This is a genomic window from Candidatus Nomurabacteria bacterium, from assembly GCA_016699085.1.
GTDB lineage: Bacteria > Patescibacteriota > Minisyncoccia > Phycocordibacterales > UBA9973 > CAZLWF01.
Map to the genome: position 1 here is coordinate 690447 of CP064958.1, position 55686 is coordinate 746132.

Here is a 55686-nt window from a genome sequence, read left to right on the forward strand (position 1 = left end):
TTTCTTAATCAACTGAACCGTCAAGTTGTGCTGATTAGGATTGCGCTTTTAAAAAAGTACTCATTGTTCATTCAAAAAAATAAACTAACTATGCAACAACGACAAACAACAAATACTATGCAGTGGCTCCGTGATCAGTGTAAAATGGTTCGAAGTAATAATATGCGTATTAGTGATTGGGTAGATACTTATATTGATTCCTGTATTGAAAACGGGAAACCAATCGAATTATTAACGCAGTATTGCCTATCTAAGGACCTAGAAAAACGGTACCAGTTGCAAGGTAATCAATTTATACCTTTGCAAGCAGAAATAAAACTTTTTACTAAAGAAATACCCCGAATTATGGATATATTTGCAAGTAATAATATATCGGTGAATTGGTTTGTTACATTTAATGATTCGTTTATTGAAAAAGGTAGAGTTGACGTAAGTATAGCTAATGCATATATCGTTATGATTAGTAACATTCAAGAAAATAAGAATATTATATTTCTCAATTGGGAAAAAGATATTCTCTGCGATCGCCCAAGACCAAGCGAAGTTGTACTAGGAGATTTTTTCAGCTATGTAACACGCGATGCATACAACATCGCAATGAATGATCTTGTAAGTCGAACTGAAAAATTTTCTGACTTTGACGAAATTAAATCCGGTTTTGCAGAAGGGTTGCAGTTTAAAATTGCATGCGAAGCAGAAGAGGGTAGATTCTTAATCGAAGAAAAAGTAGGTATGTTCGATGATCCAGGTAAATTCATTTTGGTGCCATTAGAACTCCCTGAAAGATATGTATTCTTCAATACTCTTGTACCTGATTTTCAAAAAAGAATCGTACCAATATTGAAGCCATATCCATGGCGAATAAATTCATAACAATGTAAAAACAGCGACATTTGGTCGCTGTTTTTTGCTGTTTTATTAAATTACTTTTTAAGGTAAACTAGTATGTACTTATGAACACCACAGAAGCAATTGACTCATACACCGTCACGACCGGCACTTTCTCTGGTCCTTTTGAACTTCTGCTTGAACTTATTGAAAGTCATAAACTTTTCATAAATGAAATTTCACTAGCTGAGGTTACTAATGAATATGTTAATTATCTTAAAACAGAAAAGGGCCTCGACATGCAAATAGCAACCAACTTTATTTTAATTGCTGCGACGCTTATTCTTATCAAATCCCGTTCACTACTACCAAATCTTAAACTTACCGAGGAGGAATCAGAAAGTATTACTAGTCTTGAAGCAAGACTGAAACTGTATCAAATCATCAAAGACATTAGTCCATATATACAGGAGAAATTTGGCAAGCAAATTATTTTCTCAGCCCCACCTGGAGCAAATGAACACGTTGTCTTTAGTCCTCATGTCAAAATTACAAAAACTGCACTCGAGCAAGCTATGCAAGATGTACTCCGCGCTTTACCCAAGAAGGAAATCCTCCCTGAGGTGACTGTCCGCAAGGTTATGAATATAGAGGAGCTGATTGATTCATTGACTCTCCGAATGACGCAGGCTGTCAATATAAGCTTTAAGTCTTTTACGAACGAATACAAAACTGAAGACAGCAAAGAGGCTAAAATGTTTACTATTGTCACGTTTTTAGCTATGCTTGAGCTTGTTCGATCAGGCCTCATTGATGTACTGCAAAGCGACTTGTTTGACGATATGACCATAACAAAAGATATGCCCCAACAATCACAACAATATGGAAATAACTGAATTAGTACAAAAAATTGAAGCTCTCCTTTTTATCAAAGGCCAAACACTTTCATTGGGTGAACTAGTTACATTAACTCGTGAACCAAAAAGTAAAATAGCAGAAGCATGTAGTATGCTCCAAGAAAAACATAGAGCTGATGGTATTGTTGTTATTTTTAACAACGAAGAAATTGCCTTAGGAACTAATCCTTTACTTGCATCATTTCTTGATCAAATTCGAAAAGAAGAACTCGAAAAGGAGCTAAGTAAAGCAAGTGTTGAGACGCTGGCAATAATTTTGTATAAAAAAAATGTTACCCGTGCAGAAATTGATTATATTAGAGGTGTGAATTCAAGTTTTATTTTGCGAGCATTGCTTATCCGCGGACTTATTGAGAAGGAAAGCCATCCAGAAGATTCCAGAAAATTTATGTATACGCCATCGCTTGATCTTATGCGATTTTTGGGCATAACATCACTTGAAGAGCTGTCAGATAAGGCAAGCGTTGAAGCATCGTTGCAGACATTTGTGCAAAATAGTGCTCAGGAAATTGAACAAGAAAGTGTATGACATCACATATAACATCACAAACTACAAAGCCGCAAGTCTATCTTGCCCTTATCGGGGCAGTTTTTCTTACTGGGTTATATTATGAGCAAGTATCTGTTAATAACTATTTCTTTGATCAAGAACAGAAAGCCCTGCAAACCCAAGTAGAAAACCAGACTAAAATAAGCACTTCTATCTCAGTTGTTGCAAAAGCATATTATGTTTACGATGCAACGACAGATAAAGTTTTATTCCAGAAAAATGCAAAAGCTCCGCTTGCACTTGCTTCATTAGTAAAAGTTATGACTGCCTTAGTAGCTGAAAACCACTTAGACCAAAACGAAGATATATATCTTTCGCCATATGCATTGCAATCGGTTGGTGACACAGGTCTCCTTGAAGGTGACCACTGGGAATTAAATTCATTATTGCCATTTGCACTTGTCTCATCATCAAATGATGCCATTCAAGCTATAGCAGAAGCAATAGAGGTCAAACATACTACAAGTATTATAAGCCTCATGAATCGTGAGGCGGCACAACGCGGATTAACATCAATGCAGTTTTTTAATTCTACTGGATTAGATATAACAGATCAAATAAATGGGGGATATGGTAGTGCAGAAGATATTGCAAAACTTTTTGGACATACAATTTTGACCTACCCGTTATTATATGAACAAACAAAAGTTCCAAGTGCTATCTTTTATTCTACAAGCCAAAAGCCATACAGTGCACAAAATACAAATCAGATGGTAGACTCTTTTAGCTCAATCATTGCATCAAAAACTGGCTATACAACATTGGCTGGGGGGAATCTACTAATCGCCCGAAAAATGCCAAATGAGCATATAATTATTTTTGCATTACTAGGATCAACCTATGTAGACAGGTTTACTGACATGCTTGCTTTGTCGCGCAAGGCAGATATTTATGCAATGACTACACCCGAAGCCCTTTAAGCTAGGCTTGCTTCGTTGTATACTCAAGTGTATGGATTTAAGTCTTATCAAATTATTTCTACCGACTGCACTGACATTCTTAGTCGGTATCGCCATGACACCTACTGTGGTGAGATTTTCTATAAAGCATAAATTGTGGAAGCGCTACGCACGCAAAGATGAAACAAAAAATCCCGACAAAATGTCACCTGTCTTCCAAGCTATCCACAATAGCGATGATGAACTTCGAACATCTCGGATAGGTGGTGTTATTATTTGGCTCTCAACACTTACAGTAGCTTGTGCTATGTGGCTTCTCACTATTTTTTTTCCAAGCCCAGTTATTGAAAAGTTAAACTTTATCAGTCGTGATCAAACCCTCATATTATTAGTTGGATTATTTTTTGCTTCGCTCATAGGCCTCGTTGATGATGCACTTTGCATTTATGCACATGAAGGTAAGTTTAGTAACGGTTTCCCGCGAATTTACATGATTGTGATGGTAGTCATGATTGGCCTCGTAGGTGGCACCTGGTTCTATGAAAAACTTGGAGCGTCACTTGTCCACATACCTTTCGATGGTTCAATAGCACTAGGCATACTTTTTATACCTTTCTTCATGCTCGTGCTATTCGGAGTATTCTCAAGTGGGGTTATCGATGGTATTGATGGCCTTGCTGGTGGTGTGATGGCAACTATTTTTGCAGCATACGCTACTATTGCTTTTTTCCAAAATCAAATTAATGTGGCTGTATTTTGTGGAGTAATTACTGGAGCACTTCTTGCATTTCTTTGGTTCAATATCCCGCCTGCCAGGTTTTATTTAGGAGAATCTGGAATGTTGGGGCTTACTGTATCGCTAACACTGGTGGCATTTTTAACAAATACAGTTCTTATTTTACCAATTATTGCGTTACCATTAACACTAACTGCACTTTCTTCAGCTATCCAGATTATTTCAAAGAAGTTTTTCCACTATAAAGTATTCAGAGTCGCACCGCTGCATCATCATTTTCAAAGTTTGGGCTGGCCGAGAGAAAAAGTCACCATGCGGTATTGGGTTATCTCAGTTATTTTTGCAATTATTGGAATTGTGCTTTCATTGATCAGTTAAGTATGACTACAAAAATCAAACCGTTTGATAAGACATTCTTCTGGATTGTTGTTACCTTAACTGGCGTAGGAATCTTGACGTTTGTTTCGGCATCACTAGGTATACTTGCAAAAAGTGAGACTAAATTTTACGGTGTTATATTTAATCAACTTGTACTTGGTCTCTGTGGTGGGGCGCTTGCGTTGTATCTAACCTCTAGAATTAATTATCTGTTCTGGCGTAAATACGCTTTTTATTTTTTTCTAGCGTCTATAGGTCTTACCTTGCTTGTATTTGTCCCACAAATCGGGTTTACGCATGGCGGAGCATCACGGTGGGTAAACCTTGGTCCGATTTCATTTCAGCCTGTAGAATTTCTCAAGGTTGGGTTTATTCTGTATTTTGCAGCCTATATGTCCTGGCTAAAAAGTAAAGCAACAGATTATAAGTACAGTATTATTCCACTGCTTGCTTTGCTGCTACTTATTGCGGGTATTTTATTGGCTCAGCCAGATACAAAAAGTTTATTACTCATTATTGTAACGGGCGGAGCAATGCTTTTCGTATCTGGAGTGCCACTTAAATATATTTTTGGACTTTTGGGAATCGCAGCTGCAGGATTGCTTATATTGGCATTTTTTACTCCATACCTGACAAGCCGTATTGATACTTTTATTCACCCAGATAAAGATAGCTCAGGATCATCATATCAACTACAACAATCCCTAATCGCAATAGGCTCGGGTGGCACATTTGGACGAGGCCTTGGGCAAAGCATTCAAAAATTTAGTTATTTGCCAGAGCCTCAAGGTGACTCTATATTTGCTGTTATAGGTGAAGAATTTGGCTTTATCGGCTGTAGTATACTACTCGTGCTTTATACAGCGTTTGTACTTAGGGGACTTAGAATTGCAAACCATGCCCCCGATGGCTTTAGTAGACTTTTTATTGTTGGAATTGTTATACTTTTAGGCGCGCAATCGCTTTTAAACATTGCATCTATTATAGGTTTATTTCCATTGACTGGTGTGCCATTAGTTTTCGTAAGCCATGGAGGTACGTCACTTATGATCTCACTTGCAGCAATGGGGGTTATACTCAACATGTCACGTTACCAGAAAGCAAATAACGGAATGCATAAATAAATATCACTATGAAAATATTATTCACCGGAGGAGGAACAGGAGGACACTTTTACCCAATTATTGCTATTGCAGAAAATATACAAAGGGTTGTTCAAGATGAAAAAATTCTTAAAGTTGAACTGTTCTATATGTCGACTGAGCCGTATGATAAAGCTGCATTATATGAAAACAGTATAACTTTTATACCTGTCACTGCTGGCAAACTACGCATTTACCCATCAATAAAAAATTTCATAGATATAGGTAAAACAATATTTGGCTGTTTGGAAGCAACTCTGAAGGTGTTTGCATTATATCCAGACGTAGTTGTAGGGAAGGGAGGTTACGCAAGTTTCCCGGCACTTTTTGCAGCGAGACTTTTGAGAATACCAGTAATCATCCACGAATCAGATTCAGCTCCTGGGCGAGTAAATAGTTGGGCAGCAAAATTTGCAAAACGTATAGCCATATCATTTGAAGAAGCTAGTGATTATTTTCCAAAAACAAAAACGGCCTGGACTGGACAGCCAATACGAAGAGATATCACCCAGGCCGCACGCGATGGTGCATTCGAATACCTCAAATTTAATTCGACCATACCAGTGTTATTTATTCTAGGAGGATCACAAGGCGCACAAAAAATTAATAACGCAATCATTGATGCATTACCTACATTGGTTGCCAAGTATCAAATTATCCACCAGGTTGGGGTAAAAAATCTTAAAGATGTATCCGAAACAGCCCAAGTAGTACTTGCAGGAAATACCAACAAGGATCGTTATAAGCCAGTTGGATTTCTTAATCCGCTTGGTATGAAAATGAGTTCAGGGGCAGCAACACTCGTTATTTCTCGTGCAGGTTCAACGATATTTGAAATTGCATCTTGGAACGTACCTTCGATTATTATTCCATTTGATAAATCAAATGGCGACCATGCTAGAAAAAACGCGTATACCTACGCGAGAGCAGGCTGTGGCGAAGTTATCGAAGAAAACAATTTAACCCCAAACATACTCGTATCTGAAATAGAAAATATTTTAAGTAACCCAAGCAAAGTTGCTGCAATGAAAAAGGCTACGCAAGATTTTGCACGGCCTGATGCGGGACGGGTGATTGCCAAGGAAATTCTTGATTTAGCTTTAGAACATGTAAAGTAGAGAAATGAGCTGCATTCTGGTAAAATATAGGGATGTCAGAAGAAAAAGTTATTACTCGTTTTGCGCCCTCACCAACAGGCTATATGCATATTGGCGGTATTCGCACTGCAATATATGCATGGCTTTGGGCGCGGAAAAATAATGGGGTTTTTATATTACGAAGTGAAGATACAGATAAAAAAAGAGAAGTAGAAAATTCATTTGACCATATAATCGAATCCCTGAAATGGCTTGGTATTACTTGGGATGAAGGTCCCGATATAGGTGGACCTCACGGACCATACACCCAATCACAAAAATTAGATACATATAGAAAGTATGCCCAAATACTTATAGACAAAGATTTAGCATATACTGACCCTTATACTGAAGTAGAAGTCGAGGAATTTCGCAAAGAAGCAGAAAGTAAAAAGCAACCATTTCTTTTTAGAGATCACCGGCCACAGAATCCTCCGATATGGGACGGAAGTAGGCCACTTCGCTTCAAAGTAACTAACATTAAATCTTATGAGTGGCACGATCTTGCTCGGGGCACCTTGAGTGCAGGGCCAGAAGCACTTGATGATTTTATTTTAATTAAGAGTGATGGTTACCCGACATATAATTTCGCCCATATTATAGATGATTTAGAAATGGGGGTAACCCATATTATGCGCGCAGATGAATTTATTGCATCAACACCAAAATTCCTCTCACTCTATGATGCTCTTGAAATCAAACGTCCGGCATTTGTAACGTTACCACCTATTCTTGGGCCAGATGGTAAAAAAAAACTCAGCAAACGAGATGGCGCCAAAGATATACTAGATTACCGAAATGAAGGGTATTTACCTGAAGCAATGATTAACTTTCTTGCGTTTTTGGGCTGGAATCCAGGAGATGAGCGAGAAATATTCACTAAGGAAGAACTTACCCAAGCATTTGATGTTACTAAAATTCAAAAATCAGGGGCAAAAGTAAACCAAGAAAAACTTGATTGGATAAATAGGGAACACATACTCAAATTAAACGGTAAGGAATTTATCGCATACGCTAAAAAATATTTACCAGACTCTATTAGTAAACTAGCTACATTTTCTGAAAATATATTTAACCGTATGATACCAATACTTCGTGAACGTATTAATAAGTTCTCTGATATTATTGATATGGGAAATAGGGGAGAGTTAACATATTTTTTCAATAAACCTGACGTCAATACCTTGGGGCTTACATACAAGGACACGCCGTCTGAAGTTACAAAAGCTAATTTAGAAAATGTCTTTGGTGTTTTGTCAAATATACCTGAAGGGGACTTCACGAAAGAAACAATAAAAGATTCAATTATGCAGGCACTTGACTCTAAGGATAGGGGCGCGACACTGCATCCTATGCGATTTGCATTATCCGGACTCGATAAATCCCCCGACCCATTTATACTTGCTGATATACTTGGTAAATCTGAAACTTTGGAAAGACTTTCTATTGCTATAACTATGCTTGCAACATAAACCCACACCTTTTCTATGAATAAACACACGACAACATTACTCGCCACTGGTTTGATACTAACTATTACACTAGTGCCATTTTGTGCATTACAAAAAAATGTACAGGCAGACACAGCAAGTGATTTGTCCCAAAAAATTTCTGAAAAAAATAACCAGATCGAGCAATTAGAGCAAGAGATTAAGCAGTATCAAACTGAATTGAATGTTATTGGTAAAAATGCACAGACACTTAAAAGTTCATTGAATGAGTTAGATATCTCACATAAAAAATTGGAAGCAGAAGTCAAAGTTACACAATCAAAAATTACGACGACTAATCTACACATCCAAGAGCTAGAGCTTCAGATTGGCGACAAAAATCAAACGATTGATAATAACCAACAATCAATAGCAAAAGGTATTGCAATTATAAATGAGTCAGAAAACAATCCATTTATCTTTAGCATTCTTACGAGAAGCGCAATAACAGAATCGTTAGGTGATATTGAAAATATTAAAAGTGTACAAAGACGAATTCGTGAAAATATATCCGAAGTTACTGTCGTCAAAACTGGATTAGAAGGTAGTAGATCTGACGCAATTAAGGCAAAGTCACTTCTTGTTGAACTACAAAGTGAGCTTGGCGATCAACAAAAAATTCTAAGCCAAAATATAGTTGCTAAAAACAAACTACTTGGAGAGACCAAAGATAAAGAGTCAAACTACAAAAAAATTGTTGCCCAAAAAACTGCATTAAAAAATGCATTCGGGAATGAACTTAGAGATTATGAAGCCCAATTAAAATTCGTACTAGATCCAAGTAGTTTACCAAAAGTAGGTTCAGGTGCGCTTAATTGGCCATTGCAATCTGTATATATTACACAGTTATTTGGCAAAACAGTTGCCGCAAAGCGTTTATATACAAGTGGTAGCCATAGTGGCATTGATTTTAGAGCAAGCACAGGCACACCAGTCATGGCCATGGCATCAGGTACGGTCTTGGGCTTTGGTGATACAGATGAAGCATGTAAAGGAGCATCATTCGGCAAATGGGTATATATCAAATATGACAATGGATTAGGCTCTGTATATGGCCATTTATCGCTTATAAAGGCTTCAACAGGACAAAGAGTAGCTCCTGGTGATATCGTCGCGTATAGCGGCTTTACAGGCCATGCAACTGGGCCACATCTACATGTCGGACTCTACGCAGCTGAAGCAGTAGAAATAAGCAACAAAGAAAGCATTGCGTGCAAAGGAAAGATGCTGTATCAGCCACGTGCGGCACTAAATGCATATCTTGACCCAATACTTTACATGCCAAAATATACAGCAGATATGCTTAAGCCTGATATGTATTAAAAAATCCCAGCCGTAAATGTAGCTGGGAAGATTCCTAAGTTTTGCTTCTATCTGCTGGTACAAAAATGAAGGTCCAAGCTATATGCATTAAATAGCTTTTTTGCAGCAGCGCGTGGCAGGTAAGAACCTTTCATTAATCTAGTATACATAGATATAAATGCAAGGTATATGTCGTAAAAGATATATTGTGCGACATATAGATATTTATTCCCTCTACTAATATAAGACTACATAATACAGCTATTAAACTTCCGCACGTCACTATTATATTTTTCCAATTCAATTTTTACCTGAGCAACGAGAGCGTTATATTCAGTTACCTTTTTATTATAGTTTTCTACAGCTGGCCAATACTGAATACTGTTTTGATTCATACTTGCTATACTTCCCTTTTCATTGTCTAATTCAATTACGAGCATTGCAATCGTAGCTTCTTCGGATTCAATTTTTTCCTTAAGTGCTGGATCAGCTGATGGACAAAGTGCAAGTGGCTTGCCAAAATGCTGTACAAGTACCCATACCATACTGTCTTGATAGGCACCTTTTGCCACACCAACGCCAATATTAGTATATGTATCATTTAAAATATTTGCTCGGTGGCCTGGTGAATTCATCCAGGCAGTAACTACATCCTCATCATTTTTGAAAGTACTTCCGAGTGCTAAATTTTCACCAATAACCGTATACGCATATCCAACTTCTGTCGCTAGATCGCTTACTCCTTTGCCATCTGGAGATTCGTGTTCAAAATATTGTTTAGCGAGCATATCTGCTACTTTTATTTGAGCTGAAACATCTAACTTACTATCCTCAACAAGTATGCTTAGTCCATTGTCCAAGCGAGCTTTATTAGTTGCTGTAATAATGCCTGCTTGCGACAGGACGGCATTATTTGCTGAACTTAATTCAAGATTAAGAAAAGGCAAATAAATTGTTGCAAAATTTTCGATTGGCAACAAAAGATTAAATTTTGATTGGTTACTAGTTTTTAATGCGAGACCATAAGAAGTAATGATAACCGAACAAACACTAATGACGAGTACCAGGAACAAAAATTTAAATAGGCGCATGATTTTATTGAACCGTAACGGACTTTGCCAGATGCCGTGGCTTGTCGATGTTCCGATTAAGCTGAAGAGCTGAATAATATGCAAATAATTGCAGTACGAGTACCTCAAGTAGAGGATACAGGAGCGGGTCTTCGAGATGTGGGATTGTTATAATGTCGTTAGCACATTTTAAACTTACGTCTTGTGCGGTTACAGCATCAGTAATAGCTATGATGTTTCCGCCTTTTGATTTAATTTGTTCAAGTGAAACTTTACTCAAATCAAAAAGTTTATCTTTTGGTAAAAGCACAATTGACACAGATTGATCATCTATAACTGCCATTGGACCGTGTTTTAGTTCACCGAGTGAATACGCGCCAACTTCTTTATATGTAAGTTCTTTAAATTTTAAAGCTCCTTCGCTCGCAATAGCCATGTGTACACCTCTACCGAGGAATTGAATTGTGCTTGCGTTCTTATATTTTTTCGCAATTGCTTGTATGTGTGAGGCTTGTAAAAGGACGGCAGCCATCTGATCAGGTATTTTTTCAAACGCAGTAAGAAACTTTGTAGCATCATAGGCAGCCATACCTCTAGAGCGTGCGAGTAGAATCGCCAGAAGATATGCAACCGTGCACTGCGCAGTAAATGCTTTTGATGATGCGACGCCGATTTCAGCACCTGCGCGTGTAAATACCCCTGCGTCAGTTTCATTTGCAATCGCACTGCCGACAACATTAACGATACCAAGCGTTGTGTATCCACGTTTTTGTATATCTTTTACAGACTCAAGTGTATCAGCAGTCTCACCCGACTGACTAATAGCAATCACAACAGTATCTTCTTTTGAATAATTAAATTTGCTGTAGCGAAATTCTGAAGCTACATGCGTTGTTACAGTAACCGGTGTCAAAGATTCTATAATTTCTTTAGCAACAAGCCCTGCATTGTATGCAGTGCCACACGCAACTATAGCGACATGTTTAATAGCATGCAATTGTTTTTCCATGTCTTTTAGTCCACCTAAAATAACCTCACCTTTTGTAAGATCAAATCGCCCTAACATAGTCATTCTAGTTGTAGAAGGCTGCTCATAGATTTCCTTGAGCATAAAGGTTGCATAGTCACCCTTACCGAGGTCTCCAATCGTCATGCCATCGATAAGCTGCTCTACTTTTTGAATATAGTTTCTTGCTTTATCATGATATTTAGTAATCTCATAAGATAAGCTTGCACCGTCGAGCACACCCATTTCACCATCCTCAAGAACGATATATCGATCAGTATATCGCAAGAGTGCATTTGGACTCGATGCAACCACGAACATTGCATCTGTTTTGCCAATAGTCAGAGGACTTCCATTTTTAACTACATAAAGTTTATGAGGATCATCTTTGTTTATAATCACGAGCCCAAAACCACCATCTAGCTTTTGTGCCACACACTTGACTGCGTCATGCATTGTGACACCTCCTTTAAGTTCCTGTTCAATTAGATGTGGAATAATTTCCGAATCTGTTTCTGAAACAAATATATGCCCCAAAGCGAGCAACTGCTCTTTTAATATTTCATAATTTAAAATTGTGCCATTATGGACAACAGCTATGTTGTGGTCACAGTCAAAATGCGGATGTGCATTTTGAATTGATGGCTTGCCATGTGTTGCCCATCTCGTGTGACCAATGCCTACTGTACTTGTGATATTTTTAGTGCCAAATTCACCCTCGATGACTTCCTTGTTAAAATGTTCACTCGGTGCACCTAAACATTTGGTTGTTTTAAAAATACCATGATCAACAATCGCAATGCCCGAGCTATCATAACCACGATACTCCAAATCACCGAGCGATGTAATCAAAAGCGGTAACAACTGTTTTTCTTTTTGACTAACGAATCCAATAATGCCACACATACAATAAAAATTAATTATTCATAAGTACAAGTACTCGATTTAGTAAAACCAGCAAGCTCTGCTTCTTCCTGCGTTGCAAACCATACTTTATTCTCCTCGTTAATTCTCTTTGCGCTGCCACAGTTTGGCGGGTAATATTTTGTACCATTCCGAGATGCAACATACTCCCCTTGTCCTATGGTAGCAGGTGTTACATTAGGTGCAATGGAATCCGTAAATGTCTCAACTTGCCCAGTAATCACAACGCTTTTAGTTGTAAGCGATGCAGTATTTGATAATCTCCCAAACAGAAAACATGAACTTCCCACAACGGTTATAACAAGCACTAAAAGGACATTTTCTTGAAAATGCTTGTTTTCATATAAAACCTTGATTTTATCTCGTACTTCTTGTATACTCATGCTACCTATAGAAGTATAATATTTTTATTCAAAAAACACTAAAATAAGCATATGGCACATAGAAAAGCGGGTGGAACAGCCCATAACTTAAGAGATTCGAACCCAAAGTACTTAGGTACAAAAATTTACGACGGCGGCGCAGTTAAAGCAGGCGGTATTATTATTCGACAGCGTGGCACAAAAATCATGGCAGGCAATAATGTTAGCATCGGTAAAGATCACACTCTATTTGCTCTCCGAGAAGGTAAAGTAAAATTTGGGACAAAAAGAAAGACTAATTATGACGGCAAAGTAGTCACCAAACCCATTGTCCACGTACAATAAGCCACAAGAAAAAAACTAATCATTTATGATTAGTTTTTTTCTGCTACAATGACGACTTTAAGGTTTGCTTTTTCGCCAGAAATTTCTATTGGAAGGATATGACTGCCTGTGCTTTTAAGTGGCTTATCCAATTTTAATGCATCAGGAGATAATTGTATTCTATGTTGCCTGCCGAGCTCTTCCAGTATTTCACTGCCACTAATACCTTTAAAAAGATGACCTTGCTCATTGACTCGAGTAGATATAGTAACAACTTTATCTGTTAATTCACTAAGATTTTTCTTCAAAAGCGATAACTCAATATTTTTTTCAATTTGCGTCTGCTTTTCATGTAGTTCCCATGCGACTAATGCTTGCGGAGTTCCAATCTTTGCCAAACTTTTAGGCAATAGAAAATTCCTAGCATAGCCATCATTGACCTCTTTGACTTCACCTCGCTTGCCAATTTTTGGTACCGTTTGCAGTAAAATGACTTTCATGTGTTTTTACTTTGCTAATAATTCTTTTGCTGCATCTAATTGGGGATCTTTAGAAGCCTCAATATCTGCATCTGAAATTGACACGACCATGTCAGGTGTTAATCCTTGTTCCGAGATCGACACACCATTTGGAGTGTACCATTTGGCTACTGTAATTTTTAATTCTGTATCATTGGTTACAGGGATAACTTCTTGTACAGAACCTTTACCATAGGTTGTAGTTCCTACTAAAGTAGCGATTTTATATTCTTGCAATGCACCTGCAAGTATTTCTGATGCAGAAGCTGATCCTTCATCGACAAGTATGACAAACGGAAAATCCTTTTTAGTTAGTGTGTATCCTTGGCTTTTATATATTGTCTCTTTAGCAGCGTCAGTTGTTTTCTCAACAACGATGGTCCTGCCTTTTGGAATAAACCAGCTTGCAATTTGCACAGATGCATCTAGATAACCACCAGGATTACCCCGAAGATCAAGGATAAGTTTTGAGCTAGTTGATGCATCGAATGTCTTAATAGCCGCCTTGAATTCTCTGTCTGCATTTGCACCAAAGTTATAAAATGAAATCATAAAAATTCCACTACCAAGTTCTTTGGTATCTAAAGTAGGAATAGTTATATCTGCACGTACAATTTTAACATCTTTGGGATTAGTATTACCTTCAGAAAATATTGTAAGGTTAACTACTGTTCCTGCTTTACCTCGTATTAAGTCAATCGCTTCATCAACTGTTAGAGTGCTACTTTCTTTTCCATCTATTTTGAATATGGTATCCCCTGGCCGTAAACCTGCTTTTTCAGCAGGAGAATCCTTTAGTGGCGCAATAACTGTTAACACACCATTTTTAACACCGATTTCGATACCAATGCCGCTTATCTCACCGCTTATTGCCGCATCAAAGTTCTCAGTTTCAGTAGGATCCAGAAACACAGAGTAAGGATCATCAAGTGTTGCAACAAGCCCTTTAATTGCTCCCCAAATTCTTGTTTGGTCATCAACAGTTGCAGCATTGGGATGCTTTGCATCAATGAGATTCCAAACTTTCCAAAATGGAGCAAAATCTGCTGGGGTTGTATCGGCTGAATCGGCATTTGAAATATTTGGCGTCACTGCTTGCAATACATGTAACCTTGCATTGGTTAAAATGCCTAGAGCGAAAATTACTAATCCTACGAAGATCCCTATGACTATGTTTTGTGATTTTTTTGTAGAGCTTTGCATTATAGTTTATTATTCTGGTAACAAGGCACTTGCTGTGTACGTATTTGCCGGGTCCCACAGCATCCATGACGGTATCCCAGCATCCCCTGATGCTTTGATTTGGTCTTGCACCATTTGTGCGGTGTAATGCACAGGATAATCAAAATCCTGAAGCCATGGACGTAATTGTGCAACGGAAATTCTTGCCTTACTCTCTGCTGGCACTGTTGGATCTGCCATAAGTGCATTTACTCTTACAACTGCTCGGTCAAGAGAATATTTCACCACATCATATGCATGAGCATTGACGTCTGTGTAGCCGTTGAATCCTTTATAGTAATGTGACGGATAGACCATTGGGGCAACATAATCAAAATGTAGTAATGCGCTTTCAAATAATTGACCTATTCCCAAATCATCAGTATTGATGGTTGTCATACCAAAAACATCTCCTGAGATAGGAATACCCAGCGGATGGAAAGTTGTATCAAGGTATGCAAAGAAGCTCGTCACGACGTCTGACTTACTCTTCCCTTCACTTATGGGGAAATATATATCTTTCATATTACCATCAGCCGGGAAACGTATATAGTCAAAATTAATCTCATCAAAGCCTCGACTGTAGGCTTCTTTAGCGATGGTTGCATTATACTCCCATGCATTTTGCGAACCAGCATCTACCCAATGAATGCCTTTGTTATCAGTCCAATTTTTCGCTATGTCGCTCTTCTTTTTGACGGCTTCATTTGGATGTTTTTCTACATAATATTCATCTTGAAAAACTGCTACACGACCTATGATGTAAATATTTTTCTGATGCAGCTCTTCAATCAGAGCATCGATATCTCTGATACGATTTTCAACTGCACCAGTTGCAACGAGTACAGGATCATTTACTTTAAATGCAATACGGCCTGTATAATCCTTCACATCGAGTACGACCGCATTGATTTCCTTTTCATCTATGAGTGCTATAATTTTATTACGAAATGAAGTTGATCCACCAGCCCAGCTAGACATGTAAATTGCTTTGACTACTTCTGGGGTTCGTATATGACTAATGACTTTAGGCTTTGGTAAAGGTGGAGCCTCTGTATCAGTACTGACCACTTGTGCTACTAATTTCCCGGTATAATATTTGGCAGCAAAAACTTCAGGTACGACAAAATAAAGAAAAAGTCCGACAACGACCGGAGCTAGTAACATAAGTGGGTATGTAATCTGTTTTTTAAGTTTCATTTTTTCTTAACTAGTTTCTTCAATAATTTCTTTGACACTTCTCATGCTTGTGCTGCGTCGTCGCAATGACCGCTTGTAAAATATATACGCTATGAGTGCAATACCAAAGCCGGTAACAACAAACAGGATTTTACGTATAGTTATTGGAAAGCCTAAAAATGGCAGTGCTGCTACCCAAAGTCCTAATATAAAAAGTAATCGTTCGTATGACATGCGTATATTGTAATATGCTTGGAAGTATACTGCAAATTTTATTAATTACGAAATCCCTTCTAGGATAAGGACAAATTCCCCTCGTATATGGCCACTATTTTTTGTAAAGTACGTTGCAAGTTCATGAACACTGCCAGCTTTAATCTCTTCGAATTTCTTGGTTAATTCCCTGCCGATTACCATATGGCGTTTTGGAATAAGTGTTGTCAACTTTTCCAATGTTTTCGTCAGTCTATGCGGCGATTCATAAAAAACAGCAGTATGTTTGATGCCAATTATTTCCTTGAATAAAGTTTCTCGGCCTTTCTTGTGCGGCAGAAATCCATAAAACGTAAACGTAGCAGATGGTATACCAGATGCCGACAAGGCCGTAATACATGCAGACGCACCTGGTATCGGCACAATAGTTATATTGGGGTCATTCAGTTCACGCAGTTTCTTTACAAGCAATACTCCAGGATCTGATATGCAGGGTGTGCCAGCGTCTGTTACGAGTGCCATAGTTTTGCCACTTGCTAATTCTCTCATGAGAGCTTCATGTTTAGCGTCTGTAGTATTACTGTGGTAACTCTGTGTTGGAGTTTTGATGTCATACTTCATCAAAAGCGTCTTAGTCGTACGAGTGTCCTCGCATAATATAAGATCAACTTCCTTGAGTATCCGTAGTGCTCGAAGTGTTATATCTTCAAGGTTCCCGATCGGGGTGGCGACTATATAGAGTATTGCCATAATTTTTCAATTATACCATGTTTAGCTTATAAAATAAGGTGAAATTTCAGATTATTGACAAATATGTTTTAATATGATATACTATGTATACAAATAAATACATCTTATGAAGAAAAAGTTATTCATTCTGTGGCAGTTTTGGGATTTTGGCGAGAATACATAAGCCCCCACTGTAACCTACAGATTAAAGAGGCCTTAGAAACCTCTTCGCTGGGAACCGTCAATGGTTCCCTTTTTTATTTCATAATTAGTGATTCTTCACAGCTTGCACTACAGTAAGATTCAGTTGCTGATTGAGCACATCCTTCACAGCAAATAAAATGCTTGTGGCATGCGAGATTAGCACAGTTCACGTATCGTTCAGATTTCTCACCACAACGCTCACATATCCCTATAACGTTGTGTTTTTCTTTATCATTGAAGTGCATCGTGATTCGATTATCGAAGACATAGAGACTACCTTCGAAATGCTCCCCAGGATATTTCTCCATAAAGGATACTATGCCACCATCGAGTTGATAGACGTCCTTAAATCCTTCCCGTTTGAGATATCCTGACGCTTTTTCACAACGTACGCCACCAGTACAAACCGTCAGTACTGTTTTATTTTTCAAATTTGCAATTTCTTTTACATTCTCTTTGAGATCACGGAAATTCTCCATGCCTGGAAAAACCGTACCCTCAAATTTCCCCACCTTGAGTTCATAGTCATTGCGCATGTCGACGACATAGAATTCTTTGCCTTCGTCGTACCATTTCTTGAGCTCGTGTGGCGGTAAATGGGTACCCGTTATAACATTTGGATTGATATCGCCTTCTTCGCCTAAATGAAGCGATACGATCTCATCACGTACTTTGATTGATAGCCTCGGGAAAGCTTCGCCAGTACCTACACTTTTTTTCCAATGAATCTGTTTAAAACGCTTCCTAGATTGCATCCACGTAATATATTTTTCAATATTTTCTGTCATCCCTTCAAAAGTGCCATTGATGCCTTCAGACGCGATTATCATCCGTCCTTTTAGACCTAGCACTTCACACACAGCACGTTGTCGTGCCATTTCTTCGTCTGGGTTTTCTATGGGTAGGTATTTGTAGAATAGAATAATCGTATACATACGGTTACTATAGCTTTTTTGTTTACTTTTCTAAACTTGACAAAATAATTATTAAAATGCAGTATTAAGGAAACTTTGTATGGCATTACAACTGAAGAAGCCAATTCATCCTGACCTTTGGCTGGTCAGTACATATGTTGCACAGATTGAGCAATGGTCTAAAACAAACAACCTATTGCATGATGAGGTTAAGAGTAACAAAAAAATCCTCATTAAGGCTGTGCAGATTAGTAATGGTTATTGTTGCAATAGGCTCCCTAAAAAGAAAGAAGTTAAGGAAGTTTTAAAGGAATTATTAAAATTGATGCTATTTTGTACAATTCATTTTAAATTAAATGGCAAAACAATTGCAGATGCTACTGTTGAAAGATTGATTATAATTTTCAAAGCAATAGCAGAGACCAACACTCTTTTTTCTGGTCCTAAAGGATTTAGTTTGTTTATGTTCCTTTTGTATATAATCCTTGGGAATTTATTATTGAAAATAAGAAGCCCCGGCAATCCGGGTTTAGTTTAAAAAAGTACCACCCTCAAGCGTCGATCGAAATTGGTTGACGCTTTTTATTTTCTGTATTTCTTACTTCTCCACTTGTCCGCTATTTTTACTCTATTGAGTGAGCGTTCGAGTTCCGCCTCGAAGTGTTCAAAGTCGACATCGGACTCGTTCTTCATTTTCATGAGCTCTTCTGCTCGTTTCTTTGCTCGTTCAATATCGATCTGAGCTACAGGCTCGGCGGTACTCGCAAGGATTATTATTTCGCTACCTGACTTTACTTCGACAAAGCCTCCGGAAACTGACATTGGGGAAACTTCACCTTCTCCTATGTGTTTTGCCACAATTTCTCCTGTGCCAAGAGAAGCAATAAGTGGCACATGCCCTGGCAGTACTGTTATCTCCCCTTCAGTTGTAGGAAGGGTTACTTGTTCCACCTCTTCTTCGAGAATCATACGCTCAGGAGTAACTATCTTCAGTTTTAGTGTTTTAGTTGACATATCAATATTAATAATGTAAGATTTTTGAAAACAATTAAATAAAGAAACATGAATCTACTCTATCTTGGTCCACTTTCAGTGCTAGTAATCTTAAGCCTTATGTGCCTGTCATACTATTATGATCAGAGAAGTAAGAAATTAAAGGAATTCAGAGAACACGGTATATTTGGTGTAATTATTACAGGTTCGCCTTATTACCAGAAATCTGAAAACTGTATCAATCTAGGAAAACTTCTGACTACTCTTCTGGTACTAACCTATTGTATTAGTCTGCTACTTTGGGCATTAGGTCTTAATTGATCTCAAATGATTCCTAACTTTCTTTAATTTTAACACACTCAGTAATGGGGGTGTTTTTTACATTGCTCCCCTCATGTAAAAATCCTGCTCCCCTTTCTCATCATGCCCGCCCGCCAGAGTACTGACATTCGGGTAAACTTGCCATCTACATACTACCACGCATGTAGAATTCACTTTCGCTTTTCTCGTCATGCTTACCGTCGAGGATTTCTCGAAAAGAACGAATAGTATCTTCAAGCTTCACATACTCTCCTGCGCGGCCAGTAAACTGCTCTGCAACGAAAAATGGCTGCGAGAGGAATCGTTGGATCTTACGCGCGCGAGTCACAAGCTCCTTATCTTCTTGTGAGAGTTCTTCCATACCCAAAATCGCAATGATGTCTTGGAGGTCTTTGTAGCGCTGAAGTACTCGCTGGACTTCACGGGCAACTTCGTAGTGCTCTTTCCCGACAATGTTGGGATCAAGAATCGTCGATGATGAATCGAGTGGGTCAACAGCTGGATAAATACCGAGCTCAGAGAGTGAACGGTTAAGTGTTACGGTCGAGTCTAGGTGCGCAAATGTCGTTGCTGGAGCAGGGTCAGTCAGGTCGTCAGCCGGCACATATACGGCCTGTACGGACGTTACAGAGCCTTTATCGGTCGAAGTGATGCGTTCTTGCATGTTGCCCATTTCTGATGCCAATGTTGGCTGATAACCCACTGCAGATGGAATACGTCCCAAGAGTGCCGATACTTCAGAACCAGCCTGTGTAAAGCGGAAAATATTATCAATAAAGAAAAGCACGTCTTTGCCTTCTTCGTCACGGAAGTGCTCAGCCATTGTGAGCCCCGTAAGTCCCACTCGTGCACGCGCGCCCGGTGGTTCATTCATTTGTCCGAAGACCATGGCAACTTTATCCAGCACTCCTGAGTCTTTCATTTCATGATAGAGATCGTTGCCTTCACGAGTTCGCTCTCCAACACCTGCAAATACTGAGTAACCGCCATGGTTGGATGCAATATTGTGAATGAGCTCTTGAATGACCACAGTCTTGCCCACACCTGCACCACCGAAGAGTCCGACCTTGCCACCTTTTAAGACTGGACAGATAAGATCGATAACTTTGATACCAGTTTCTAATATTTCTACTTTGGTTGATTGAGCAGTAAATGCTGGTGGCTTACGATGGATTGCAGAGCGTTTGTCAGACTTAGTTTTCTCTTTACCATCGATCACATCGCCCAAGACGTTGAAAATTCTCCCAAGCGTATCTGTGCCAACAGGTACTGAGATAGGCGCACCGGTGTCAATGACTTCCATACCTCGATACATGCCGTCAGTAGAATCCATGGCAATCGTGCGGATAACGTTGTTGCCGAGGTGGTACTGTGTTTCAAGAACGACTCTTTTACCGTCAATTTCAGTTTCAATTGCGTTATATATTTCCGGGATATGGTTTGTGAATTCTATATCGACAACCGGCCCGATAATTGTTTTTACTGTTCCTTTCATAATTATTTTTCTATTGACCAAGGACTACCTGGTGTTTTTATGTAATTAATTAATTCAATAAAATTCTTTGTTACTGTATGTTGATCTTTCAATGATTTCAATTTAACAATCTTTTTTTTAAACGTTCCTGAACTATCAGTAATATTTTCTACCGTAAACTTTTCACCACCATCATTCTGTACAAGTGTTTTCTTCTTTAACCACTCTTCTGAGTACTTTTCAGGTCCCATATTTATTTTTAATTTGCTTTCATCCATATATTAACTCACACTTGCCATACCGGCACTGATTTCTGATATTTCTTGGGTAATTGATGCTTGGCGGGCCTTGTTGAATACTAGTGTCAATTCATCAATAATCTCCCCTGCTGCATCACTCGCATTCTTCATGGCTATCATACGCGAAGATTGCTCAGATGCAATAGATTCGAGAAGCATTTGGTATATGTGCATGCGAGACAAGTCTTCGATCAGATCTATAATCAATGATTCACTATTGGGCTCAAAGATATATTCTCCTTGGCTTTTTATCCCACCATCGAGCGCAAGTGTAGCATCAGCGATTTCACTTTTTGATACAGGTAGGAGTTGCACATTCTTTGGTACTTGCGAAAGTGCTGAGACATAATCTGTATAGAGCACATGCACATGGTCGTAGCCTTCTTTTTCGAATTCTGCAATTGCAAGGTTTGCTATTGGCAGCACGTCTGCAAGTCTTGGTGCATCTGGCAGATCTGGAAATGTTGCAATGACATTTTGTCCAAGGCGCCTTAGTGCGGCCTCACCTTTCTTGCCGATTGTGATGAATGCATATGACTCACCTGCGTGATGCTTGATGAATTCCATGACGAGACGAAAAACTTGAGTGTTGTATGCACCACAAAGCCCTCGATTCGACGTAATGACGATAGCAAGCTCCTTTTTTCCCTTCTTCTCGACAAGGTATGGATGCGTCGAGTTCTTGATCGAGTCCGCTACGCGCGCCAAGACTTCTTGGGAATACTTCGCATAATGGCGTGACTGCAATGTCTGATTCACTGCTTTCTTCATCTTCGAAGCAGCCACAAGCTCCATGGCCTTGGTGATCTTCTTGGTATTACGGATTGACTTAATCCTTCTTTTTATTTCCTTTCCGACAGCCATATAATATTTATTGAAACATACTTGGATTAATGAAGTATGGAACCAAGACAGCTAACAGTAAGATAATTACTAAAATGACTATTCCAATTAATCCATATTTTTTTGATAAATCATCGAAAACAGGAGCTATCCGAACAAGGTATCTTCTGTTTAATTTGAATGATTTAATCTCTTTATCTTCAGTCATATATTTAAATCATTTAGTTAAACGTTGTTTTATGTTCTCCAATTACTTTCTTAAGCAATACTTCCCCACTTTCACTCCACATACCATCCTTCTTCACTTCATCTAAGAATTGCTTTGCATTTGATTCTACGTAGTCGATAAGCCCTTCTTCGAATTCTTTGATCTTGGACATTGGCACAGTATCCAAATATCCTTTCGTCAGTGCATAGAGGACGATGACTTGATGTTCAACCTTCATTGGAGAATACTGAAGCTGCTTCAAAAGCTCTGTAGCTCTGCGACCGCGTTCGATCGTGGCTTTGGTAGCTTCATCGAGATCTGAGCCGAATTGTGAGAATGCTTCGAGTTCTCGGAACTGTGCTAGATCAAGCTTAAGTGTTCCTGAGACCTTTTTCATAGCTTTGATCTGAGCAGCACTACCCACACGAGATACTGAGAAACCAACGTTCACCGCTGGACGAATACCTTTGTAGAACAGATCAGTCTCAAGGAATATTTGTCCGTCAGTAATAGAGATCACGTTCGTTGGAATGTACGCTGAAATATCACCAGCTTGTGTTTCGATAATTGGTAACGCTGTGATCGATCCACCACCAAAGTCTTTATTGAGCCTGCAGGCACGCTCAAGTAATCTTGAGTGTAAATAGAAGACATCTCCAGGATATGCCTCACGGCCTGGTGGACGACGAAGGAGGAGTGAGATTTCACGATATGCAACAGCATGCTTTGAAAGATCATCGTAAATGATTAAGACATCTTTGCCTTGATCGAGGAAGAATTCCGCAAGTGCGACCCCTGAATACGGTGCGATATATTGCATAGCTGCAGGTGCTGATGCACTCGCCGATACCATAATCGTATAGTCCATAGCTCCTGCTTCACGAAGTCGTGTTTCGATTTTCCTGAGTTTTGAATCTTTTTGACCGATCGCCACATATACACAGATCATGTCTTGGCCTTTTTGGTTGAGAATCGTATCAATAGCAATAGCAGTCTTACCGGTCTGACGATCGCCAATGATGAGCTCACGCTGACCGCGACCGATAGGGATAAGTGCATCGATAGACTTGATACCGGTTTGCACAGGCTGTGTCACTGATTCGCGAGTTATGACGCCCGGTGCTACTTTCTCGATCGGATAGGTCTTGGAGTTTGCGATTGCGCCACGTCCATCAATAGGCTGGCCGAGTGCATCTACGACACGTCCGATGAATGCTTCACCTACTGGAATATCAAGGATACGACCAGTAGCCTTCACTTCATCGCCTTCTTTGATACTTTCATAATTACCAAGAATGATCACTCCAACAAAATCTTCTTCGAGGTTAAGTGCAACTCCAATCTGCCCAGCTGGAAATGTCACCATTTCTGATGCCTTGATATCACGAAGTCCTGTGATACGAGCAATGCCGTCGAAAACTTCTGCAACAATGCCGACCTTCTCTCCCCCTTCAGTGAGCTTGAGATTTTCAATTTCTTTTCTTAAATTTTCGACAACAAAGTTTGATGACATAGTATAGTTAATAGTGAGTAGTAATTAGTGAATAGTAAATCATTTAGTAAACAGGGCTTGTAACTGTTCCAGTCTACCAGCTAGTGTGTAGTCATACACTATATCTCCGATCTTGATTTTCATACCACCAATGTTTTTCTGATCGATTATTTCATTGATGGCAACTTTATCTACTTTATATTTTTTCTTGAGTTCTTGTTCGAGGTTTTCTCTGTCATCATTTTCTAATTCTGTAACTGTAGAGATACTAATGTTTAAAATATTATGTTTCTTTGCATAAAGCTCTTCATATCGCTCAATAATCCTATTCAAATTCCCTGCTTGACCACTTTTTATTAAAAGCTTTGCAAAAGCATGGATTACTTTCTCTATTTCTGCATGCGTCTTACCTTCAGTTGTTTGAAGCAAAGTCTCTGCCAGATCAGTTGTCTTAATACGTTTCGTCATTTAAAAGTTAACTTTATTGAATAAGTATACAAATATGGTTGCCTTTCCGTTTCCTTCGCAAGGTTTATAATAACCATCTTCAATTTCTTCTTGTGAAGGAATGTACGGGAGTGATCGAAGCATGGTACATTCAACACTTTGGGTATTGTCGATCTTAATAATTGGTATTTTAAAAACAATAATAATTCCAATTATAACTAAGCAAATAATAAGAAATTTTTTCATATTACTTTAATTCTTTTACTGCATTATCGACTAATGCTGCATCAATCTTTGGTGTCATTGTACCAGTCAAAACTTTCTCTGTTGCAGAAATTACTAAATTCCCAAGCTCTTTCTTTGCATCATCAAGCATTTTCTGCTTCTCAGCTTCGAGACTTGCTTTACCATTTTTCATGAGTGCTTCTACGTCAGCTTCAGCAACTTTGAGTAGTTCAGCACGCTTCTGATCTGCATTTCTCTTTGCATCAGTTAGTATATCTGCACCTTCTCTGCGAGCTTGAGCTAACGCTTCGTCATAGGCTTTCTGTGTGTTTGCTAGAAGTATTGCATTTTCCTGACCTTGTGCTAAACCTTCTGCAATTTTATGAGACCGTTCATCCATAAGCTTTCTGATTGGCTTGATAGCAAAATACCAAAGCGCAAGAAACACAATGCCGAAATTAATCGCCTGTGCGAGCATAATTTTCCAGTCTATGTGAAATGTAGAAATAAGAGAGTCCATACTATTCGCTGTTCACTATTTACTTTTTACTACTTGAGCGAGAACGCGATAACGAGCGCATAAATAGCAATAGCTTCTGCGAATGCTGATGCAATAAGCATCGGGACGAGCACTTTGTTGGCTGCTTCAGGATTGCGACCGATCGCTTCCATAGCACGAGAACCAATCATACCAATACCAAGTCCAGGACCAATAGCACCGAGACCAATAGCGATAGCTTTTGCGAGTGGGATAAGATCCACAGCTGTGTTTTCCATAAAATATAAATAAACTACTAGACTAATAATGACATCTTATAATGTAGATGTTCTCTATCGGCGAATACCTCGTCAAGAGAGAACAGTTACATTAATGTTTTTCTGCATGAGCTTCATCATGATCCTCTGATGCAATAGAGAAATAGACCAACGTAAGCATTGAAAAAATGAGTGCTTGGATAAGTCCAACAAAAATTTCAAGACCAATAAATGGAATCGGCAAGACATATGCGAGGAGCGCTGCCATCGAAGCTAAGAGCACTTCTCCAGCAAAGACATTACCAAAAAGACGAAACGAAAGTGATGCGACTTTTGCGGCTTCACCAACAAGCTCAAGAACGCCAACAAAGAACATGACTGGTGCAACCATAAGAATACTTGGATCTTTGCGAACGTCGGTAAAAACTTTGCCAAACGCCTTCAGATTAACATATTTATTGAATGTTTTCCAGGCGCCAATTGAGAGAATGCCAAACAGATTAGAGCCAAGCACTGCCATTACTGCAAGTGCAAGTGTCGTATTAATATCTGCTGTTCCGCTACGTAAAAATGGCAAGAAGGCACTTTCACCACCATGCTCGGCAACTAAACCAAAAGCGCCAAGTGGCAATATACCTAACCAGTTGTTGATGAGGATAAAGAAAAATACTGCGAGTGCAATAGGGAAAATTTTGAGCGATTTTGCACGATTGCCAGTGATTTGATCAGTAAGATCAAGAGTCTGCTCTATAATTACTTCAAACAATGTCTGAAGTTTACTTGGCACCTTTTTAATGCTAAACCTCACGGCAATAGCCAAGATCACAATAATACCTACCGCGATCCAACTCGTAAGAAGTGCGTTTGTTATTGTGAAGTTACCAATATGCCCGATCGGCTCGGCATATATCGTCACCTCATGAACAATTTCGTGTGAAGTATCCGTAGTATGTAGCTCGGTTTCGTTATCTAAAATTTCGTTTTCGTTATGCATGTGTTTGATTGTCGTTGTCTTTAAGAGTTTGCAAATACTTTTTTATTACCTTGAGAATACCGAAAATAGAGATGAAAAACGCCAATCCAGTAAGCCCGAGAAATATCCATGGTTCTGTGCCAAAAGTTCGATCTAGATATTTCCCAACGAATAAAGCAACAACAATTGGGATAGCGACCCACGTGCTTACTCGCCCAAATATAACGAGTGAGTCATACCACCATGGTTTTTGTTTTTTATCCATAAACACAAACGACAGTTTGTGGTGCGTGTGGAAGGAATCGAACCTTCGACCTCCCGCCAAAGGCGGGCAAGCTGTCTTATAACTGGAAGTGAATTTTCAAATCAATAAAAGTTACCGCCCTGCGTGCGTGTGGAAGGAATCGAACCTTCGACCTCTGTCTTATCAGGACAGCGTTCTACCACTGAACTACACACGCACGCAAGAAACTAATACTTTTATTGATTTGAAATGAGCGAACCAGTTATATAGAACTGAACCCCGCCCGACTGAATGACTTCAGTCATTCGGGCTGGTACACACGCAAAAGAAAAGGTGCCACGTCTGGCACAAAAACTATAGCAAAAATGCCCCATTTGAGCAACAAAAAGCACCCGTGCTTTCGCTTGGGTGCTTTTTGATTTTTGAGGAGATTAGTAATCCCGTCGGCCGCGACTAGCGCCACCACCGTAACCACCACCTTGCCCACCACGACTTCCACCACCGTAACCACCTCCGTTTCCAGAGCGAGCTGGGCGATCTTCCATTGGGCGAGCTTCATTGACGGTAAGATTTCTTCCGCCAAAGTCTTGGCCATTGAACATTTCAATAGCCTTCGCTGCTTCCTCGTCAGAGGCCATTTCAACGAAGCCAAAGCCTTTTGATCGGCCTGACATTTTATCCATGATAATCGTTGCTGATTCTACAGTACCTGCTTGCTCAAAATGTGATTTGAGTTCTGCATCACTAGTGCTGTATGGTAAGCCACCAACGTACAACTTCTTTGCCATATGTGACAATAATTCTGTCCTTTTTAAATAAATAAAAAAGACAATATAACTAATAAGGTAATTGCCTGAAACCTCATATTTTGCACATACCAAAGCTATGCCTAGGTGGTGAAAACACTTCTTCGGGAAACTACTTGACACACCATAGCATAGTATGTGTAAATATGCAAGTTTTTACTCACGTAAAAAGTGGAAAACTTCTATTCCTCATCAGTTCCAACTGTTCCAGACTCAAGTGCTGCGACAATTTTATCCATATTACCAAGCATGATACCAGGAATATTAGACCATGATTGCTTGATCCGGTGATCAGTCACACGGTCTTGTGGGAAATTATACGTCCGAATTTTTTCGCTTCTATCCCCTGTACCGATTTGGTTCTTGCGCTCGCTAGAATACGTCTTGGCTTCTTCTTCGTCTTTGAGCTGCTGGAGCTTTGCAATCAATATCGACATAGCCTTCTCACGATTTTTCAATTGGCTTCGCTCTGAAGTAGAACGCACATCGATGCCAGTTGGCTTGTGAATAAGTCGCACTGCAGTTTCAACTTTGTTGACATTCTGTCCACCAGCCCCACCTGAACGCGAATATTCCATATCAAGATCAACCGGATTAATTTCAATTTTGGTTTTCTTTCGTATGGGGAGCACTGCAACTGATGCTGTTGAGGTATGGATGCGGCCATTCTTCTCTGTTCCAGGAACACGCTGCACGCGATGAACGCCTGTCTCATAGCGGAGCATGCGATAGGCATCTGTACCATTAATTTCAAATGATGCTTCTTTGTAACCTCCTGCCTCACTTTGAGATTCATAATTTATTTTCCATGACCAGCCCATTTTAGCAGCATACCTTGAATACATTTCTGCAAGTTCGTAGGCAAAAAGTGATGCTTCGTCACCGCCGGCACCAGCGCGAATTTCGAGAATGACTTCCCGAGGAAATTCCTCTTCAACTTCATCAGCTTTGAGAATGCTTTCGAGTTGTATATTGACGGCATCTTTTTCTACTTGCAATGTTTTCATGTCTTCATCTACCAAATCTTTAAGCGTCGGATCTGCACTTAACATGGCTGATAATTCGCTCTCCTGGCGCTCCAAACGCTCCAAGTTTTCTATGAGGAAACTTGTTCGGTGATCTTTTTTTAATTCTTCTCTATTTAATTCCATACTAGTATTGTACCAACAAAAAAGAAACCTTACGAAGGCTCCTTTTTGTTTTGCTAACGTTATTTCTTAAGTGCTGCGCGCTTCTTGAATTTATCAACGCGACCTGCCGTATCAAGTACTTTTTCGTTGCCAGTATAAAATGGATGACATTGACTGCAGATTTCAACAGTAATTTCATCCATGACTGAACCTACAGCAAAAACTGCCCCACATGCGCAGGTGACTTTTGCCTTAGAGTTATATTTTGGGTGAATATCTTTTTTCATATTAGTAAAAATAGCACAGAATTTTTGTCTTTGCAAGAGCTATATATTGAGCTCAGATTGCTTGTAAATTATAGTCCTTCAAGCGGATCGATCATGGTTTCTTGGATTTTTTTAGCTTTTGCCATAACTTGATTACCATAAGGAGCTGTCGTTGATGTACAAGATGAACCACCACCATAATACCTACAAGCTGCTGTTCTCTCGGCTGAATATGTTTGCGCATCAGCACCAAGATCAGAAAGATATATAGCAGACGCCATGAATGCATCATTTGGAGACCATGGATCAGGAGGATTATGCCCTGTTGCTGTACTTATGCGCCCTTTCAAAAGCATCCATGTGGAAGGAATAAATTGAGCGGGCCCCATAGCACCACCGTACCCAAAAGTAAATGGACATGATACTCGTGTTTTCATTGGATCGCGACCAAGTTCTGTTGTAATTGCTATAAATGGAGCAACATCTCTCGTAGGTTTCATGACTTTAAGAACTGCTGCGCCTGATTTTACTTTTATACCAGCGCCTGTTACTTTATCTGCTAAATAACAAGATCCCACATCAACCCCCAGATTTGATTCCTGAGTCAAAATTGCTAGTAGGAATGCAGGACGAATGCCCGTTGCCTTTTCTGCAATTTCAGCATATTTAAGTGCATCACCAAACGGAATCGCAGAGGTATCACGAAGAGCAAACAGTGCACTTCTAATTTGAGCTGCTTTCTTTTGGCGATCAGCTAATATAGTTTGATAGGTTTTTTCTTTACTCTTACTCACTGAAAGTAATTCTTCCTTTTCATTCTGAGATACTTCGACTTTATGCTTAGCAGATTCAATTTGAGCCTTGGCATCTAGTTCCTGATCTTGTTTCTGACTTAACACTTCCTTTTCAGTCAGTGTTTCATTTTTGACATGGCTAATATTATCGATTGAAGTCTTTATAGATTCTTTGATAGATGCAAACGTATCAACATCAGTATAAAAGTCTGAAATAGACTCGTTAGTGAGCATGACATGCACAAAGGTAGCATCATCAATCTCATTGGTTTTCCTCATGAGCTGGGCTAAAGAATCTTTAGTATGGTTAAGCTTTGTATCCAGCGTTGCTATAGTTTTAGTTTTGTTTGTAATTTCCCCACTGAGCTTCGTAATAACCAAATTCTTTGATTTAATATCGAGTTTCGCTTTATCAATCTGTGTTGTGAGTATTTTAATATCATTATTTATGGATGCAGACTGCCCTTTTTGAGCATTAAGCTCAGTAGTTTTTTGAGCAATTTCTGCCTCTAGTGCTGCCAGCTGAGCCTCCAGTGCTGCCTCTTGAGCCTGGGCATCAGAAAGATCAGTAGCTGTAAGACTACGCGGCAAAGTCAAAAGCCCACCAAAGGCAATAATGGTGATTAAACTTATACTGACTATGGTTTGCACTACTTGAGAACGCATGTAACCATTATCCCAAGAAAAAACCCCGTGCGCAAGTACGAGGTTCCTTCTTGAATATATATTGTATTAAGCTGCTGGTGCTGTCTCTTCTGAGGCAACCGCATCCTCTTCTTTTTTACCTTTCTTTTCTACTTCAATTGTACTCAAATCAACAGGTGCTTCTTCCTCCTTTTCTTCAACCATCGCTGCAATTAAGGCAACAACTTCTTCTACCTCATTTATAATTGTTACTCCAGGCGGTACAGCAATATTTTTTATATGGATTTGATCACCAACAATGCTAAGTGAACTGATGTCAATATGGAGCGCATGTGGCAAATCTTTCGGCAAGGCACTGATAGAAACTTCATGGAGCACTTTAACCAAATTACCGAGTCCGCCTTTGACCGCCTCTGACACACCGTCGAATTCAAGTGGCACATCAACCGTAATAGCTTTATTTGTATCAATGGCAAGAAAATCTACATGGATTGGGTTGCCTGTGACTGGATCAAATTGTAAATCATGGATAATCGTCTCAACGTTGCCATCTGGCGTCTCGAGAGTTACTTGACTTGATTCCCCAGCTCCTTTCCAGACTTTCTTAAACGCTTTTGCGTCAACACTGATAGATGTTGTTTCTTTGTTAAAACCATAAAAAACGGCAGGAATAATCTCGCCTTTTCTCATTGCGTCAACGTTATCATTTTTTGCTCGTTTTGATACTTGTAGGGTAAACATGCCAATTAGTATACTCGGAAATGCAAAATTGTAAACCCTTAGGAACTATGATGTGCTTTTGGGTGATCAGGACCAATGAAATGAGCGCTCATATACTCTCTCGTTGTTCCAACTTTTTTATTTGGATTAAAAATGTATTTTGGATCAAATATTCGCTTGGTTGATTCAAAAAGTGCTACAACTTGGTCCCCATACATACCTCTAAGGAATGGTGTACGGATAAGTCCATCATTATGCTCGGCAGTGATTGAACCTTGATACTTAGCTACGAGTGCATACACCTCATCAGACAGGGAGAAAATAATATCTTTGGTTTTTGGATCATTGAAATCCATAAGAGGAATAATATGGAAGTTGCCATTGCCCGCATGGCCTGCGATCGTATATATCACATCTGTATAGCGATCTAAGTATGATTGTAACTTTGGTAAAAACTCAGGCAAAAATTCTGGACGAACAATGATGTCATCAATAAAAGGCGCTGTATGTCTCCCTTGGACATGCTTTCTTAGTAGCGCAAAGCTATCCCGACGCATATTCCAATATTTGGATGCTTCATGCTCGTTTTTAGTAATACGCATTGGGAATCCAAAGTGAGCGATACGCTTCAATAATGCTTCTGATTTTTTTTGTATTTCACTTTCATCTGCTCCCGCGTACTCAACCAAAAGTATAAGCTTTGGTGCGCCACCAGTAAGTAGCATAAAAAATTCTGGAATAAATGATAGACCAAATTTAATAATACCAAAAATCCCTTTTACTTTTATAAAATCTTTAAAAAACTTCATACCAAGCTTGAACGTCTTATCGTCGTATGATTCCAAGCTTTGAGGCTTCGTTTCTAAAATTTCATCAACAATAGTTCCCAAATGAGTGAGTTCTTTGAGAAATACAACAACAAGCTTTGATACTGCAGGTTTTTCGATCAATCCAAGCGTTATCTCGGTCACAATGCCAAGCGTACCTTGGGATCCAACAATGAGTTTGGCAATATCAAATGTATCCTCCATTTCTGTAGGTCCTTTTTTCAAAATATTCCATAAATAGTATCCAGCAGAATTCTTGGACACCATAGGTCTCGCTGCATCAATAACAGATTGATTGTCTTTGATAAGCGCGTAGAGTTCTTTGTAGACTTTGCCTTCGAGATCTACCTGTGCGATTTTGGCATATAGTTCACGTCTGGTTATCGGACCAAAGGTATATTCATGCCCATCACTAAGTATGACTTTAAGTGACTCCACATAGTCTTCAGTCTTGCCATATCGAAGAGTTAGTTCCCCGCCAGAATTATTACCAACCATGCCGCCGATCGCATTGATAGATTTTGATGCTGTATAACACGGTAAAAGTAAATTCTTTTTTAAGGTTTCGATTTCAAAATCTCTATAGTAACATCCAGGTTGTACTACAGCTTTACCTGACAATATTACCTCATGACTTCCAGGGAAAAGTGGCTGCATTTTAGTCTGCTGTGTTGACGCCACTTCTACAACGCGATTCATGTATCTAGTAAAATCCAAGATAATGGATTCGTTCAACGGACCTCCTGACATACAGGTACCTGCTGAACGCGCTGTAATAGAGAGTTTAGGATATTTTTCTTTATTGAGATTTACCCACTGCACGAGATTTTGAATATCAGATGAATCTCTTGGAAAAAGTACAAGTTCAGGCCGCACTTCCAACAAACTCGCATCATGCGAATAGGTAGTTAGTGTTGTATCACTATCATCACTATCACCTTTAAAAAATTTCTTTATCTCTTCTTTCATACTATCCGAGATCATAATATTTCTGCTCCATTTCTGTGAGATGCTTTTCGAGAAATGCTTTGTCTTGCGCACTGACAATATCCCTTCTATCAAATACAACTTTGCGTGTACTTTGTAGATTTTCCAATGCTTTCATTTTCCATTTTTCTTCAGTTTTGTTACCGCGTAAATATTCTTCAAAGTGAGCTTTAAACGCACCAGTAAAAAATTCCATAGCCCATTTTGTATCCCAATCTTCTATCGGAAGAGCAGTTGCTTTTTCACCTTCTTGGTGTTGCAATACTTCTGGCGCTCTATGCCCTTCATTTTTTCCTAACATATATTTAGTGAATATTATTAAATATTTTTAATCGTGCTTCGACAACAGCCTCTACTGCCTCCACGCCAGGTTTCAAGAATTTATACGGCGCGACCTCATCAGGATTGTCAGTAAATGATTTCTTGAGTGCATCACGATATGCAACACGAATTTCTGTATTGATATGCACAATATCAATGCCGCTTTTGATGCATGCAGTAAAATCTTCATTCATCGTACCCGAGCCGCCGTGCAGAACGAGCGGGATACCTGTTGCATCCCTGATTGCCTTGACTCGCTCTGGATGAAGCCTAGGATTGCCACCTTTTACCATGCCATGAATATTACCTATAGATGGAGCCAGCATATCGATACCAGTCGCATCAACAAAAGCTTTTGCGTCTTCTGGAGTGGTCATGGTTGCCTCGCTAACACCTTCAGGTACTTCATCAAGGATTTTTGATGACTTGCCTATGAATCCTAGTTCAGCTTCGACTAAAATATCTCGATTAGTAACGAGTCCAATCTCTCGAGCATAAGCAACGCATTTTTTGGTGAGCTCGATATTTTCTTCTAGCGGCAAAGTTGCCGCATCGATAATCACTGCATCGAATCCTGCATCGATTGAGGCTTTGACACGTTCAAAACTGTAATGATGATCAGCATTTAGAAATATCGGGTAGTCGAATTCTTGACGAAATGCTTTTACGAGTGCCGCTGCCTGATCGATACCAACAAAATCCTCTTCTCCTTCTGAAACGCCAATAATGACAGGTACATCTAATTTCTTGGCAGCATTAAATATTCCCCACAATGCATCCAAACTTGAAATATTAAAGTGACCAATAGCGACACCTTTAGCGTCGGCGTCATGCACATATTCTCTAAGCGTTTTCATGGCAAAAGTATACCATGCTGTGCTAAAATGAGCACATGGAAAAACAATATGATTTTATCGCTATTGGTGACATTGTAGCAGACGCATTTATACGACTCAAAGACGCACATGTACACAGTAATCTTGATAAGGTAAAGGAGGAACTCTGCGTCAGATTTGGCGATAAAGTGCCCTATGAATCAGTCGAGGTTATTTATGCTGTGGGCAATAGTGCCAATGCTGCAGTATCAGCTGCACGATTAGGATTATCTTCAGCTTTGATAGCTACTGTTGGAGATGATGCAAATGGCAAAGCCTGCCTTGATTCTCTCGTAGCAGATGGAGTCGGCACCGAATACATGAAAGTAAATAGCGAATACCCAACGAACTACCACTATGTGCTTTGGTACGATGTCGAACGCACGATCCTCGTCAAGCATGCTCCATTTCCTTATTCACTACCAACAAACATGAAGGCACCAAAGTGGATATACCTTTCTTCTATGGGTGAACACTCTATCGACTACCACGCAGAAATCGCCACCTACATTGCATCTCATCCTGAAACCAAACTTGCATTCCAACCTGGCACCTTCCAGATAAAATTGGGAGTAGAAAAATTGAAAGATATATATCAAAGGACTGAAATATTTTTCTGTAACGTTGAGGAGGCGCAATTAATTCTCAAAACAGAAGAAATCGACAAGAAAAAACTCATGGATATGCTCCACGCGCTCGGACCGAAAAATATTGTCATGACCGATGGTTTCAATGGTGCCTATGCGAGAGAAGAAGCGGGAGTGTATTGGTTTATGCCTATTTATCCGCATACACCAGTGGAGCGAACAGGTGCAGGTGATGCATTTGAATCAACCATTGCAGCATGCTTTGCTATGGGTAAATCATTAGACGAGGCATTACTCTGGGCACCAATTAATGCCATGTCAGTGACACAGCAAATCGGTGCACAAAAGGGACTACTATCCAAAGAAAAACTAGAAGAATACTTGGTACGAGCACCAGAGAATTACAAACCTCAAAAAATATAGTATGGAAAACATGAGTGAGCTTCCAATGAACTGGGGCCCTGAAAACAAAATAAGAGAAATTAATCCCAACAAGAAATCTGATAGCGAAATATTTCAAGATTCAATTGATGCTATACACAAACGTATTAAAATAAGAGAAGACGAGATCAGTATGATCACACAACAACTTGAAAATAATGATCTAGATGCATCGGCAAGGACACAATTACTTAACCGCAAAACTGCACTGGAGCAAACCAATAGTGGCACAGCTAAAGCAACACTTAGATTAATGCAAGAAAAACTAGAAACTGCTTTAGATAAGCAACCAAAAAAGAAAGCAAACTAATTATTTTCTTTCCTACCTAACACTTTCATCACCGCCGTAGCTATAGATTCTCTACTCATGCCATAGTGCTTGAGCAACTCTTCAGGAGTTCCAGATTGGCCAAATTTATCTTGGACACCTATGAACTCTATTGGCACAGGAAAATGTCCTGCGAGATATTCTGCTACTGCACTACCCATACCACCAGCTACTTGATGTTCTTCGACAGTTACTATAGCTTTGGTTTCTTTTGCCAGAGCTAAAATTGCACTGGTGTCGAGTGGTTTGATAGTAGCCAGATTCATTACAATAACTTTCACACCTTTCTTCTCAAGATCTCGAGCCGCTATGAGTGCTTTGTGTACAAGCGCACCTGTGGCGATGATGCCCACATGTGCAATACCATCGGGTCGATAAAATATTTGAGCTTTGCCTATTTCAAATGAAGTCTCAGTAATGGTCATAACAGGTGTTTTTTCTCGAGCTAAGCGAATGTATGCAGGCTTGCCGTAAGACGCGAGCGCAAGTGTTGCCTTCTTGGCTTCGATACTATCGCACGGTGAAATCACCATCATATTAGGGAGTACTCGCATGAGTGCCATATCTTCAATTGCCTGATGCGTACCACCATCAGGTCCTACTGATATACCCGCATGAGAACCGACAATGATAACAGGACGGTCGTTGTACGCTATCGTTGTGCGGATTTGCTCCCAATTGCGACCAGGTGAAAACATAGCGTAGCTGGAACAAAAAGGAATTTTCCCCACAGCAGCAAGCCCTGATGCAACCGTTACCAAGTTCTGTTCTGCAACACCGATTTCAATGAAACGCTCAGGGAATTTCTCTGCAAAGAGATTCATCTTAGTCGACTCGGTCAGATCAGCACAAAGTGCAACAACATTTTTATTGGCTTCACCAGCTTGAGCAAGCCCTTCACCAAATCCTTGGCGAATCGGAATTTGTTCGACAGAATCTAAAAATAGATGAGGGTTTAATTTAAGGATAGGGTTAAGCATATACTATACAGTGTACTATATCCAATGCGTGCCCTGTAGTGAGCCGAGTATGCATTCGATACGAGGATCTACTACTGGGGTCGTCGTTAAATAATTTTCTATTCAATTTTAGATTCGTATTCAGCATTTTAAGTTTTTAATTCATTCATATGGTTATTGAGAAATGTCATTAAATTTTCAATGCTTACATCATCAAAATAGAAAATCTCTTGATCCCCAACTTTGAAATCCTTTGGCAATCCAGATTCTCTTCGTAATGTTGCTGTAATATATGAGTCATCTGGATTTTGCGGATTGTATGACAAATCAATAAGAATGCTAGGAAATATTTTGTCGGGTTTAGAAATAGCAAATGTACTTCCAATCACCTTTCGATACTCAAGTCCGTTTAGATTATTTGCAACGAATTTTGCGAGCAGCGATTCTTGTAACGGTATTGTATCTGAATCACCAAAAACCTCGCTACCAATCTTGCGTTGTGACTGCAATTTGTTGTAATTTGTTTCCAGTTGTAAATTATTTTCTATCATACAAGTGAGTATTTATTATATATCTTCTATTAAAACAAATCTGGGAACAGTTTTTCCTTCCCATTCAACAGTATTGAAAAACAATGCCAGTGGTCGAAAATAGACATTTCCGTCTTCTTGGCGTTCGTATGCAACCAACTCTTCACCGGACTCTGAGTGTTTGCCAAGTACAATAATTTTGTAATGTTTACCTTTGTAGTGCTGCCACAGTTGTCCTGGTTTAATTTCCATGCAAGCAATAATATTATAGCAAAACTTCACACCAAACAGGATAGTGGTCCATAAAATCTCCTCTGGCCAGCTCTTGTGTAACCTTTATTGTCTTGAACTCATTGCTCGTGAATATTCCATCAAATTCCATTCCAAATGGTGTATGTGACACCCCTTTGGTAATACAAGTCATAGTAGCTTCCAAAAGTCTATATGCGCGTTTGTCATTCTTAAATACAAAGAAATTCCCTATCTTCCAAAAGTTCATATCTCCGGTAATTATTTGTGGAGTTGAAGTATGTTTGATTAGTGCACAAAGTTCTTCTACTTGTTCAAGGCGTTTCTTTGCATAAAAGGAATTCAAATGCACAGGATAAAGATCAAGCAACTCAAAGGATATTTGTGTTGAAGCAAATGATTGTTTGCCAACAGTAAATGGTAGTTTGCTTGCTATAAGTATTGAATGTTTGTGATACCACGTCGTCACAAATGCCTTATAGGGATATGACTCCAGCATTGGAATCGACAACATATCAATTTCTTCATAGAATTCTTGCAAGCAGACAATATCTGGCAATACTTTCCGTAATTCCTCATCTACTAGTTTTGCATTAATTTTCGGTTGAAAATATTCATGTTTAAAACTATTTCCTCTGTATGCATAATGCAGTTTTGCTGCAAGCTTCATCCACGAGAAGCAACCAAGATTCCACGTTAGAATTTTTATTTGCATTAAATAAAATTATTTATATCTTTTCACTTGTAGTATTGCTACTTAATAATTACTGATGTTCACTTTTAATCTTTCCTCCTAATGTCCTTAGCTCCTTGAGTGCCATTTTAGCTTCGTCTTTATTCGGCGTTTTGCCATGCCAGTGATAATCGCGCTCAAATTCTTTGACGCCTTTGCCTGGAATTGTCCGCGCTATGATGACTGATGGTTTTTCGAAAACTGCTTTGGCACGATTAACAGCTCCGACTATATCTTCAAAGTTATGACCATCGATTTCTTGGACATGCCAGTTAAATGCTTCCCATTTTGCAGTCAATGAATCAAGCGGCATAATATTTTCAGTGTACCCATCAATCTGAATATTGTTTCGATCCACAAAGACGATGAGATTCCTAAGCTTTTCTTTACCTGCAAGCATGATAGCTTCCCAATTGTTGCCCTCATCGAGTTCCCCATCACCCGTCAGACAATACACGTACTGATCAGCACTGTTGCCATGATCCATGCGGAGTCCCAATGCCATGCCCGTAGCCTGGGAGAGTCCTGAGCCGAGCGGACCCGAACTGTTTTCAAGCATTGGTAAATATTCACGATGTGGATGCCCTTGTAGTCGAGTCCCAAATTTGCGAAGCGTTGCAAGTTCAGATACAGGAAAGTACCCTGCGTGTGCCATCGTTGCATAGAGCACCGGGCAGATGTGGCCATTGGATAGGACGACCCGATCACGCTCTTCCCAATCTGGTTTTTTTGGATTATGTTTCAGTATTTCAAAATAAAGTGCTGTAAAGACATCTGTCATTCCGAGTGGTCCCGCAGTATGACCTGAACCAGCTTCGAGTAACATCGCAATAATACTTTCACGGATATTGTTAGCGGTGATGGCGAGTTCTTCTTTTTTTGTATCAGATAAAAACATACAAAAAGTATACCACTATTTATGTCTGTGCAGAATTCGCGCAATTTTAAGGTCGTTGTATGAATACTTACCACCAAATTTTTCATACACAGGGGTTAGTTTATCTGTATCTAATCCTTCAAATGCCTTATGAATCTCTGGCATATACTGTATGAGTGTGGGGGTTAGTAGTCTTGAAAAATCAGAAGATGCGATTAAGCCTTTTGTAATTAACTTTTCAATATGATCAAAAATAGTTTGCTGGGTTAACCCACGTGCTTTGGCGATTTCTGATATTGTTTTTTCTTGCTGCCAAAGTGTTAAAGTTTCTAAAAGTGTATCTTGCTTTTTGTTTTTGATTTTTGTAACAGTTTTCGTCTCAAGTGTCCCCCCTGAAGCTTTGATAAAGTTTGTATGCAATACAGCGATTTTCTCTTGCGACATTTGCTCAAATGCTTCACTTGCAGCTTCAGCTTTTTCACGAAATTCTCTATCTTTTATAAGAATGTCCGGATGCACCTTGAGTGCATGTTCATTGATACCGAGCAAGTAGAGGCCTGACAGATTCCTAAGCCGTGACAGTGCGACATAGCCTTGACCGAACTCAAACACTTGCGACAGATCAATAATAGCTGCATCGAGACTCATGCCTTGACTCTTGTGCACCGTCATAGCCCATGCGAGACGTAGTGGAATTTGCGTAATATTTGCTTTTATTTTTCCATTTTCTTCGACTGCCCATTCCATAGGCTCTGCAGTGATTTGTTTTCCATTTCTCACTTTTATGATCGGGTACCTTGTTCCTGGTTGAAATGCCTCTACGACCCCTAGCGTACCATTGACGAAACCTTCTTGAGGATTGTTCTTAGTAAACATAACAGTTGCACCAATCTTGAGTTCTAATACTTCCGGTGACAGACAACCCTTTTTTAGTATACTCACCAATATATCGCTACCATGTGATGTCATCACATATCGTTCACTTTTTGCATCAAGCTTTGCGAGAGCTTCATTGTTCATTATGTCTACTTGCGCATTATGCGAATAAAGCTTCGTCGTATGTTCAGGCACACTATCACTGGTTACCCGGCGAGACATAATATGGTCATAGTGTACTTCGGATACGCTGTCGGTTCGTATCGCATTCAAAAGTTCCAAAAATGCCATATCGTCTTGGCGATGCTGCTCGTCCAGATAGCACACTATGGGCTTTGCATTTCGCCACGCATCCGATACATAGGCGAATCCGATCTGTTCCATCTCATCATTTTCATAGGTACCGTCAGCGAGGAGCATTTGCTGCTTGCGTCTATCAATTTTTTGTGGAGCTGTTATAGGCGGCAACTGAAAAAAATCACCGACAAAGATAACCTGTATACCTCCAAACGGCATATCGTTTCGCTTGATAGTTCGGCAAACTGCATCAATCATTGAAACCATGTTCGCATGAAGCATCGATACTTCATCAATGATAAGGACATTTGTTTTGTTTATTCTCTTAGTGATATATTCGCTACTTGAGATTTTATCGAGATCATAGTCACTCAGATAGGTTCGAATGCCAATACCACTCCAGGAGTGTATTGTCATACCATTGATATGCGTTGCAGCAATACCGGTCGAAGCAGTGATTGCAGGCTCAATCCCATGCTCACGTAAATACCGTATGTATGCCCTGGTCGTATGTGTCTTGCCAGAGCCAGGTTCCCCGGTCAAAAATACATTGGCTCCGGTTTTTAAAATAGTTAACGCTTGCTCTTGAGTCATAGTGATACTTAGAAAAAGTAAGTATTATCCCGTAATTTTGCAAAACTTCAGTATAGCAATTCCCTTGGTTGTTAATCCATGCCGAATTGATCTGCCGTCTGAACGTTTCATTATAAGTCCTGTTTGCGCCAACTTGCGAATATGATCAGATATAGTATTAAAATTTACATTAAGTGACTTTGCAATTTCATCAACTGATAGTTCTGGAGTTTTGGCAAGTAAAAACAGAATTTCAATACGTCGATGATTTGCAAATCCTTTGAATGTACGTTCAAGTTTATAATAATCTTTTTGTTGCATATATAGTATCTTATACCAACATTTTGCAAAATTACGGGATAAGGAATGCTTTAAAATTTAAATTTACAATTTCCAAAAGAAATAAACATTATAATGCTTGCAACTCTTGAATCGTTTCTTGGATATCAATACTTTTCCAGATTGCAGATCCTACCACCAACCGATTTGCTCCCGCTTTGACAAGCATTGGTGCAGTATCGAAACTAACCGCTCCATCAACACTGATAGTCAAATCATTATACTTTTCTCGAAGCGTACGAATATGTCCCAAAACTCGCTCATCGAAAGCTTCACCTTGGAAACCGTCATGTTCGATCCCCATGCATTGCACGAAATCAATATGCGGCGTCAATGGGAAAATTTTCTCTATAGGTGTTCGTGTATCGATTGACACACCGATTTCGATATTATCACGTGTGTATATATCGATACCTTCGAGTACATCACGAAATGCATTATCAGTATTATCTTCAGCTTCCAGATGGAATACTAATCGCTTGGCTCCCAATGCTGTGAATGCTGGAATCTGACCACTTGCTCCTGCTACCATAAGATCAAATTCAAAATCAAACTGATCCCAATACGGCAAACCTTCTTCTTCCGCTATGATGCGTTCGTAGTATGTAGCGTCTTCTCCGTTGTACGGCCAGGTTATCGCTTTGACGAATTTGCCATCCATGAGATCAACCTGCACAGAATCAACTAGCCCCAACACAAGCGCGAGCTTTTCGCGAATATCATTGATATTTGTTGGCATTATTGCCGGAATAATGGTTACCATTTGTTTTTTTCTAGTTCTATGTTTTCTAAAATTTTTTCCTTACTATAAATACTTGATTGTATAAGCAAAGCAACTTCTCTTGCATCATCATATCTTTTGAGATCGATAAATTCTGTTGCTAATATGTCCAACCAATAATCCAGTGTACTTAGGTTACCCCTCAGCTCAGGCGGAAGAGAAAGTATCGAGGTTTGCCAATCTTGCTTTATTTCATCTCCTAAGTTTGGATATGCATCTTTAAGGTTTTTTACCATTTCAAGCGCTTTATCATAATCTTTTGCTTTTACAATCTCTGCTATTTCTCTACCCGCTCTCCAAAATCGGCCTAGTGCCTCATCTTCTATGTGTACTATTTTCTCTTTTTCATTAATATCTTCAGGAGACATATTATTTTTTATCAATTTTTTCTATTCTCCTCACATGTCGCTCGTCACCTGTAAATGAAGTTTCTAACCATAATTTTACAGCCTCTAAAGCTTCCCCCTCGAGAATCATATGTGCACCAAGGGAAAGAATATTGGCATCATTGTGTTCTCGCGAAAGCTTAATGATATCAAGTGCCCCACCATAATACACTGCAGCCCGAGCCCCACGCACGCGATTTGCAACAATTGCCTCTCCGGTTCCAGAGTTTCCAATCACAATACCTTTTGATTCTGAATCAGCAGCAACAGCCTCAGCAACTGGTCGACAAAAATCAGGATAGTCATCCGTCTCATCCAACGTATATGCGCCCTTATCTTCAAATGAATAGCCCGACTCATGCAAATGTGCCTTAAGCTTTTCTTTTAATTCAAACCCAGCGTGATCTGCACCAATGTAAATTTTCATATTATGATTGCTCCAAAATTATTTTCTTACTAAATCCTCCTCGTTCCTCAAATTTCTTCTGTTTTACTTGATCAATATCAAAACTTGAAAACTCTTTATAGATCGTAATAGCATTGATGATCTCGAGCATATCAGCGAGTTCAGCAATACTTTTTGAAGCATTAAATTCATCTACTTCCTCTTTTAGTTTTTCAAAAAGTTTAGCCTCGTACTCTAATTCATCTGCAATGTGTATTTTGTATGGCACATGCTTGCTATCCAAGTATTCTGGAATACCATCTCGCACGAGCTTATTATACACTTTCTTCTCCTTGTATTTATCCTCACTGTTTAGGATCAATGATCCGGGGAGTTGAATAGTATTTATTTTAGGCAAAAACCTAAGTCTTGGTATTTGGATTTTAGGAAATAAAAGCGAGACAAAATATCCCAGCAAGTAGGCATTTATTATAAGTAAAATAGTATTGAGGGCATATTTTGTCTCAAATTGAACAAAATAGTCTTTGAGTGTGGGTTCTCTCACACCTAGAGTAATACCAAGGATTACCAAAGCAACAATGAAAATACTGAGTGCAAAGAGGAGGTGCTGCTTTGTGGGACGAATTAGATCCATGTATTTGACAGTTTAGCAAAATGAGTTTTATATAGCAATAAAAAAACTCCATAACAAATTTGTTGTGGAGTTTGTATAATTTAACACTAAACCCATTCCTTCCCAGTCCAAGTTGCAAATGCAAAGCTCTTGCTTTTAAGAAATTGCTCGAATAAATCTAATGCTATGGGTCCCACCCTGCGAAATTTAAGTACGCTTTCCTTACCTTCGGCCACCAAATATTCAAGCGATTCGTCATTCCAATGTTTAAAAACATTGCAGAATTGTGATACTAAGCGTTGGTTTTCTTTAGTACCGGTTAAACGGAATTCTTCAATAAATTCTTTCAATTTTATTTTCTTTGCCTTTTCCAATATAATTTTTCTTTTATTAAGATTCCTTTTTGAAGGAGTCTCTATAAAACGAACATCTATTCTAAAACCGGTTGCATATGCAGTTGAGTATTGATAAGGTTTTTTATTTTTTATCTGTTTCAATGCCAACTCGAGAAAATAATCTGTAAGTTCAGTAGAATTAACGTTGATCTCGAGACCATTTGGAAGTTTTTTTATATTCATTTTTATTTAATTTTGATTGGTTACCGCAAACCCCAAATAGGATTTCTGGTCACCAATCAAAACTTTTTAATGAGCCCATTAATTAACGATATAATAGCATGTTTATATATAAAGTCAATAGCATAGAAAAAGCCCTCATCTTAGGGCTTTTTCTGAGAATCTTTGTATTTAAACTTACTTAATCGTCTTCCCTGTCTTGATGACATGATCTACTAATGTATTCGTATACCCCATTTCGTTATCGTACCAACCCATAACTTTGACGAGATTGCCATCTACCACGCGCGTCATAGCAAGATCTGCGATCGATGCATGAGGATTGCCGAGGATATCTGACGAGACAAGTGGTTCGTTAGTCACGGCAAAAATATTTTGCCAGTGTGGATCATTAACAGCCTTTGTGAGAATCGCATTAACTTCTTCTGCTGTAGTCGAACGCTTGGCAATAAATGTCACATCGACGATCGATCCTGCAGGCACTGGCACGCGAATCGATATGCCATCAAAAAGTCCTTCGAGATCAGGAAATGCTTTCGTTACCGCAATCGCTGCCCCAGTTGATGAGGGTACGATGTTTTGTGCAGCAGCGCGACCTTCCCGAAGATCTTTCTTGCTTGGACCATCGACGAGGGACTGGCTCGCTGTGTAACCATGGACTGTATTTAAAATTGCTTTCTCGATACCGATCGCACCATGGAGGATCGCGATAAGTGGACTTGCCGCATTGGTTGTGCACGAAGCATTAGAGGTAATGTCACACGTGCCGAACTTGTTTTCATTCACACCCAAAAGTATTGTTTCCCCGATTACTCCAGCTCCATCACCTTCTTTGGCTGGAGCTGAGATTACGACTTTCTTGGCACCATCGTCGATGTGGAATTTTGCTTTATCAAACGCAGTGAAAAGTCCTGTAGACTCAACCACAACATCAATATTGAGATCTTTCCAGGGAAGCTTAGTGGTATCCTTCTCTGATATGAACTTCACTGTTTTGCCGTCTACAACAAGATCTGTACCAGAAACTTGCACATCATGTCCCCATGTACGATAGACAGTATCATGCTTTAGTAAGTACGCCAGACTTTCAATCGAGCCAAGATCATTAACAGCCACAATTTCTAATTCCTTTTTCTCCCAGGCCAATTTCAAAAATGCCCGACCGATGCGCCCAAATCCATTAATCGCAACCCTGATTTTGCTTGCCCCGTTAGAATTTTCACTCATATATTTTATACTGCAATAAACTAATAACTAAAATTATACGACTCTTTGCCACGAAATATTCTCTTAAAAAATTCTTTCGGGGTTATTTTCCATATAGTTCAGTATACCAAAAACTAAAAAACAGCGCACTTTTGCGCTGTTTTTTAGTCAATTATCGGCTCCCCAGTTTTATAACTAATAACAATCTGATCTTTATCTTTCAAAATTGTATTTTCAAATGTATTTACAGTCACACCGTTAACTGTCAGAGTGATCTTATGCATTGGATCAGTCACTTTATCGAGGATATGATTCTGGTCAAATGGCTTATTCCATACTGCAAAAAAGTCTGCTAATGTAAAATCTTTTTGTATTGGGGATTCAACATGGAGTGTACCGTCCGCATCATGGGTATGGAGCGAATGCATACAAGTTGGCGTAATACCAATGTCAGCAGGAATGATCTGCGTCTCACCGTCAATTATTATCGTCAGTACTGGGTGAATATGGAATTCTGTGGCCATATCTGTCGTACAAAGCATCGCAACTTCACGACTGGTCATGTTAGCATCTTCGACTGCTTTTTTAGCTTTAAGATTTTTGCTCCAAAGCAGCAACCCACCAATGATAACAACAACGATAGCAATGATAATGATATTTTTCTTCATATAGTCTTAGTATACTAAATAGAGTATCCTCGAGCTAACCAAGGATCTCTTTTAAAAGTTTAATTGTAATAGCAGGATTTGCACTGCCATTGCTTGCTTTAATAACTTTTCCAACGAGAGACATGAGCGCATTTTCTTTGCCACCTTTATACGTTGCAACAACATCTGGATTTTCTGCAATAATTTTTTTGATAATTTCAGTAAGAGCACCTTCGTCATTACTTTGAAGTAATCCTTTATCAGTTGCTATCGCAAGTGGTGATGCATCCTCTACCACAATCATAGCCAAAATGTCTTTGGCTGCGCGTGATGAAATTTGCCCACTTGTAACGAGATCAATTAACTCGGCAAAGTGTTCATACGTCGGCAGAGTAACTTTGGGATTATTTTTCTTTAATCCAATAAAATCACTCGTAATATAGTTGGAGGCGATTTTTATTTTATTTACATCGATAAGTTTTGCGGCAACGGACTCAAACCATGTTGCGAGCGTACGATCGAGAATATACGTATCAATATCTTCGTCTTTTATTCCGTACACATTTTTATACCGTACTTTTTTTGCATTCGGCAATTCAGGCAATGCACTCCTCATCGCTTCAAGATCAAATACTTCTGAAAGCTTCATTTTCGGCAAATCTGGATCAGGGAAATACCGATACTCCTGAGCGTTCTCTTTAGAACGCTGTGAAAATGTAGACTGTTTGCCCTCATCCCAACCACGTGTTTCTTGGACGATATCACTTCCCTTGCCGGCTTCGAGTAATTTCTGCATACGATCAAGCTCATACTTTATCGCACGTTCAACACTTCTAAATGAATTGAGGTTTTTAACTTCTACTTTTGTACCGAAATTGTTCGCATCATCTGAGAGAGAAATATTTGCCTCTACACGCATTTCACCTTTCTCCATATTTGCTTCTGAGACATCAAGGTAGCGGAGCAATAACTGAAACTCCTTTGCAAATTTGGCACCTGTGCTTGCAGCTTCTTCTGGAGTTGGAAATGTATGTGGCTCAGTCACAAGCTCCATAAGTGGCACACCAGCGCGATTGAAATCAACCAATGAGAAATCCCCTCTGTCGTGTTTGTTATTAGCTGTATCTTCCTCGAGGTGTATACGTGTGATTTCCATACCAGCAAGCTCGCCACCAGAAACGATCGGATATTTGTACTGGGATATCTGATAGCCTTTGGGAATATCTGGGTAGAAATAATGTTTGCGGTCAAACTCAGTGAAGTCAGCGATTGTACCGCCTTGAGCTATCCCAACTCGAACCACATGTTCAACTGCTTGTTTGTTGATCGTCGGCAAACTTCCAGGATGAGCGAGACATATAGGACACACATTTGTATTTGGTTTTGCTTCATCAGGATCATTCTTGCACGAACAAAACATCTTAGTTTTTGTTTTAAGCTCTGCGTGTATTTCTAATCCGATTGTTGAGTAATATTTGGTTTCCACGGCAAAAGTATAGCAAAAATAAGGATATGGCTGTACTTGACAAAATTAATATTATTTGCTACTATATTAAAAATCTACAAACATGCTCATAACTCAAACAAATGGACCTATCGTTGCGATGAACACGATGGTGAAGCTCACTAAAGTACATGGTAATGGACTTGCATCCAACAATAAAGTCGGAACTGTACTAAAGGGGCGCATTAAAAATCATGGTGCCCTAAACGTCGGCCAAGCTTTAGAGTTGGACAAGGGTGGAAATACTTCCACTATCACAAGCGCTACTAAAACCGAAGATGGTGATTATGTACTAACAACCATCACTGGCGTTTATTTCCTTCAGAAATTCAAATAACAAACAAAGCGCAACACAGAAATCACTTATGTAAAATATAAGTGATTTTTTATTTTCTCAAAATCTTGACCAACTCGTCCCCAAATGCTTTCACAGACGCATCATCGTAGAGTGAAATTGTAAACACTGGCTTTTTAAGCTTCGTAAATTCTTTTACTTTTGCTGCAATAGTTTTCTCATCACTGACGTCAGTTTTGGTTAGAAGTATGATTTCTTCTTTCTCAGCGAGCCCTTTGCCATATTTTTCTAATTCACCACGAATTTGTTTATACACTTTCATCATCCCAATCGAATCTTCAGACTTCTTTGAAGTCTTGCTTCGAACGGGACTAGTATTCATTTCATTTTCGAATGACACAAGGTGGAGCAGTATGTTTGTATGTTTAATATGACGCAAGAATTTAATACCGAGCCCTTTGCCTTCACTGGCACCTTCGATAAGTCCTGGAATATCAGCGAGAATATATTTTCTAAAGCTTCCGAGGTTTGGATCAAGTGTCGTAAATGCATAGTCGCCGATTTTCGCTGTGGCATTGGTAAGCGCATTCAAGAGACTCGACTTCCCCGCATTTGGAAGTCCTATGAGTCCGACATCAGCATAGAGCTCAAGCTCAATTTTAAATTCACCAACTTCGCCGGCTTTGCCTGGAGTCGCTTTCTCTGGAGTTGTATTAATCGAACTCTTGAATTGCTCATTACCTTTGCCCCCTTGACCGCCATGAAGCAGTAGTATGCGCTCGCCTTCTTTGGTCAACCGTTCTACATGATCAGTATCAATGTTCGTAATGATCGAACCGATCGGAAGCATGAGGATGAGATCTTCCCCGTCTCGGCCGTGTTTACTAGAGCTACCACCGTCTTTGCCATCTTCAGCTTTGTACTCACGCTTTTGCTTGTAGGTGCCCATGATATAGACATCACGAGTTGCTTCAACGTATACATGACCACCACGGCCACCATCACCTCCAGCTGGTCCGCCTTTGGCAATGAATTTCTCTCGGCGCCAGCGAACAACACCGTCACCTCCAGTGCCTGCCGCTGCTTTAAGTTTTATTTCATCAATGAGTGCCATATATTATTTAGAATGATAAAAGGTAGTAAGACACAAATTTTGGACCGAACACTGTCTGAGCATTACTTCCTGATAAATTGAAAGCGAGTTTGCCTGCCCGACTAAATAGTCGTTCGGGCGGGTGAGGCGAGAAATTCGTGTCTTGTGAAATTTTATCATTTATTTTTGATCTAATGCTAATTGCGCTAGCTTGATCGCATCATCTCTCGTCTCAGCAACAGCAAGAAATCTATGCATATGACAAAAAACTGCAGTCGACACTCCAGTAACTTTAATTAATTCTTCATCTCTCAAACCTGCCCAAGATTCTGGGAAATGCAGCCTGCGTTCAAACGTTCCCGGCACTGACACAACAGTCTCTGCTTTCCATTTACCATCAGTTCGTGGAGCAACCATAATAAGTGGCTCAGGTAATTCTGTGAGTGTATGCATGGCAGGATAGCGATCATCTAAAATAATCATGCGTTTATCAACTGCTTCCATATAGGCCTCCATCACTTTATCTTTGGCATCTAGCGCATCTCGTGTGTGGATAATTTCTCGCTCCAGAATCCTCATGGCGAGATTAACCGCTTCGATAAAACCCTCATCAACATCAGTCTCTTCCCTCCAGGTCGGGATAAATTTTGAAATCACATTATGTACAAGATATGGACGAACGTCAGGTTTCGTATAGGCCATTAGCTCAACGCCATTATCCCCTGCATCGATTGGACAAACCAACCGCAGATCGATTTGATCTCTAATTTCTTCAGTACCACAAAGTTTGCTACCAAACTCTTTCCAAATAAGCCCAAACGACGCATACGGTATACCATTGTCTCGTTCGCCAGCACCGCCGATTTGGTGGTGGTCAAAACGTTTACCTGCACTGTCATAGACACCGCCTACATCAACGACATAGGTAGCAGTTTCAATAACTCGAGTATCACGGGAGCGAATAATATCAAGTGGCTGATCTTTGTAGTACATAGATAACGCCGCACAAGCAAAAACTTCGTCAGTATGAAAACCGCCGTCGTGCGTCACTATAATGATTTGTTCATGTTTATTCATGGTGGTGGAATTCTTCTTTGACCTCAACGAACATATTGATGAGTCGCTCGAGAATAAAGAAGCATAGCAGGAATAGGAAGATAGTCAAAATGAACGTAGAGATAGTATGGGTGACTGCGATCGCCGCATAACTAAACACATATCCCAAAACAAACAAACTGCCAAGCCATATTGTCGAAGAAATAAACTCAGCCTTGAGGAATAAAGATAATTTTATTCGTTCGTATCCTGAGAAAATAAGGACAAAATTATTGATCCCATATAAGAATTTTGAAAAAATAATTGACCAGAATGGTTTTGTATTAAAATTTGGTAATAGCGCTAAAACTTTACGCTCAAAATAATGAAATAATTTATGCTCACCATATTTGCGTCTCAGGTATACTCCTAAATAATACCCTAATATTGTTTTCAAGATTGCACCAGAGATAAGGACTGGAAGTAGTATAGAGAGTTTGACGATACCGAGGTGTACCATAATTCCTGATACAAGGAGCGCAATCTCACCTTCCAAAATTACATCGATAAACAACAATGTATACGCCAATACTGCATGGTCATTGATAAAGAGTTTAGCAAAATCAATCAAATGCATTTTATTTATCCAAGATTTTATCGCCTATCCAATTGAGTACTGATACAATGAACGCTCCGATAAGCGCAGCTACGAATGTATCAACAGTAAAGCCTTTGATCAGCACTGCGACAAACCAGAAGAACAAACCATTTAAAAGTAGCCCGAACAATCCCAACGTCAAAATGTTTATCGGAAGCGTCAAAAGTTTGACTATAGGTTTGATAATCAGATTGATAAAACCAAGCACGGCACCAACAATAATCGCTGTTATAACAGTATCGACATGAATACCGGAGACGACATAGGGGGTTACGAATACTGCAGCAGATAGGATAAGCCAATGAATGACGATTTTCATAATTATTAAAAGTAAATTAGTAATAAGTAAATAGTATTGTTAGGAAAATTAGAAAAGTGAATCTACGACAGCTTTAACATCCATGCCATCTGCTTTACCTTTGAGATCTTTCATGAGGGAAGCCATAAGCATACCTTTCTTTGTTGGATCAGTAATACCGAGTTCAGCTTGCTTGGCTTTGGCCAATGTTTCGATCTCAGTTCGATCCATGAGCTTGGGTAAATACGTTTCTAGTATGGCAAGTTGTGCAGTTTCTTCAGTAACCAAATCCGCACGTCCACCTTTTTGAAATTGTTCAATCGAATCCTTGCGCTGCTTGGCAAGTTTGGTGATGACTGCAATAACTTCTTCATCGCTAAGTGCTTCCTGTGGGGTTCTACCTTTGGCAACCAAGTCATTCGTCATTGCTGCACTAATGCCACGAAGTACTTCGAGACGAACTGAATCCTTGGCAAGCATAGCGTCTTTAATACTAGTCTTAATTTGTTGTTGCAGTGTATCCATATGGAAACAAGTATACCAAATATGCTAGCATGAATCTATGGCTTACAAACTCTTATTTCTGGATACTGAAACAACAGGTAATGAGACCAAGGATTACCTGTGCCAAGTTGCATGGAGTGATGGCAAGAACCGTCATAGTGCACTTTTCAAGCCACCAGTACCTATATCCTACGAATCAATGGCAGTACACCATATTACGAATAAAATGGTTGCCGATAAACCTGCGTTTAAATTCAGCACTGAACACGCAGAAGTAGCCAAGCGTTTTGCCGATGAAGAGACAGTGTTTATTGCGCACAATGCCATATTTGATCTGGGCATGTTAGCCAAAGAAGGATTAGTTCCGCAAAAATATATCTGCACACTCAGAGTCGCACGACACCTCGATCCAGAAGAAAAAATATCATCCTATCGCCTCCAATATTTGCGCTACTTTCTGGACCTGGAAGTCGATAACTCTGCGACAGCGCATGATGCACTCGGTGATGTGCTCGTACTCGAGCAATTATTCGATCGATTATTTAAAAAAATCATTGAGACTGACCAGTGCACTGAACTCGAAGCGTATCAGAAAATGATCGACATATCGAGTCACCCATCACTCATAAAGACATTCAAGTTCGGCAAACATGTCGATAAGAAAGTCGAAGAAGTCGCCAAAATTGATCCCGGCTACCTCGAATGGCTTCTCAATCAAAAGCTTGAATCAAACCCCGATGATGAGGATTGGATTTATACACTGAAGCATTATTTAGGAAAATAAAAGACCTCTCTTCATCATAGAAGAGAGGTTACTTTTTTGTAATATTCAATTTGCTTTGCATGTCTGATTGCAACTTCGTACTCAGTTTTGCATCCAAGTGATATTTCCCAGCCCTGATTCATAATAACTTTTGAAATAAAGGGCGAGCAAATAATAGGCTCGTAGAAAACTTCAAACTTATTTCTTGTCTCGTTTGCACTAAGATTAGGTAGTCTTAAATTAAGGAATGGAATTTGATTAAATATAAGCCCACCATGTTCTTCAGCAGCATTAATAATCATTTTTCGTAATTCTTTGATTCCTTTTCGCACTCCATGTGGATGAGCGTACAAGGGACTACTGATGAATACTAATTCTCCTGCATTCATCTTACTCATTTGAGTAAGTGCCTTATTTAGTAATTCATCATAGTTTTTGCATGATCTCAGATTCATCCAACAGCGAAACTCAAGGATTCGATTGGCAATAATAAGTGTACTGCGCCATCCTATACGTCTGCTATATCCCCATTCCAAATGTCTTTGATACCATTCCTCATCAGCTTGGGTACTTGGTGAATAAGGGAAATTCCAATGCCTACTATTTAGTGATCTGTCTGATATTTTCTGAAATCCTTTATATGGATTTAGAAACAGAACTCGCAGTAGTAAAATAATATGTGGTATCCGTGCCGTAAGTAAGTATTTATTCTGAAGTTCAAGCAAAAAAATTGGTAGAAAAAGTGCGAATGCTATAAAAAAAGTAAGAACAGTTTGCATGATCAAATTTTTCTTATAATAGCATATTTATTAACAAAAGTCAATAAATTACAATTCCATCAAATTAACGCTATAATATCCTTATGCAATCAATCATTATTGGACTTCTCATAGGTGGCATCGTTGGAGCTGGCATTATTTTCTTTATTGTACGAAGGAAAAAGGACAACACACTTCCCTCACCTGACGCTGGTGCTATGACATTACTCCAATCCCAAATCCAAGAACTCACTCGCACGCTCGATACTCGTCTCGGTGAATCACAAAAACAAGTGAACGAAACCATCCGTTACCAAAGCAAAGAATCCCAAGACATCATTCGAGACATCACCGAGCGACTCACTAGACTCGATGAGACCAACAAACAAGTCGTCTCATTTACCGACCAACTGCAAAGTTTGCAAGACATATTAAAGAATCCAAAACAGCGAGGGGTTTTGGGTGAATACTACCTCGAAACCCTTTTGAAAAATGTGCTTCCAACAGGTAGTTACGAAATGCAGTACCAGCTCGGTAAATCTGATGATGGTAGTGACCTCATTCCTGATGCAGTCGTATTCATCAAAGATAAAATCATTCCTATTGATTCCAAATTCTCACTCGAAAATTATAACCGTCTCGTCGAGGAGCAAGACCCCCTCCAAAAAGAGCGTCTCGAGAAAGCATTCGTCAATGATCTCAAGAATCGCATTACAGAAACTTCCAAATATATCCAGCCAAGCAAGAACACTATGGAATTCGCCTTCATGTTTATTCCCCACGAAGCCATTTATTATGATCTTCTCATCAACAAAGTCGGTGCACTCAAAGATGAGTCCGAAAATCTTATCCAACGAGCTGCTTCGAAGTATAAAGTCATTATTGTTTCTCCGACTTCATTTCTGGCATACCTACAGACCGTCCTCCAAGGTCTCAAAGCCATGCAAATCGAAGAGAGTGCTAAAGACATCGTCAAGCGTGTTGATGAGCTCGGCAAGCATCTGAAAGGATATGAGGAGTACCATAACAAGCTTGGCACAAGCTTGAACACTGTGTTCAATCATTACACAAACTCAAGCAAAGAACTTAAAAAAGTAGACAAAGATGTTATGCGAATATCTGGTACAAGCGCAGGCATTGAAACGATTGCACTCCTACGGGAAGTTGAAGAAGATAATTAACGAATAAATCCAAATAAGATATTTTTCGCAACGAGGACTGTTTGAATCTAGCTTTAGCTAGATGAGTTCCGCAGTAAGAAAAAATCTTATTTGGATTTTAATTCTATTTTTTTAGTAGTGCTTTTTTAATTACTTCCGGATAGTGCTGTGGAATAAAATGTGACATGCCAGAAATTACTTCTGTACTAAGGATATTTGGGTCAAAATATGTTTTAGCAAATGCAACATTTGATATTGGCACCAAGAAATCCCTTGTGCCTGTAATAAGTTTTATTGGAATCCGAATTGTTTTCAATCTATCAATATATTGCCTGATTGCATTTGGGAATGCGTAAATCTCCTTAGCACTGGCTCGGAATGGATACGCAATAAACGGCGCAATGTAGCTAATAAAAGATATTCTCTGCGATAAGCGTTTCCACCCCTTGCCTTCTTCACCGACAGGATCGAGCATCGGCGCAAAAAGAATAACTTGTTCAGCAACTTCCGGATGTTCTAATACAAGCAACGCTGCGATCGTGCCTCCATATGAATGACCAACGATTGTAACTTTCTTATTTGGAAATTGTGTAACCAGGACTTCATGTGCAATCTGAACTTGTTGAGCGAGCGAGCGCACACCACCAGACGTCCTCCCATACCCAGGTCGATCATAGGTCACCATGGTATATTTTTCTGCAAGTTTATTTTCTGCCTGATAATCAACAAATACATCTGCTGAGCCAGGTGATCCATGAATAAACAACAGTGGCAAACCATTTCCACTTTGTCGATAAAAAATACTCTGATCTTTAGAGGTGATTCTTCCTTCAGTATATGCAGTACTAGTTTTTTTAAAAATCGTTTTAATTTTATTATTCGGCAATACATACACGCGAAAATGCGTCAAAAGCAACATAAGTACAAAAACCATAGCAAGTAGGGCGAATATGCTTAAGAAAATCATGAGTATCATAGGTTTTCCAATTCTTCGATTTGAGCTAGTATTTTACGATATAACACTTCCTGTGCATCGTCCTTTTCGTGCCCAGGATCAGCAATATATGCGACATGATAAAATGATTGAAGAGCATCACTAATAAACCCAGCATCTTTATATGTCTCCGCAATCTGTATATTAAACAAAATATCCCGCAAAGGCTCCTGATGTAATCTCGCTTGCTCTTGGATAATCCATTTTTTCCAAATTGCCATTGATTCTGCATGATCCTGTCCATATGTTCTCAATATTGATACGACCACAGAGCGTTCTATATAGTGACGTTGTTCTTGCGATGAGGAATCTTTAATTGCCTGTCCTTCTAATTTCATACTATTTTGCTAAATTTTTAATATATGTAAAATGGTTCTCTAATACTGGCTGGACAGACAACCTACTGCCGCGTGCTCGCACAACCATACCTTCTAATGCAGAGTCAAATTTAATCTGACTAAGCAGTAGTGGTTGCTTAAATTTTTTGACAAAAGCTATATCAACACATTGCCAAATTGGTTTTGTTTTTGTTGCTTTTGGGTCAAAGTGATCATCTTTCTTGTCGAATTGTGTCAGATCTGGATATGATTTTGAAACTATTTTTGCAATACCATAGATGCCCGCATTGGCACCTGAATGATAAAACAATGCCAAATCTCCAATGTGCATACCATCTCGCATATAGTTTCTAGCTTGGTAATTGCGAATGCCTGTCCAGGCGGTTTTTGCATCACGCTTCAAGTCATCGATTGAGTAACATTCACCTTCGGTTTTTAAAAGCCAGTAATACATGCACCAACTATAGCAAAACAAATCCTGATGTCGAATCAGGATTTGTTTTCTGTTACTTTGCTTTTTTTGGTTTCTTTTTTTCTTTTCTTTGAGAATTATTTCCTTTTGCCATATATTTGTATTTACTAATAAGTACTCATAGTATAGCAAATCTATTTCTCCAAATCGAGAATTTCATCTATGCGGATACTAGCGACAAATTCTGGCACGTGCGATACGAGAATCATAGCACCCTTATATGTATCGAGTGCTTCTGCAATCAGCGGAATATGGCGAAAGTTAATATGATTCGTAGGCTCATCGAGAATAAGGAGTCCTGGTCGCTCGAGCACGAGTCTTGCAAATGCAACCAAGCCTTTTTGACCTTCTGATAGATCTCCAATTTTAGTTTTGATTGCTTCAGATGTAATAAGAAATCCTGCTGCAACGCTTCGCATATGTTGTTCATCTTTCTTATCCATAACAGCCATGAGTGATGCGTATACCGTATCATCAAAATTGAGTGTCGAGAAATCTTGCCGATAGTAGCCTACTTTTACGCCTTTTAGAATTTCCACACCTGCACTGGTACCATTTGCCATTGATTCGAGCAATGTACTCTTGCCAATACCATTTGGCCCTTGGAGCAACAAATGCTGATTTTTCTTGAGTTTTATATTTGCTTTGCGAGTTGTCGGTTTGTGCTTTTGTATTGTTGTAAAAGAAGTTATGGTTACAATATCACCTAATATATCTTCCTGA

Annotated in this window: 68 protein-coding genes and 1 tRNA gene (1 of these 69 cut by a window edge); 16 read left to right on the forward strand and 53 right to left on the reverse strand. The window is 39.3% G+C overall.

What is annotated here, in order from left to right; all coding sequences use genetic code 11:
* Nucleotides 1-90 precede the first annotated feature (90 nt).
* The 9 genes from IPF86_03775 to IPF86_03815 all read left to right on the forward strand — a co-directional run bounded on the left by IPF86_03775 (nucleotide 91) and on the right by IPF86_03815 (nucleotide 9399).
* Complete coding sequence (locus IPF86_03775; GenBank protein QQR50170.1) at nucleotides 91-873, forward strand: hypothetical protein; 783 nt, start codon at nucleotides 91-93, stop codon at nucleotides 871-873.
* 80 nt (nucleotides 874-953) lie between these two features.
* On the forward strand, nucleotides 954-1724 hold the full coding sequence (locus IPF86_03780) for a segregation/condensation protein A (protein QQR50171.1): 771 nt from the start codon (nucleotides 954-956) through the stop codon (nucleotides 1722-1724).
* Complete coding sequence (locus IPF86_03785; protein QQR50172.1) at nucleotides 1711-2274, forward strand: SMC-Scp complex subunit ScpB; 564 nt, start codon at nucleotides 1711-1713, stop codon at nucleotides 2272-2274. The genes IPF86_03780 and IPF86_03785 overlap by 14 nt, the downstream gene beginning before the upstream one ends.
* A complete protein-coding gene (locus IPF86_03790; GenBank protein QQR50173.1) occupies nucleotides 2271-3215 on the forward strand; it encodes a D-alanyl-D-alanine carboxypeptidase in 945 nt (314 codons plus the stop codon). Before IPF86_03785 ends, IPF86_03790 begins: the two co-directional genes overlap by 4 nt.
* 31 nt (nucleotides 3216-3246) lie before the next feature.
* On the forward strand, nucleotides 3247-4308 hold the full coding sequence (locus tag IPF86_03795) for a hypothetical protein (protein ID QQR50174.1): 1062 nt from the start codon (nucleotides 3247-3249) through the stop codon (nucleotides 4306-4308).
* Nucleotides 4309-4310: 2 nt separating this feature from the next.
* Nucleotides 4311-5432, forward strand: coding sequence for a putative lipid II flippase FtsW (gene ftsW / locus IPF86_03800; GenBank protein ID QQR50175.1), 1122 nt, complete (start codon nucleotides 4311-4313; stop codon nucleotides 5430-5432).
* An 8-nt stretch (nucleotides 5433-5440) separates the two neighbouring features.
* On the forward strand, nucleotides 5441-6568 hold the full coding sequence (locus IPF86_03805) for a UDP-N-acetylglucosamine--N-acetylmuramyl-(pentapeptide) pyrophosphoryl-undecaprenol N-acetylglucosamine transferase (protein ID QQR50176.1): 1128 nt from the start codon (nucleotides 5441-5443) through the stop codon (nucleotides 6566-6568).
* Nucleotides 6569-6600: 32 nt separating this feature from the next.
* Nucleotides 6601-8058, forward strand: a complete 1458-nt coding sequence (locus tag IPF86_03810; protein QQR50177.1) for a glutamate--tRNA ligase — start codon at nucleotides 6601-6603, stop codon at nucleotides 8056-8058.
* 15 nt (nucleotides 8059-8073) lie between these two features.
* Complete coding sequence (locus IPF86_03815; GenBank protein ID QQR50178.1) at nucleotides 8074-9399, forward strand: peptidoglycan DD-metalloendopeptidase family protein; 1326 nt, start codon at nucleotides 8074-8076, stop codon at nucleotides 9397-9399.
* 227 nt (nucleotides 9400-9626) lie between these two features.
* On the opposite strand, the gene IPF86_03820 is transcribed toward IPF86_03815, so the two are convergent.
* Genes IPF86_03820 through IPF86_03830 form a run of 3 tightly spaced genes read right to left on the reverse strand, consistent with a single transcriptional unit; the run spans nucleotide 9627 to nucleotide 12761 of the window.
* On the reverse strand, nucleotides 9627-10469 hold the full coding sequence (locus IPF86_03820) for a hypothetical protein (protein QQR50179.1): 843 nt from the start codon (nucleotides 10467-10469) through the stop codon (nucleotides 9627-9629).
* Between the two features lie 4 nt (nucleotides 10470-10473).
* Nucleotides 10474-12360: a glutamine--fructose-6-phosphate transaminase (isomerizing) gene (glmS, locus tag IPF86_03825; protein ID QQR50180.1), complete on the reverse strand. Its 1887-nt coding sequence runs from the start codon at nucleotides 12358-12360 to the stop codon at nucleotides 10474-10476.
* Nucleotides 12361-12374: 14 nt separating this feature from the next.
* Complete coding sequence (locus tag IPF86_03830) at nucleotides 12375-12761, reverse strand: hypothetical protein (GenBank protein QQR50181.1); 387 nt, start codon at nucleotides 12759-12761, stop codon at nucleotides 12375-12377.
* A gap of 51 nt (nucleotides 12762-12812) precedes the next feature.
* On the opposite strand from IPF86_03830, the gene rpmA reads away from it, so the two are divergent.
* Complete coding sequence (gene rpmA / locus IPF86_03835) at nucleotides 12813-13085, forward strand: 50S ribosomal protein L27 (GenBank protein ID QQR50182.1); 273 nt, start codon at nucleotides 12813-12815, stop codon at nucleotides 13083-13085.
* A gap of 29 nt (nucleotides 13086-13114) precedes the next feature.
* Here rpmA and rplI read toward each other — a convergent pair whose 3' ends face one another.
* The 6 genes from rplI to IPF86_03865 form a co-directional block, all read right to left on the reverse strand.
* Nucleotides 13115-13564, reverse strand: coding sequence for a 50S ribosomal protein L9 (gene rplI / locus IPF86_03840; protein QQR50183.1), 450 nt, complete (start codon nucleotides 13562-13564; stop codon nucleotides 13115-13117).
* A 6-nt stretch (nucleotides 13565-13570) separates the two neighbouring features.
* Entirely contained in the window at nucleotides 13571-14785 is a 1215-nt protein-coding gene (locus tag IPF86_03845; protein ID QQR50184.1) for a S41 family peptidase, read from the reverse strand.
* Nucleotides 14786-14794: 9 nt separating this feature from the next.
* Complete coding sequence (locus IPF86_03850; GenBank protein QQR50185.1) at nucleotides 14795-16003, reverse strand: hypothetical protein; 1209 nt, start codon at nucleotides 16001-16003, stop codon at nucleotides 14795-14797.
* Nucleotides 16004-16009: 6 nt separating this feature from the next.
* On the reverse strand, nucleotides 16010-16216 hold the full coding sequence (locus tag IPF86_03855) for a hypothetical protein (GenBank protein QQR50186.1): 207 nt from the start codon (nucleotides 16214-16216) through the stop codon (nucleotides 16010-16012).
* Between the two features lie 45 nt (nucleotides 16217-16261).
* Nucleotides 16262-16945 carry a 16S rRNA (cytidine(1402)-2'-O)-methyltransferase gene (rsmI, locus tag IPF86_03860; GenBank protein QQR50187.1) on the reverse strand — a complete coding sequence of 228 codons (684 nt, stop codon included), beginning with the start codon at nucleotides 16943-16945 and terminating at the stop codon, nucleotides 16262-16264.
* A 236-nt stretch (nucleotides 16946-17181) separates the two neighbouring features.
* Nucleotides 17182-18063 carry a rhodanese-related sulfurtransferase gene (locus IPF86_03865; protein ID QQR50188.1) on the reverse strand — a complete coding sequence of 294 codons (882 nt, stop codon included), beginning with the start codon at nucleotides 18061-18063 and terminating at the stop codon, nucleotides 17182-17184.
* A 79-nt stretch (nucleotides 18064-18142) separates the two neighbouring features.
* Here IPF86_03865 and IPF86_03870 point away from each other — a divergent pair, with 79 nt between their 5' ends.
* Nucleotides 18143-18580 (forward strand): hypothetical protein, encoded by a 438-nt coding sequence (locus IPF86_03870; protein QQR50189.1) that lies wholly within the window; start codon nucleotides 18143-18145, stop codon nucleotides 18578-18580.
* A gap of 44 nt (nucleotides 18581-18624) precedes the next feature.
* Here the strand turns inward: IPF86_03870 and atpC are convergent, their stop codons facing one another.
* From atpC to IPF86_03965, 19 genes are all read right to left on the reverse strand, one after another.
* Entirely contained in the window at nucleotides 18625-19056 is a 432-nt protein-coding gene (atpC, locus tag IPF86_03875; protein ID QQR50190.1) for an ATP synthase F1 subunit epsilon, read from the reverse strand.
* Between the two features lie 445 nt (nucleotides 19057-19501).
* Entirely contained in the window at nucleotides 19502-20851 is a 1350-nt protein-coding gene (atpD, locus tag IPF86_03880) for a F0F1 ATP synthase subunit beta (GenBank protein QQR50191.1), read from the reverse strand.
* A 2-nt stretch (nucleotides 20852-20853) separates the two neighbouring features.
* Nucleotides 20854-21108 (reverse strand): hypothetical protein, encoded by a 255-nt coding sequence (locus tag IPF86_03885; GenBank protein ID QQR50192.1) that lies wholly within the window; start codon nucleotides 21106-21108, stop codon nucleotides 20854-20856.
* 3 nt (nucleotides 21109-21111) lie between these two features.
* A complete protein-coding gene (atpG, locus tag IPF86_03890; protein ID QQR50193.1) occupies nucleotides 21112-21993 on the reverse strand; it encodes an ATP synthase F1 subunit gamma in 882 nt (293 codons plus the stop codon).
* Nucleotides 21994-22193: 200 nt separating this feature from the next.
* On the reverse strand, nucleotides 22194-23693 hold the full coding sequence (locus IPF86_03895) for a F0F1 ATP synthase subunit alpha (protein QQR50194.1): 1500 nt from the start codon (nucleotides 23691-23693) through the stop codon (nucleotides 22194-22196).
* 39 nt (nucleotides 23694-23732) lie between these two features.
* Nucleotides 23733-24140 (reverse strand): ATP synthase F1 subunit delta, encoded by a 408-nt coding sequence (atpH, locus tag IPF86_03900; GenBank protein ID QQR50195.1) that lies wholly within the window; start codon nucleotides 24138-24140, stop codon nucleotides 23733-23735.
* Between the two features lie 226 nt (nucleotides 24141-24366).
* Nucleotides 24367-24864 carry a F0F1 ATP synthase subunit B gene (atpF, locus tag IPF86_03905; GenBank protein ID QQR50196.1) on the reverse strand — a complete coding sequence of 166 codons (498 nt, stop codon included), beginning with the start codon at nucleotides 24862-24864 and terminating at the stop codon, nucleotides 24367-24369.
* A gap of 29 nt (nucleotides 24865-24893) precedes the next feature.
* Complete coding sequence (gene atpE, locus IPF86_03910; protein QQR50197.1) at nucleotides 24894-25121, reverse strand: ATP synthase F0 subunit C; 228 nt, start codon at nucleotides 25119-25121, stop codon at nucleotides 24894-24896.
* Nucleotides 25122-25212: 91 nt separating this feature from the next.
* Nucleotides 25213-26094 carry a F0F1 ATP synthase subunit A gene (gene atpB, locus IPF86_03915; protein ID QQR50198.1) on the reverse strand — a complete coding sequence of 294 codons (882 nt, stop codon included), beginning with the start codon at nucleotides 26092-26094 and terminating at the stop codon, nucleotides 25213-25215.
* Nucleotides 26087-26338, reverse strand: a complete 252-nt coding sequence (locus IPF86_03920; protein QQR50199.1) for an AtpZ/AtpI family protein — start codon at nucleotides 26336-26338, stop codon at nucleotides 26087-26089. The genes atpB and IPF86_03920 overlap by 8 nt, the downstream gene beginning before the upstream one ends.
* Before the next feature lie 124 nt (nucleotides 26339-26462).
* Nucleotides 26463-26534: transfer RNA gene (locus tag IPF86_03925), tRNA-Ile, on the reverse strand.
* Between the two features lie 214 nt (nucleotides 26535-26748).
* Complete coding sequence (locus tag IPF86_03930) at nucleotides 26749-27105, reverse strand: RNA-binding protein (GenBank protein QQR50200.1); 357 nt, start codon at nucleotides 27103-27105, stop codon at nucleotides 26749-26751.
* Between the two features lie 200 nt (nucleotides 27106-27305).
* A complete protein-coding gene (locus tag IPF86_03935) occupies nucleotides 27306-28274 on the reverse strand; it encodes a PCRF domain-containing protein (GenBank protein QQR50201.1) in 969 nt (322 codons plus the stop codon).
* 59 nt (nucleotides 28275-28333) lie between these two features.
* A complete protein-coding gene (gene rpmE, locus IPF86_03940) occupies nucleotides 28334-28540 on the reverse strand; it encodes a 50S ribosomal protein L31 (protein ID QQR50202.1) in 207 nt (68 codons plus the stop codon).
* A gap of 68 nt (nucleotides 28541-28608) precedes the next feature.
* On the reverse strand, nucleotides 28609-29979 hold the full coding sequence (locus IPF86_03945) for a lytic murein transglycosylase (protein ID QQR50203.1): 1371 nt from the start codon (nucleotides 29977-29979) through the stop codon (nucleotides 28609-28611).
* A 66-nt stretch (nucleotides 29980-30045) separates the two neighbouring features.
* Nucleotides 30046-30699 carry a 50S ribosomal protein L25 gene (locus tag IPF86_03950; protein QQR50204.1) on the reverse strand — a complete coding sequence of 218 codons (654 nt, stop codon included), beginning with the start codon at nucleotides 30697-30699 and terminating at the stop codon, nucleotides 30046-30048.
* Nucleotides 30700-30737: 38 nt separating this feature from the next.
* Entirely contained in the window at nucleotides 30738-32486 is a 1749-nt protein-coding gene (locus tag IPF86_03955) for an FAD-binding oxidoreductase (protein ID QQR50702.1), read from the reverse strand.
* Nucleotides 32476-32793: a hypothetical protein gene (locus IPF86_03960; GenBank protein ID QQR50205.1), complete on the reverse strand. Its 318-nt coding sequence runs from the start codon at nucleotides 32791-32793 to the stop codon at nucleotides 32476-32478. Before IPF86_03960 ends, IPF86_03955 begins: the two co-directional genes overlap by 11 nt.
* 4 nt (nucleotides 32794-32797) lie before the next feature.
* Nucleotides 32798-33670 (reverse strand): class II fructose-bisphosphate aldolase, encoded by an 873-nt coding sequence (locus IPF86_03965; protein ID QQR50206.1) that lies wholly within the window; start codon nucleotides 33668-33670, stop codon nucleotides 32798-32800.
* Between the two features lie 35 nt (nucleotides 33671-33705).
* Between IPF86_03965 and IPF86_03970 the strand changes: the two genes are divergently transcribed.
* Nucleotides 33706-34698, forward strand: coding sequence for a carbohydrate kinase family protein (locus IPF86_03970; protein ID QQR50207.1), 993 nt, complete (start codon nucleotides 33706-33708; stop codon nucleotides 34696-34698).
* Between the two features lies 1 nt (nucleotide 34699).
* On the forward strand, nucleotides 34700-35026 hold the full coding sequence (locus tag IPF86_03975; GenBank protein QQR50208.1) for a hypothetical protein: 327 nt from the start codon (nucleotides 34700-34702) through the stop codon (nucleotides 35024-35026).
* Here the strand turns inward: IPF86_03975 and IPF86_03980 are convergent.
* The 15 genes from IPF86_03980 to gatB form a co-directional block, all read right to left on the reverse strand.
* Entirely contained in the window at nucleotides 35023-36024 is a 1002-nt protein-coding gene (locus tag IPF86_03980) for a transketolase family protein (protein ID QQR50209.1), read from the reverse strand. The two genes, IPF86_03975 and IPF86_03980, sit on opposite strands and share 4 nt — an antisense overlap.
* Before the next feature lie 128 nt (nucleotides 36025-36152).
* Nucleotides 36153-36554 carry a hypothetical protein gene (locus IPF86_03985; protein QQR50210.1) on the reverse strand — a complete coding sequence of 134 codons (402 nt, stop codon included), beginning with the start codon at nucleotides 36552-36554 and terminating at the stop codon, nucleotides 36153-36155.
* Between the two features lie 15 nt (nucleotides 36555-36569).
* Complete coding sequence (locus IPF86_03990; GenBank protein QQR50211.1) at nucleotides 36570-36785, reverse strand: DUF1653 domain-containing protein; 216 nt, start codon at nucleotides 36783-36785, stop codon at nucleotides 36570-36572.
* Nucleotides 36786-36798: 13 nt separating this feature from the next.
* Entirely contained in the window at nucleotides 36799-37497 is a 699-nt protein-coding gene (locus IPF86_03995) for an endonuclease/exonuclease/phosphatase family protein (GenBank protein ID QQR50212.1), read from the reverse strand.
* Nucleotides 37498-37546: 49 nt separating this feature from the next.
* Nucleotides 37547-38413 (reverse strand): transketolase, encoded by an 867-nt coding sequence (locus IPF86_04000; protein QQR50213.1) that lies wholly within the window; start codon nucleotides 38411-38413, stop codon nucleotides 37547-37549.
* Nucleotides 38414-38428: 15 nt separating this feature from the next.
* The gene (locus tag IPF86_04005; GenBank protein ID QQR50214.1) at nucleotides 38429-40159 is read right to left on the reverse strand and encodes a helix-turn-helix domain-containing protein; all 1731 of its coding nucleotides are present in this window, start codon (nucleotides 40157-40159) and stop codon (nucleotides 38429-38431) included.
* A gap of 24 nt (nucleotides 40160-40183) precedes the next feature.
* Nucleotides 40184-40459, reverse strand: coding sequence for a winged helix-turn-helix transcriptional regulator (locus IPF86_04010; protein QQR50215.1), 276 nt, complete (start codon nucleotides 40457-40459; stop codon nucleotides 40184-40186).
* An 88-nt stretch (nucleotides 40460-40547) separates the two neighbouring features.
* On the reverse strand, nucleotides 40548-41240 hold the full coding sequence (locus tag IPF86_04015) for a hypothetical protein (GenBank protein QQR50216.1): 693 nt from the start codon (nucleotides 41238-41240) through the stop codon (nucleotides 40548-40550).
* A complete protein-coding gene (locus IPF86_04020; protein ID QQR50217.1) occupies nucleotides 41234-41626 on the reverse strand; it encodes a hypothetical protein in 393 nt (130 codons plus the stop codon). Before IPF86_04020 ends, IPF86_04015 begins: the two co-directional genes overlap by 7 nt.
* A 1-nt stretch (nucleotide 41627) precedes the next feature.
* Nucleotides 41628-42071 (reverse strand): RpiB/LacA/LacB family sugar-phosphate isomerase, encoded by a 444-nt coding sequence (locus IPF86_04025; protein ID QQR50218.1) that lies wholly within the window; start codon nucleotides 42069-42071, stop codon nucleotides 41628-41630.
* Between the two features lies 1 nt (nucleotide 42072).
* Nucleotides 42073-42684: a nucleoside triphosphate pyrophosphohydrolase gene (locus tag IPF86_04030; GenBank protein ID QQR50219.1), complete on the reverse strand. Its 612-nt coding sequence runs from the start codon at nucleotides 42682-42684 to the stop codon at nucleotides 42073-42075.
* A gap of 86 nt (nucleotides 42685-42770) precedes the next feature.
* Nucleotides 42771-43241, reverse strand: a complete 471-nt coding sequence (locus tag IPF86_04035) for a hypothetical protein (GenBank protein ID QQR50220.1) — start codon at nucleotides 43239-43241, stop codon at nucleotides 42771-42773.
* Between the two features lie 174 nt (nucleotides 43242-43415).
* Complete coding sequence (gene gap, locus IPF86_04040) at nucleotides 43416-44465, reverse strand: type I glyceraldehyde-3-phosphate dehydrogenase (GenBank protein QQR50221.1); 1050 nt, start codon at nucleotides 44463-44465, stop codon at nucleotides 43416-43418.
* A gap of 143 nt (nucleotides 44466-44608) precedes the next feature.
* Nucleotides 44609-45112 (reverse strand): hypothetical protein, encoded by a 504-nt coding sequence (locus IPF86_04045; GenBank protein QQR50222.1) that lies wholly within the window; start codon nucleotides 45110-45112, stop codon nucleotides 44609-44611.
* Between the two features lie 34 nt (nucleotides 45113-45146).
* Nucleotides 45147-46553: an Asp-tRNA(Asn)/Glu-tRNA(Gln) amidotransferase subunit GatB gene (gatB, locus tag IPF86_04050; GenBank protein ID QQR50703.1), complete on the reverse strand. Its 1407-nt coding sequence runs from the start codon at nucleotides 46551-46553 to the stop codon at nucleotides 45147-45149.
* Nucleotides 46554-46659: 106 nt separating this feature from the next.
* Between gatB and IPF86_04055 the strand changes: the two genes are divergently transcribed.
* On the forward strand, nucleotides 46660-46932 hold the full coding sequence (locus tag IPF86_04055; protein ID QQR50223.1) for a hypothetical protein: 273 nt from the start codon (nucleotides 46660-46662) through the stop codon (nucleotides 46930-46932).
* A 49-nt stretch (nucleotides 46933-46981) separates the two neighbouring features.
* Here IPF86_04055 and obgE read toward each other — a convergent pair whose 3' ends face one another.
* The 5 genes from obgE to IPF86_04080 all read right to left on the reverse strand — a co-directional run bounded on the left by obgE (nucleotide 46982) and on the right by IPF86_04080 (nucleotide 50499).
* On the reverse strand, nucleotides 46982-48004 hold the full coding sequence (obgE, locus tag IPF86_04060; protein ID QQR50224.1) for a GTPase ObgE: 1023 nt from the start codon (nucleotides 48002-48004) through the stop codon (nucleotides 46982-46984).
* 159 nt (nucleotides 48005-48163) lie between these two features.
* Nucleotides 48164-49060 (reverse strand): MYG1 family protein, encoded by an 897-nt coding sequence (locus IPF86_04065; GenBank protein ID QQR50225.1) that lies wholly within the window; start codon nucleotides 49058-49060, stop codon nucleotides 48164-48166.
* A complete protein-coding gene (locus IPF86_04070; GenBank protein ID QQR50226.1) occupies nucleotides 49053-49655 on the reverse strand; it encodes a hypothetical protein in 603 nt (200 codons plus the stop codon). The genes IPF86_04065 and IPF86_04070 overlap by 8 nt, the downstream gene beginning before the upstream one ends.
* A gap of 1 nt (nucleotide 49656) precedes the next feature.
* Nucleotides 49657-49995: a phage holin family protein gene (locus IPF86_04075; protein QQR50227.1), complete on the reverse strand. Its 339-nt coding sequence runs from the start codon at nucleotides 49993-49995 to the stop codon at nucleotides 49657-49659.
* Between the two features lie 48 nt (nucleotides 49996-50043).
* Nucleotides 50044-50499 carry a GatB/YqeY domain-containing protein gene (locus IPF86_04080; GenBank protein ID QQR50228.1) on the reverse strand — a complete coding sequence of 152 codons (456 nt, stop codon included), beginning with the start codon at nucleotides 50497-50499 and terminating at the stop codon, nucleotides 50044-50046.
* Nucleotides 50500-50536: 37 nt separating this feature from the next.
* On the opposite strand from IPF86_04080, the gene IPF86_04085 reads away from it, so the two are divergent.
* Entirely contained in the window at nucleotides 50537-51262 is a 726-nt protein-coding gene (locus IPF86_04085; protein QQR50229.1) for a 3'-5' exonuclease, read from the forward strand.
* Nucleotides 51263-51276: 14 nt separating this feature from the next.
* Here IPF86_04085 and IPF86_04090 read toward each other — a convergent pair whose 3' ends face one another.
* A complete protein-coding gene (locus IPF86_04090) occupies nucleotides 51277-52020 on the reverse strand; it encodes a hypothetical protein (protein QQR50230.1) in 744 nt (247 codons plus the stop codon).
* Nucleotides 52021-52103: 83 nt separating this feature from the next.
* Between IPF86_04090 and IPF86_04095 the strand changes: the two genes are divergently transcribed.
* On the forward strand, nucleotides 52104-53180 hold the full coding sequence (locus tag IPF86_04095; GenBank protein ID QQR50231.1) for a DNA recombination protein RmuC: 1077 nt from the start codon (nucleotides 52104-52106) through the stop codon (nucleotides 53178-53180).
* Between the two features lie 103 nt (nucleotides 53181-53283).
* Here IPF86_04095 and IPF86_04100 read toward each other — a convergent pair whose 3' ends face one another.
* The 4 genes from IPF86_04100 to IPF86_04115 all read right to left on the reverse strand — a co-directional run.
* The gene (locus tag IPF86_04100; protein ID QQR50232.1) at nucleotides 53284-54135 is read right to left on the reverse strand and encodes an alpha/beta hydrolase; all 852 of its coding nucleotides are present in this window, start codon (nucleotides 54133-54135) and stop codon (nucleotides 53284-53286) included.
* Nucleotides 54132-54491, reverse strand: coding sequence for a hypothetical protein (locus tag IPF86_04105; GenBank protein ID QQR50233.1), 360 nt, complete (start codon nucleotides 54489-54491; stop codon nucleotides 54132-54134). The genes IPF86_04100 and IPF86_04105 overlap by 4 nt, the downstream gene beginning before the upstream one ends.
* A 1-nt stretch (nucleotide 54492) precedes the next feature.
* Nucleotides 54493-54945, reverse strand: coding sequence for an EVE domain-containing protein (locus IPF86_04110; protein ID QQR50234.1), 453 nt, complete (start codon nucleotides 54943-54945; stop codon nucleotides 54493-54495).
* A 152-nt stretch (nucleotides 54946-55097) separates the two neighbouring features.
* Nucleotides 55098-55686: the 3' portion of an ABC-F family ATP-binding cassette domain-containing protein gene (locus IPF86_04115; protein QQR50235.1), read on the reverse strand. 872 nt of this gene lie beyond the right edge of the window; only the last 589 of its 1461 coding nucleotides appear in the window; its start codon lies off the right edge, out of view; it ends in the stop codon at nucleotides 55098-55100.

What these genes read in the sequence shown, in the direction of transcription:
- IPF86_03775 (QQR50170.1), top strand. Translation starts at nt 91, where the DNA reads ATGCAACAACGACAAACAACAAATACTATGCAGTGGCTCCGTGATCAG.
- IPF86_03780 (QQR50171.1), top strand. Translation starts at nt 954, where the DNA reads ATGAACACCACAGAAGCAATTGACTCATACACCGTCACGACCGGCACT.
- IPF86_03785 (QQR50172.1), top strand. Translation starts at nt 1,711, where the DNA reads ATGGAAATAACTGAATTAGTACAAAAAATTGAAGCTCTCCTTTTTATC.
- IPF86_03790 (QQR50173.1), top strand. Translation starts at nt 2,271, where the DNA reads ATGACATCACATATAACATCACAAACTACAAAGCCGCAAGTCTATCTT.
- IPF86_03795 (QQR50174.1), top strand. Translation starts at nt 3,247, where the DNA reads ATGGATTTAAGTCTTATCAAATTATTTCTACCGACTGCACTGACATTC.
- ftsW (QQR50175.1), top strand. Translation starts at nt 4,311, where the DNA reads ATGACTACAAAAATCAAACCGTTTGATAAGACATTCTTCTGGATTGTT.
- IPF86_03805 (QQR50176.1), top strand. Translation starts at nt 5,441, where the DNA reads ATGAAAATATTATTCACCGGAGGAGGAACAGGAGGACACTTTTACCCA.
- IPF86_03810 (QQR50177.1), top strand. Translation starts at nt 6,601, where the DNA reads ATGTCAGAAGAAAAAGTTATTACTCGTTTTGCGCCCTCACCAACAGGC.
- IPF86_03815 (QQR50178.1), top strand. Translation starts at nt 8,074, where the DNA reads ATGAATAAACACACGACAACATTACTCGCCACTGGTTTGATACTAACT.
- IPF86_03820 (QQR50179.1), bottom strand. Translation starts at nt 10,469, where the DNA reads ATGCGCCTATTTAAATTTTTGTTCCTGGTACTCGTCATTAGTGTTTGT.
- glmS (QQR50180.1), bottom strand. Translation starts at nt 12,360, where the DNA reads ATGTGTGGCATTATTGGATTCGTTAGTCAAAAAGAAAAACAGTTGTTA.
- IPF86_03830 (QQR50181.1), bottom strand. Translation starts at nt 12,761, where the DNA reads ATGAGTATACAAGAAGTACGAGATAAAATCAAGGTTTTATATGAAAAC.
- rpmA (QQR50182.1), top strand. Translation starts at nt 12,813, where the DNA reads ATGGCACATAGAAAAGCGGGTGGAACAGCCCATAACTTAAGAGATTCG.
- rplI (QQR50183.1), bottom strand. Translation starts at nt 13,564, where the DNA reads ATGAAAGTCATTTTACTGCAAACGGTACCAAAAATTGGCAAGCGAGGT.
- IPF86_03845 (QQR50184.1), bottom strand. Translation starts at nt 14,785, where the DNA reads ATGCAAAGCTCTACAAAAAAATCACAAAACATAGTCATAGGGATCTTC.
- IPF86_03850 (QQR50185.1), bottom strand. Translation starts at nt 16,003, where the DNA reads ATGAAACTTAAAAAACAGATTACATACCCACTTATGTTACTAGCTCCG.
- IPF86_03855 (QQR50186.1), bottom strand. Translation starts at nt 16,216, where the DNA reads ATGTCATACGAACGATTACTTTTTATATTAGGACTTTGGGTAGCAGCA.
- rsmI (QQR50187.1), bottom strand. Translation starts at nt 16,945, where the DNA reads ATGGCAATACTCTATATAGTCGCCACCCCGATCGGGAACCTTGAAGAT.
- IPF86_03865 (QQR50188.1), bottom strand. Translation starts at nt 18,063, where the DNA reads ATGTATACGATTATTCTATTCTACAAATACCTACCCATAGAAAACCCA.
- IPF86_03870 (QQR50189.1), top strand. Translation starts at nt 18,143, where the DNA reads ATGGCATTACAACTGAAGAAGCCAATTCATCCTGACCTTTGGCTGGTC.
- atpC (QQR50190.1), bottom strand. Translation starts at nt 19,056, where the DNA reads ATGTCAACTAAAACACTAAAACTGAAGATAGTTACTCCTGAGCGTATG.
- atpD (QQR50191.1), bottom strand. Translation starts at nt 20,851, where the DNA reads ATGAAAGGAACAGTAAAAACAATTATCGGGCCGGTTGTCGATATAGAA.
- IPF86_03885 (QQR50192.1), bottom strand. Translation starts at nt 21,108, where the DNA reads ATGGATGAAAGCAAATTAAAAATAAATATGGGACCTGAAAAGTACTCA.
- atpG (QQR50193.1), bottom strand. Translation starts at nt 21,993, where the DNA reads ATGGCTGTCGGAAAGGAAATAAAAAGAAGGATTAAGTCAATCCGTAAT.
- IPF86_03895 (QQR50194.1), bottom strand. Translation starts at nt 23,693, where the DNA reads ATGTCATCAAACTTTGTTGTCGAAAATTTAAGAAAAGAAATTGAAAAT.
- atpH (QQR50195.1), bottom strand. Translation starts at nt 24,140, where the DNA reads ATGACGAAACGTATTAAGACAACTGATCTGGCAGAGACTTTGCTTCAA.
- atpF (QQR50196.1), bottom strand. Translation starts at nt 24,864, where the DNA reads ATGGACTCTCTTATTTCTACATTTCACATAGACTGGAAAATTATGCTC.
- atpE (QQR50197.1), bottom strand. Translation starts at nt 25,121, where the DNA reads ATGGAAAACACAGCTGTGGATCTTATCCCACTCGCAAAAGCTATCGCT.
- atpB (QQR50198.1), bottom strand. Translation starts at nt 26,094, where the DNA reads ATGCATAACGAAAACGAAATTTTAGATAACGAAACCGAGCTACATACT.
- IPF86_03920 (QQR50199.1), bottom strand. Translation starts at nt 26,338, where the DNA reads ATGGATAAAAAACAAAAACCATGGTGGTATGACTCACTCGTTATATTT.
- IPF86_03930 (QQR50200.1), bottom strand. Translation starts at nt 27,105, where the DNA reads ATGGCAAAGAAGTTGTACGTTGGTGGCTTACCATACAGCACTAGTGAT.
- IPF86_03935 (QQR50201.1), bottom strand. Translation starts at nt 28,274, where the DNA reads ATGGAATTAAATAGAGAAGAATTAAAAAAAGATCACCGAACAAGTTTC.
- rpmE (QQR50202.1), bottom strand. Translation starts at nt 28,540, where the DNA reads ATGAAAAAAGATATTCACCCAAAATATAACTCTAAGGCAAAAGTCACC.
- IPF86_03945 (QQR50203.1), bottom strand. Translation starts at nt 29,979, where the DNA reads ATGCGTTCTCAAGTAGTGCAAACCATAGTCAGTATAAGTTTAATCACC.
- IPF86_03950 (QQR50204.1), bottom strand. Translation starts at nt 30,699, where the DNA reads ATGTTTACCCTACAAGTATCAAAACGAGCAAAAAATGATAACGTTGAC.
- IPF86_03960 (QQR50205.1), bottom strand. Translation starts at nt 32,793, where the DNA reads ATGTTAGGAAAAAATGAAGGGCATAGAGCGCCAGAAGTATTGCAACAC.
- IPF86_03965 (QQR50206.1), bottom strand. Translation starts at nt 33,670, where the DNA reads ATGAAAACGCTTAGAGAATATGTGCATGACGCCGACGCTAAAGGTGTC.
- IPF86_03970 (QQR50207.1), top strand. Translation starts at nt 33,706, where the DNA reads ATGGAAAAACAATATGATTTTATCGCTATTGGTGACATTGTAGCAGAC.
- IPF86_03975 (QQR50208.1), top strand. Translation starts at nt 34,700, where the DNA reads ATGGAAAACATGAGTGAGCTTCCAATGAACTGGGGCCCTGAAAACAAA.
- IPF86_03980 (QQR50209.1), bottom strand. Translation starts at nt 36,024, where the DNA reads ATGCTTAACCCTATCCTTAAATTAAACCCTCATCTATTTTTAGATTCT.
- IPF86_03985 (QQR50210.1), bottom strand. Translation starts at nt 36,554, where the DNA reads ATGATAGAAAATAATTTACAACTGGAAACAAATTACAACAAATTGCAG.
- IPF86_03990 (QQR50211.1), bottom strand. Translation starts at nt 36,785, where the DNA reads ATGGAAATTAAACCAGGACAACTGTGGCAGCACTACAAAGGTAAACAT.
- IPF86_03995 (QQR50212.1), bottom strand. Translation starts at nt 37,497, where the DNA reads ATGCAAATAAAAATTCTAACGTGGAATCTTGGTTGCTTCTCGTGGATG.
- IPF86_04000 (QQR50213.1), bottom strand. Translation starts at nt 38,413, where the DNA reads ATGTTTTTATCTGATACAAAAAAAGAAGAACTCGCCATCACCGCTAAC.
- IPF86_04005 (QQR50214.1), bottom strand. Translation starts at nt 40,159, where the DNA reads ATGACTCAAGAGCAAGCGTTAACTATTTTAAAAACCGGAGCCAATGTA.
- IPF86_04010 (QQR50215.1), bottom strand. Translation starts at nt 40,459, where the DNA reads ATGCAACAAAAAGATTATTATAAACTTGAACGTACATTCAAAGGATTT.
- IPF86_04015 (QQR50216.1), bottom strand. Translation starts at nt 41,240, where the DNA reads ATGGTAACCATTATTCCGGCAATAATGCCAACAAATATCAATGATATT.
- IPF86_04020 (QQR50217.1), bottom strand. Translation starts at nt 41,626, where the DNA reads ATGTCTCCTGAAGATATTAATGAAAAAGAGAAAATAGTACACATAGAA.
- IPF86_04025 (QQR50218.1), bottom strand. Translation starts at nt 42,071, where the DNA reads ATGAAAATTTACATTGGTGCAGATCACGCTGGGTTTGAATTAAAAGAA.
- IPF86_04030 (QQR50219.1), bottom strand. Translation starts at nt 42,684, where the DNA reads ATGGATCTAATTCGTCCCACAAAGCAGCACCTCCTCTTTGCACTCAGT.
- IPF86_04035 (QQR50220.1), bottom strand. Translation starts at nt 43,241, where the DNA reads ATGAATATAAAAAAACTTCCAAATGGTCTCGAGATCAACGTTAATTCT.
- gap (QQR50221.1), bottom strand. Translation starts at nt 44,465, where the DNA reads ATGAGTGAAAATTCTAACGGGGCAAGCAAAATCAGGGTTGCGATTAAT.
- IPF86_04045 (QQR50222.1), bottom strand. Translation starts at nt 45,112, where the DNA reads ATGAAGAAAAATATCATTATCATTGCTATCGTTGTTGTTATCATTGGT.
- IPF86_04055 (QQR50223.1), top strand. Translation starts at nt 46,660, where the DNA reads ATGCTCATAACTCAAACAAATGGACCTATCGTTGCGATGAACACGATG.
- obgE (QQR50224.1), bottom strand. Translation starts at nt 48,004, where the DNA reads ATGGCACTCATTGATGAAATAAAACTTAAAGCAGCGGCAGGCACTGGA.
- IPF86_04065 (QQR50225.1), bottom strand. Translation starts at nt 49,060, where the DNA reads ATGAATAAACATGAACAAATCATTATAGTGACGCACGACGGCGGTTTT.
- IPF86_04070 (QQR50226.1), bottom strand. Translation starts at nt 49,655, where the DNA reads ATGCATTTGATTGATTTTGCTAAACTCTTTATCAATGACCATGCAGTA.
- IPF86_04075 (QQR50227.1), bottom strand. Translation starts at nt 49,995, where the DNA reads ATGAAAATCGTCATTCATTGGCTTATCCTATCTGCTGCAGTATTCGTA.
- IPF86_04080 (QQR50228.1), bottom strand. Translation starts at nt 50,499, where the DNA reads ATGGATACACTGCAACAACAAATTAAGACTAGTATTAAAGACGCTATG.
- IPF86_04085 (QQR50229.1), top strand. Translation starts at nt 50,537, where the DNA reads ATGGCTTACAAACTCTTATTTCTGGATACTGAAACAACAGGTAATGAG.
- IPF86_04090 (QQR50230.1), bottom strand. Translation starts at nt 52,020, where the DNA reads ATGCAAACTGTTCTTACTTTTTTTATAGCATTCGCACTTTTTCTACCA.
- IPF86_04095 (QQR50231.1), top strand. Translation starts at nt 52,104, where the DNA reads ATGCAATCAATCATTATTGGACTTCTCATAGGTGGCATCGTTGGAGCT.
- IPF86_04100 (QQR50232.1), bottom strand. Translation starts at nt 54,135, where the DNA reads ATGATACTCATGATTTTCTTAAGCATATTCGCCCTACTTGCTATGGTT.
- IPF86_04105 (QQR50233.1), bottom strand. Translation starts at nt 54,491, where the DNA reads ATGAAATTAGAAGGACAGGCAATTAAAGATTCCTCATCGCAAGAACAA.
- IPF86_04110 (QQR50234.1), bottom strand. Translation starts at nt 54,945, where the DNA reads ATGTATTACTGGCTTTTAAAAACCGAAGGTGAATGTTACTCAATCGAT.